We start from the raw sequence: 57,671 nt of genomic DNA, 5'->3' as shown, positions 1-57,671 counted from the left end.
TCCGCGAACATGATCCACGCGTCTAGGTTGTGGGAACTGTCATGTCACCGATGCTCGGCGACGGAGACTCACTGGCGAGGGCGCGGCAGCCCAGAGTTCCCGAGTCGCACTGGCGTCAGGAGCACTGCGGCTTGCCTATTACCGCAGCCCCAAACTGGTGACCAGGTCATTTGCGGGTCAGGCTGGAGGTCCGGTGGGGCGATTGGCTACGTAATCCGACGTATGTGACGGGCTGCCGGCGGCCGCGTAGCCAAATGGCCAGAGCTACTTCCTCATGCAGTCACTGGCCGCCGCCGAAGCCTAGGGCGCCTGATAGCCGAGCGTCTCAGCGGGTCCAGATGCGGCTCTCGACGAAGGCTGTCCACGTATCGGCCGGGAACTGAAGGATCGGTCCGTGGCCGTTGTCCTTTGTGTCCCTGACCATGGTCACGTCCTCGCCGTGGAAGACTTCTATGCATTGCTTACCGCTATCGGACCGGCTCGACTTGTACCAAACGCCCTTGACCGGCTCTTTCACGCCCCGTGCTCCTTCGCGATCTTCATCACCAGGTCCCTGGTGTCCTGTCGTGCCAACGCTACAGCCCGCAGCCCCTCGATCGCCTGCCTAAATTGGCCGACCTCCTCCTCGTGCTCGTGGAACACGCTGCCGATTGCACCCTCGGCGTAAACTATGGCCGGAAGGGTCTTTCCGCTCGATCCGAGCGGAAACTTCAGCCAGACGAACGTCAACATCGTCAGCCCAGGGTGAGCACCGGCGGCGAAGGGAACCACGTGGATGCTGACGTTCTCCCGCTCGCTCACGGCCGCAAGCCATTCGAGCTGCTTCCGCATCATTCCACCGTCGCCAACCTGGTTTCTGACTACGGCCTCGGACAGGAATGCCTCGAATCTGAAGTCCGGATCATCAAGCCGTGCTTGCCGTTTCATCGTCAGTTCGATGCGTCGTTCGAGATCTACCGGCGAGATGCCCGGCTCGTTCACGCCATCGAGTGCACGTCGATAGTCGGCGGACTGGAGCAGGGCCGGGAAGATGACAGGGTGGTGAGCCACGATGTGGTCAGCGATGCCCTCCAGACGAAGGAACTTGCCCGTATTCGGAGCGATCTGATCCTTGTACGCCTTCCACATGTTGCCTTGCCCTCGGGTGGCCTTCTCCTCAGTCTTGACTTCGGCCCACAGCTCCAACGCCTTTGTCCGAGCGTGTATGTCTACTGCGTAGAAGTCCAACAGGGCGTTGATATGCAGGTCGCCGAGCCTGGTTGGAGAGCCGTCCTCCATTCGGTCGATAGCCTGCCGAGAGGCACCGATATGCGTAGCAGCGGCCAAGACGGCCGGTCGCGGTGCACGCTTCCTCAGTTCTCGCATGAAGTTACCGAAATCCAGGCGAGAGACCGTCAATCCGGTCATTTTCGTAAGCCTCGCTATCTGGGGAGTCCGTGACGAGCACTGTCCGTAGAGGGCATGTCCGCTACGGGCACTGCCCTCTACGGACAGCTCACCGTATTTCGTCGGCTGCCCGTTGCGGGCAGTATTTCAACAACATTCTGGTGTCTACTTACAGATAGCACCGAGGACGGCGGTTCACTAGCCACCACTCGGCAAAGACCGAAATCTGCTAGGAGACATAATGTCCTGGGATGCTTGGGTTTTGGCTATTTTTGTCAGCGTATGTTCTTCGGTGGTCATCTTCTGCCTGATCGAGGACATCCGAAATGCGGGCAGGTATAACGAAGGGGACGAGTCGGTACGAATCCGACTCGAAGGCGGCAAGTTGATCGAGGTCCCGCTGCCGAGTCGAACTGTCCACGGACGCCATCGCGAGAAGCCTGTTAGGCCGTGAGCGCCGGGCCCATCTCCCCGGTCACCCACAATCGAGGGAAATGGCACAACGTTCTAGGCTTCCCTGAAACTGTTCGTGCACAGCTCGATTTGCACTCGGGATGCATTCCGGGCGACGGGGAGGACACGTACCGATGCGGGCGCAAGCAGTATCTCCTCGAGATCGTCGAATCGAACCGAGGGAAGCCAGAATGGGAATTCAACCACCTTCCCACCTGCTCAGAGGAAGAACTCCGCCTCGAATCCCGTGGGGTGACCCCATTGCAACCTTGAATGAAATCTGTGCTGATCCGTGATCATCAAAGGCCGCGACGCCGGGGCCGGTGAGGGGCGCCGGGTGCTTCTGGCTTGATGCGGCGACGTGTTGTCGAGGCGGCGGCTTTGCGGGGTGCCGACGAGCGCGGCGCGGGGTCGGGTGCTGTCAGCGAGACCGGGGCAGATGGTGTGGAGGTGGGGTGAGTTGGCTGGTGATTTTCGATTCGGGTGCGGAGTTCGCTGGCGAAGTCGGCGAGGCGCTGGTCGTGGCAGGGGTAGTCGGGGATCGGCCGGAATTGACCGGTGTAGGGGCTGTGGGTGAGGGCTCGGAAAGTGGTTCCATCGGTGGGCGCGGTTTGGGGGAGTTGGTGCTGGATCCAGGTGTCGGCGCGGTCGCGGAGTTCTTGTGCGGGGTCGTGGACCAGGAGCAGGGAGGCGCCGAGGTCGTTGTAGTTGTCGGTGGTGATGGCGGCGATGAGTGTGTTGGTGTCGAGTTGGTGGGCGTCAGCGAGGGCGATGGTGTCGAGCAATCCGGGCCAGTGCCGGGAGTTGGTGGCGAGCTGGTAGAGGACTGCGGGCAGGGCCCGGTAGAGGCGTTGGTCGGTGTGGGTGTCGGCGAGTTCTTTGACGTAGTGGTGGTAGTCGGCGCGCATTCGGTCCAATCGTTCGGAGCTCACTGCGGGTTCGCGGTGCGAGGGCTCGGTATGGTGGACGACAGTGTCTGTGTGGGTGAGGGTCTCGTGGGTGTTGAGATCTGCGATGAGGCGTGCGGCGTCGTATGTGTCGGTGGCGCACAGTGTTTCCTTGGGCGCCATTGCAATGGCGGGCACAAGGTTCTCGGTCGTGGGGGCCGGTTCATCGGGGGTATCTGCGCCAGGGGGTGTGTCGGGCAGGAGCGTCGACGTGGCGGGGTCTGCTGCGGCGGGTGGTGTGTTCGACAGGATTCGCCGGCGCAGTTCGTGGGCGTAGGTGGCCAGTTCGGTGTCGGCGCCGGGCCACGGGGTGGGTACCGGCGGACACGGTCCGGTGTCGGGGAGATCCCGCAGCGCACGGAACTGTTGCTGCGGCAGCGCAAGATCAGCTGCTGTGTTCGTTCGCCCGATCGCTGCGAAGAGTGTGTGTTCGTCGGTGCCGGTGAGTGTTTCGGTGGGCGTGACAACGAGCGGGTTCGGGGTGAGCGGGATGTGTTGGTGGATCCAGCGGTCGGCGCGTGCGCGCAGGACTGCGGCGGTGTCGCGGGCGGTTGTGAGGGATTCGCCGAGGTCTCGATAGTTGTTGGTGGCGATGCTGGTGACGAGCTCGCTGGTGTCGAGGCGGTGGGCGTCGGCGAGGGCGATGGTGTCGAGCAGATCTTGGTATGTCGGTGAGTGTTTCGCGTCGTGGAAGAACATGGCCGGCAGTGCGCGGGTGAGCAGATACTCGGCGCGGGCATTGGTCAGGAGTTGGTAGGCGTGGTGGTAGCTGGTGTGGATGCGGCGGTCGGCGGCGGCTTGTTCTTCGCGCATGATGTCGACCGCGGAGCGGTTGTCGTCCTCGCGGGCGAGCACGCGGGCGAAGCAGCGGAAGGGTTCTTGGGGGTCGTCGGGTTGCTGGTCGCCGGAGATATCGACGAGGGCGTCGGTGGCGAGGTAGAGCCGGTTGAGTTCGGAGCCGCGGGTGAGTCCGACGTAGGCCAGGGCGCGGCCGAGGGTGGTGTTGAGCAGCATGTAGGCGCGGCGCACGGTGATGCCTTGGGCGCGATGGCAGGTGGTGGCGTAGCCGAGTTCGACGTGTTCACTGATGTAGTCCGACGGGAGTAGGACGTGACCGCGGTGGCTGATGCCGGTGAGGGTGATCGAGCCGTCGGTGTGGATGCGGTGGATGCGCCACAGATCACCGTTGTCGATCTGGGTGCCTTCGCGGATTCCGCCGATGATCTTCAGCCGGGGGTTGTTGGCGCGGGTGACGACGATGTCGCCGAGGAATCCGGAATTGCTGTCGGACAACACGATCCGGCCGCTATCGGTGCGGACGCGTCCGGTGTGGATGTGGGCGGTCTGGGTGGCGGTGTTGAGTGCGGAGACGTCTTTGATGGTGGCGGCGATCATGATCGAGGAGATCCCAGCGGTGGTGTCGGCGAGGTATTCGGTGAGGATGGCGGTGCGTAGTTCATCGCTCATGCCCTCGGTGATCCGGCCGCGATCGTGGTAGAACTCCCACGCCTTCTTGGCGTTGCCGGCGCGTACGGCGAGGGTGGCTTCGGCTTCGTCGGGGTCCTTGAAGCGGATGAGTTCTGTCAGTTGTGGTGCGTTGGTGTCGCGGGCGATGGTGGCGATGATGCCGCCGGATTCGACTGCGGACAGCTGTTCGGGGTCGCCGATACCGCGGATGATCGCGCCGTGGCTGGCGGCTATTCGCCGTAGTGTGTCGAGGTCGAAGGTGGCGGCCATGGCGGCCTCGTCGACTAAAAGCATTGTCCCCGGCCCTAATCCGGTGGGCACACCGAAGCTGATTTGTGCGAACAGTTTGTGCAGGGTGCGCGCCGGCGTGTGCAGGCTGGCGCCGAGTTCCCGCGCCGCGGCGGCCGAGGGAGCCAGTGCGATGACGGTCCGTCCGCTGGCTTGCCAGGCGTCGGCGACGGCTTTCATAGCGGTGGTTTTGCCAGTGCCGGCCGGTCCCACCGCGACCGCGAACTGCGTGCCGATCGTGCACAGGTAGCGAGCAATCGCGCGCTGGCCCGGATTGAGGTGGCAGGCTTCGCGGGCTTGGACTCGCGTGATCGCCGCGTCGACCGCCTCGGCGGACACGCGTTCGGTGCTGCGGTGGCGGGCGGCGTCGAGCAGACGGGTCTCGGCGTCGAGTACGGCGGTGCAGGTGTAGCGGGTGGCACCGGTGGTGGTGAAGGTGCTCTCTCCGGATGCGCGCGCCATCGCGGCAGGGACTGGGTCGGGGTCGATGCTGAGCTGGATCGAATGGGTGTCACGAACCAGTGCGGTGACGTGGGTGACCGCGTCGCGCTGGGCGGTATCGGAGGCGAAGTGGCACACCGCGAGCCGGTCCTCGACCGCGGAGGCGATGTTGGCTTCGGTCCAGGTCGCGCGCCGGCGTGCCACGATCTCGGTGACCTCCACCGCGATCGCGACGGGATCGTAAACGGCACGCCGGCGCGCGCAGCAGATGTCCTCGATCCGCTCGAGGAGCGCTTCGTCCGGCTCCGGGGCGAGTCGAGCGGCCACCTGCGTATGCGCGTCGGCGCGAGCCTGGAAGGAATCGAGTATGCGCCGGTCGAGTTGGGCGTTGATGGCATGCTCGAGCTGTGCGGGGGTCGCGGTCAGCAGTGCGCCGATACCACCGAGGTCGACACCGACAGCTGCGGCAGTCTCGTCCGGATCGAAGCGTCGGGGTGCGTCGGGATGGGTGTGCTCCCACCGCAAGTGGTCGACGAAGTGTTGCCCGCTGGGCTGGGCGAAGACGGCACGGAAGCGGGCATCCCATTCGGCGATCATGTGCCGCAGTGTTTTCGGCAACGGTTTCTGCTGGCGCGTCTCGAGGGTTGCTTGCTGTGCGAGCCGGTATTGGGTGACCAGCTTCGGATTGTGCCCATGCGTGGCGCGGTAGTCGGCGGTGAGTTGTTCGAAGCGGGCCAGGATTTCGTCGCGGCGGGAGAATTCGCCGATCATGTCTTCGCTGACGCCGACGACTTCGAGGACGGGTTGCCTGCCGCGCCCGCGGGTGCGTTCCTCGAACTGCCATCCCATGCGGCGGGTGAGTTTTCCGACGAGGGTGGCGTTGTAGCGGCACGACAGCGACACCGCCGCCGCATGCAAGGCACGCGCATCCAGGGCCGACCATCTGCCGTCGGAGCCCAGGACCTTGTTCGAAATCACCGCGTGCGTATGCGGATTCGGATCCCCGGCGCGGTTGTCGAAGTGAGTGAACGCAGCAATGATCAGCCCGGTCGCGTCGATCTGCATGACCCCGTTCGCGCCGCGGCGGGTCACCGCGTAGCGGGATTCGGCGAACGCGAGGACCTCGCGCACGGCTTCGAGGTGGCACTGCCAGATCTCGCGGCGCACCGTATCCGAACCCAGACCCCACAAGATGCTGATCGATTTCTGCGGGGTGAACACGCAATCGAATCCAGCTACAGCCTTGCGTGTGCCGCCTTTCTCCACCGCGAGCGCTGCATCGATCTCGCTGCGGCTGGGGCGGTGCCCGAGGACTGTGGTGAGGTGTTCACGAGCGGCTTCGGTGCGCAGGATGGTGCGCTCGTCCCAGTTCGGTCGGCGCCGCGCAGCAAGGGTGAAAGCGTCGATCTCGCGGTCGAGAATGCCCCGGATAGGGGTCGGCTCGGTGGAGTATTCGTAGAACATCCGGCCGATCTGCGCCGCCTCGACGGCCTGCTTCACGGCTTTCCCAGCCTCTATTTCCGAGGCAATGATGGCATCGGCATCGGGATGTAAACCTTCTCCGAATAATGCCTGCATCTGCGCTTCGGTGACCATTCCCGACAGGCCGAGTTCGGCCGCGCCGCGGCCCATCCACACGCCTGGCGGGGTGCCGTGCTCGCGGTAATAGTCGGTGAGGTCACGGGTACGGTCGCGCAGGCGATCACCGCTGGCCACTTGCCTGGTCAGGTACTCGTAGCCGTCGCCGGCATGGAGGCGGTGAAGGGTCATCACCTCTTCGAAAATAGCGCGGAATGTAAACTCTGAAAAGACATTACTCCTGGGTAAGCATGTGAATGCAAGAGGTGTGTAGGTGACTGGAATAAATCCCATATGGGAAGTGGTGGCGGGAATTTCTGGAGGAATTGAGAAATGATTGGACGGGGTGGGATCGTGGAGTGGAGAGGAAAGTGGAATGAAGGAATGAATCGGTAGTCTCCGCGCGCGGCGGCCCGGCCGGACGTGCGCGGGAAGGGTGAAGGGAGGTCCGTGATGGCGGAGGAAGGGAATGCGCGCAAGTGGGCGCACACGGTGCTGGCGGGAATGCTCGCCGAGCAAGCCCGAGCGGTGCGGGCGAACGAATCGGACCTGATCGCGTTCGGCAAGCAGTACGGGCGGTTGGCACGTGCGGCAAACCGGCGAGACGCGGCGATTGCCGCAGCGAACGCGCGGTTCGAGCAGGTAGCGAGCGAAGCCGAGTCCGGTGCCGGTGCGGCCCTGGCGCGGCTACACGAGCGCGGAATGAGCGAACCGCAGTTGTGCGCGATCACCGGACTCGGCGCGGGCCGCATACGTCAGTTGCTGAAAGGCGGGGCGACCCGCACCGATTCCGATAGCGGTGTGGAGGGGCTACCGGTCGGAGTCGTCGAAGTCGAGCAGGGTGCTGCGGGGGATCATCCAGCGCAGTCCGGGCAGGGCGAACAGACGCAGAGCGATGGGCGAGGCCCACGCGCCGTGCTTGAACGCGTGCGCCCAATGCCCGGCCAGCCAGAGGAACAAGCCAAGCGCGAGCAACCACAGTCGGCCGGGTATCGCACGGGCCGGGGTGAACACGATCGCGAGCAGTGAGTCGAAGAAGACGAAGAACCCGGCGATGCGGGCCAATGTAGGGGAACGCCCACCACAGCAGCAATACGGCCAGGACGACAAGGGCCGCGAGCCAGATCAGTCCCATGGTCGATTCCCCTTCCTCGAGAGCGGATTTCCGGGGGTGGGTGTTCACGCCATCCCGGTAGTAGTTCGCGTTCGGTCGTAGTAGCGGGCTTGTCCGATCAGTCGCTCCTCGTGTTCGCACAAGGCGTGGATGGCGGCGGCGTCGAGCAGATCGTCACGGGCAGCGATCAATTCACGGACCTGACGCGACAGCATCACCAGCGCACACCAGACCCCCGGCAGCGCCATGCCCCCGGACGGGACGGGTGAGGGTTCGCGGGCAGACATCGACAGCCACCTCCTGAGGGTGGTCGAGCAGAACGGCAGCAGGGAGCCGCGCACACCAGGTGAGCGGCTCCCTGTCGTGGGTGGTCAGAAGTCGGGCTGGTCCCCGACGCCGGCACCGACCAGAGCGCGGCTACCGCGGCGGGTGACCGGCTGCTGCTCGTCGCCGGCCTCTGCGCGGGCTTGGACCTCGACGTCGACGAATCGCAGCGAGACGGAGATCTCGTCGACCATCAGCTCAGTCATCCACTGGGTGACCCCGTTGCGGTCTTCGTAGCTGCGCTGACGCAGCCGACCGGTGACATGCACCCGCATGCCCTTGGCGAGGCTGGCCGCGGCGTGATCGGCCATCTCGCCCCAGACCGAGCAGCGCATGAATACCGCGGCGCCGTCGCGCCATTCGTTGGAGGCGCGATCGTAGACGCGCGAGTTCTGCGCGACGGTGAGATTGGCGACGGTCTGTCCGGTGGGCAAGAGTTTGTGCTCCGGATCGGCGGTGAGGTTACCGATCACGGTGATGATGATTTCTCCAGCCATGACAATGCACTCCTCGAATGAGAAACGGAATTGGACTGACCGCCAACCCCTCCCAACCCCGATACGGGAGTAACCGTGATCGGGGTGGTGCCTGGAGGGCTGGCGATCTGTGGCATCGCCATCAGGGGCGGGCCGGGCCCGCGAGGGCCGGCGGGGGTTCTGTGGGGCGGGGTGGGATCGCCGCGTTTTTTGCGGCGACCTGAGCGCCAGCGAAGGCTTGTCCCGCCCTGTTCCACAGGTTCATCGGCGGGTACCCGGCTCGCCCCTGATCCCCTTGGGGCAGATCGCCGGCGCTTCAAGACACCAGCTCGCTCCCTCGAAAACGTCTACTCACCGGCGAATGTCGAACGGCTCCACCCGCCGTTGATGAGCCTGGTGTCGATCAGTTCCGGCGAGGGCTCGATGGGAACCGCTTCGATAGCGATGGACTGGCATTCGAGTCAGACAGCTGGGGTCGGAAGGCTAGAGTCGCAGTGTCCCGGGCAGGTAAGCACTGCCCGGGACCCAGCACCTCGGTTGGACGGCGGAGGTTTTCTCCCTTCTCCGTATGGGTATGGGGCTGGTGAGCGGGCTAGAACGGGTTGTGGTCGTGGACGGGCAGCAAGTGTCCGGGTGGGTAGCCCAGGACCGCTTCGATCGGGTCGGTGAACATCGCAGTGCCTCCGGCGTAGTTGCCGCCGTGCGCGGTGTAGTAGAAGGCGGGTTTATCCGGGTCCAGTTCGATCGGTGCCAGGTAGGCGTGCTTTTGGGGCGGTCGCCTGCTGTCGAGGCGGTACCGGTATTCGATGTGCACGACCACCGCGGGTGCGTCGGTGCTGGGCGGGCTTTGACGCCATTGGGGCGTCGCGAGTACCTGCCCGCCGGTGGTGTCATCGACGATGCCGACCACGGTGAGGTGATCGTGGTGGGCGGTGAGGCCGATCTGGGTGCTGTTGACCGACTGGTAAACCTCCACGCGGAGACCGAGCACTTCGGACCAATGCATGCTGGGCATGAGTGAATTCCTCTCTGGCAGTATCGGGTTGTCGGCAACTGGCGAGGAAGCGCGGTGTGGCGACAAGCCGGAAACCCTGCCCTGGGGTGGGTGCGTTATGACGGTGACGCGTAGCGGCAGGGGACCGGTTGCCCGAGGTGTTCGCCCGTGCATTCAGGGTGGGGGTCGGGGATCCGCTGATCGTGTTGCTCGGTTTCGCGGGCGTCGATTTCGAGTCGGTCGATGCGGTCGGCGAGGGTGGCCTCGTAGTGAGCGAGGGCCGCGGTGCGCTGATATGGGTCGGGCAGGGCGGCGGCTTTCCACATGCGCAGGAACAGCCCTACCCCCGCGCCGGTGAGCGGGGCAGTACGACTGGCGCGATGGGTGAGGAGCAGGACCTCGACCGCAGTGCCGGGACGGGTGTCCCGCCCGGCGGCGACGCGTTCGAGAAGCTCGCGGCAGTGTGCGCGCAGCAGCGGCTCGCAGCACAGGCGCGCATTGGTGAGCTGGGGCAGGTAGTACGCGTGGAACAGCACGTCAGCCTGATCGGGGTGGCGCTGCTGAGCCGCAGCGATCTCCTCTTCTGTCCATTGATGCTGCGCGGCGTCGGTGCCGCATCTCGTGGTGACTTCGCTGAGCAAGAGCTCGACGGTGGCGGTGCCGATCGAATCGAAATCCATTGCTTCCTCGTTTCTTCAAGAGATGGGGAGAGGTATAGGGCCGGCCGCGACGCAAGCGGGACCTAGCCCGCGTCCGGGGTGTGGCTGCGATCGGGACGGCTGTTCGGGATGGGCCGTACGCGGTGCGTGTGAGAGGAGTCGCGGAGGTCTTCATTGCCGTGGTTGTCGCAATATGCCGTGGAGAGCCAGCGGCGAATTCCGTACCGCTCCCAATCGATCCAGCGTGTGGCGGGTTTACCGCATCCGAAGATCCAGCAGCCGATCGAACCGTCGGCGAGCCGCGTGAAATGCTGCACGGAGCTTTTGCTGCTTCCTTTACCCATGTCGGGACGTCCCTTCGTGTGCTCGAGGAGGGTGGGTGGCGCCGAATCACGGTGGACGGCACCATGTATCCCCGCGGACAGGGCTCCGGCCTGGCTGGAGACCGGTATCCCGCGGTGCGGGGTGATTGGTCCGGCTGCGTGGTCAATGCCGGCGGGGGAGTCGGCGGGGCTTGCGGGCGCCGAGGGTGAGACCGCTGGTGATGGTGCGTTCCATTTCGCGGGTGGTGAAATGCTGGATTCCGATGTGTTCTTGCGCCGCAGCGATCAGGGCGTCACGCACGGGTTGCTGGTCGAGTTCACCGCCGGCGATCAGACGGCCGAGGGTGAACGAGGCCTGGAACAAGGTGGTGTTGCGTAGGCCGGGTTCGGCGGTGCTGACCTTGTGGGTTTCGGCGGCGACGATGGCGTTGAGGTAGGCGTCGGGGCTGTGTGGCGGGCTCGATGCCACGTGGGGTGCGGAGAACGGTTGTAGTGCAAGGCGTTCGAGTAACCAGTCCGGCAGCATCGCCGGCGGGCGGGCTGTCACGATGCGGTAGGAACCTGGTCCGATCTGTGATCCTGGGGCCACGACGTAGCCGCCGTGGCCGCGTGAGTCGATTCCGGCACCGAGGCGGGAGGCGGTGTTGGGCAGCTGGATTGAGTCGGGGACCCGGTAGTAGAGGTGGTGGCCGTTCGAGGGGGTCGACACGGTGAAGGTGAGCAGCGATGCCCGCGCGGCTGCGTCGGCTGCGAGCTGGTAGAGGGTGTCGGCGCCGTTGTGGCCGTGGCGAGTGTCGAGGTCGAGCACATGCAGACCGCTGGGCCCAGTCGCGATGGCCACGTTCGCGCCCGGGTGGGCGGCCCACCACGCGGTGATGCGGTCACGGTCGGTGGTGGCCTGATCGGGCCAGGCGTCGATAGCGGGGCGTTTGGAGCCTGCCCGCAACGGAAAGACCATCCATCCGCGGGCGGCCGCCGCCAAAGCGGCGTCACGGAATCTATTGGTGGACAACGCGAACTCCTCCAGTGACGAGTCGCCTGGCCTGACGGTCCACGGGGTGGAGGGTCAGGCCAGGCGCGTTGCAGGATGGGGTGGTTCAGGAGTCGATGTCGATGGTCTCGGGATCGAGGTCACCGGCCGCGGCTTGTTCGACCGGGGTGAGGGTGTGGCCGAGCGAGGCGAGGAAATGCAGATAGCGCGTCACGCCGGGATCGCTGTACTGCCAGGCGAACTTGGTGGTCCGCCCCTCGAAGGCCCCCAGCACCAGTGCCAGGAGGATCATCTGGCAGCGTGGGGGTTTGGCCGGTTCGATCGCCGCCAGCAACGCGGTCTTCGTGCCCTTGACTCCGAGCAGCTCGTAGGCGAGGCGGTCGGCGTCGGGTCCGAGCAGCAGATCCGGCTTGTCGGCCAGCGCGTGGGCGACGAACGCCCACACTGCCGCTGGTGGCGCGGTCTTGCGCGACAGGAACCGGATGAGGAATTCCCGGCGAGCCCCCAGCGCGGCCTGGCCCTGCTTGTTGAGCTCATCGCGGCGATGCCGCTCGGCCGCCTTGGCTGCCCGCTCCGCCTCCGCCTCTGCTTGGGCCGCGGCCGCCTGCTCGGCAGCTGCCCGGCGGCGCGCCTCGACCGCCTCGGGATCAGGCGGCTCGGGGTTGCCCGCCTCGCCGGACTCGGCCGGATCGGGTTGTGCATCAGTGTCGAGAGCAGGTTCTTGCGTGGCCGGTTCGGTGAAGTCGCGGGCGTGGCGGAATCCGGATTCGTCGAGCCGCTCGGCGCGCAGGTAGTAGTCCGGTGCCCACAGGTAGCCGGCCTCGACGCTGTCGGCGTGGCGAAGTCCCTCGGCGGCAACAGCATCCGGTTTGCCCTTGGTGGCGGGGTCGATGCTGGCGGGGTCGACGACCTCGCCGGTGTCGCGGTCGATGAGCACTTCGACCTCGGTCGGTCGGCAATACACGGTCCACAAGGCGGGAGTGGCGTGGATTTGTGCGACGCTGATCTGTTCACCGTCGCTGGTGCGCAACCATTCCGCGGCGATGAATCCGTCGTCCTGGCCGGGGTCGCTGCTGTGCACGCCGAATCCTTGAGCGCCGTAGGCCAGGGATTCGCGGAAGCGATCACGGGATTCCTCGCGCTCGGCGGCGATGCGGCGCACGTGGTAGGCGAACATCGACCGCGGTGCGGCCAGCAGCCGCGCGACCGCGTCGGTGTCACCGGCGTTCTCGTATACCGCCAGTACTGCGGCTTGCTCGAAGTCGAGTTGGTGAGCATCGACCGCGGCGCGGGCGGTCTGGCTACGCCCGACGGTGACCGCGAGCTTGATCTGCTCGCGTCGCTGCCCGATCTCCTCGCTGATGCGGGTCAGGGTGGCGCCGAAGTCGAACATGCGCGCCATGCCGGCGGCGCGGTCACCGTCGGTGAGCGCGATGCGATGATCGTTGACGTTGATCTGTGTAGAGGTGCGGCGGATCTCCCGCTCGGCCGGATCGATATCAGGTGCGGGGGTAACCCACACGGGTACTGTCTTGACCTTCAGTTCGAGTGCCATGAGCGCGCGGATCTGGCCGTCGACCACGGTGATGGTCCCGTCGGGTTCACGGTGGGCAAGGATCGGAATCTCCACGCCACGCTGGATCGACGCCTTGACCTCGGGATAGTCGTCCAGGTCGAAGGACTTGCGCACGTTCTCGTCGATGACCAGCGTTGCCGGAGACAGATACAGCGCCTCCGCGGCCGGGGGCTGGTCGAGATCGCCACCGGGGGAGGAGGTTTGGGGAGTCGCCGGGTCGGTGGGGTTGTCGGCGGTGTGGATGGGATCGAGTTCGGTTGTGGTCATTCGGAACTCCTGCTCGGAACGCGACAGGCGGGTGCCGGCCAGAAGTGAGCCGATACCCGCCCGTCAGTGGAATGGGGATGGTGTTGTCGAATCCTGTTGCCGGGCAGCGGGTCCCGGCAGTGATGGAAGGCTGTTGCGCGCTGGCTGTTGTTACTTCTTCTTGTCGCGGGCGGTGACGTTGATCGGGTGCAGTGACCAGACCCTGTCGGCGGCGCGAACGAACAGCCAGTACTTGCCCGACCACTTCGGCTCGGCCGTGCGCCAGACGTCGATGGTGTTGGCGTCGAGCTGGGAGACCGGCCCAGCGGCTCCGAAGTGCCGCTGCTGCTCGTAGTCGGTGCGGGACAATGTTTCGATCATGGAATCAAACCTCCTGGGAAACGAACGGGCCAGGTACGTGACGAACAGTCGTCACGCCTGGCCCGGTGGTGAATCGGCTGAAGCCGTGCACATCTGCAATGGATCAGAGTGAATTGCACCCCGGTACAACAGGATTGATGTCAGGCCAGGGTCATCGCCTGGTAGGCGAGGTCGTCGAGTGTGTTGGCGCGGTCGGAGTCGGGGATGGTCTGGGAGTAGCTGGTGACCGCGTTGGCGATACCGGCAGCGGTGAGTTGTCCCCCGGCGATGAAGTGGGTCAGGATTCCGGCGCGTTCGGTTTCGCTGAACCCGAGCCGTTTGGCCAGGACCTCCATCGTTTTATCCGGCTGTGTGACCGGCGCGCCCGCGGCTTCCTCGAGCTCGTCGATGCGGGCGGCGAAGAATTCCGGTGACAGCCATTCCGCGACACGGTCGCGGGTTTCGGCGGTGATCACGGCGAGCTTCTTGCGCAGCGTGTCTTGTGACCAGGACACGGTCCCGGTCTCGAGGCGTTCACCGACGTGGCGGTGGGTGTGGGCGAACATCGGAATGGTCAGCCCGTTCCCGCAGACCTGTACCACCAACTCCGGAGTCAGGCGGACCGCGTGGTGGCCGGTTTCGTCGTTGCTGAACCGGATTCCGGCGAACACCACCGGCTCGGCCCCAGGGGCGTAGCCCTTGCCTTCGCGCGCGGCGATCGGACGCCAGCGGTCGAGTTCGCCTGCGACGCGGCGACGTTCGGCTTCGAGGTCCGGGTTGGCGAACGCGCTGCGGTAGTTGGCCAGGAACCGTGGTGCCAGTCCGGACATTTGCGGGGAATACACCTTGGCGTGCATGGTGGAATCGGTCAGATCGCACGCGCGGATCTCGGTGTCGGCGCCGGCGGCGTGGATGCCTTCGAGCACGGCGGTGAGCACATCGAGGTTGTCGATGATCCCGTACCGATCCGAAACCACCGCCCGCAGCACACCGGCCTGCCCCGGCACCGGCGGGGTGAACAACCGAAGCAGAAACGACCGATCATCGGGTTCGGGCAGCTCGGTATCGGTCGGCCCGTGCAACCAACCGTTGACGTTGCCGTCGTAGAGATCCCACCGTGCACGCTCACGCAATCGGCGCAGGTAACGCACCGGGATACCGAGCTTGTCCGCGATCTGCCCGTCCGCCGCACTGGTCGGGCGATAGACGCCGTCGACGGCGGTGACACCGCGCTCGTCGACCACCGGGGTAACGCCGAAGAGCTCGATCATCCCGTTGCGGGCGCGGATGGCCGACGCCGAGGCGACGACATCGACCTTGGCCGCCTGTTGCTCCTGCAACAACGGCACCAAATCCTGCAACGACAAATGACGGGCATAGGTGTCCAACGACATGAGAAGTACTTCCCTCCAAGAGAATTGGATCGAAAAGTTGGGGGAGCCAAGTCCGGGCCGCGAACCGGGCCGGGAGCCCTCAGGAGTGGGCTTTGATTCGAACGGCCGCGAGCAGCGCATCGGCTTCGTCGGCCGCCAGGCGGGCCCGGCGGTAGCGCAGACGAGTGATGTCTTTACGCATGGCTGCCAATTCGTCTGCACGAGAAGCGCTTTCGCATCGCTGCGCGGCCTGATCCTGCCGGTAGCGGGCCACCCGCAGATCGGTGAGGAACCGTTGCGCCAGCGCGGTCGCCACGGAGTCGACCGCCTGCTGAATATGGGCGGGCTGCGCGGCAAGCACCCGACCGAGGTCGATTACGAGATGCCCGGGTTCGCCCAGGCTGAGCATCGAGACCCCGGGGCGGTGATCAACCCAGTTCGGGAAGAATGCCGCGGTACTGACCGGTGCCCCCAGCCAACGCCCGTGCACCGACAAACCGAAGAACCGGAACGCGACTACCGGCCGGCGCTGCGGCCCATCGGCGGTGTGCAGGATGTGCTCGGCCATGTCGACGAACACTCGTCCGCTGGCGGGGACGTCGTCGGTGGGTTCGAAGGTGTAGCAGGTGCCGTGCTCGGAGGAGTTCTCGCAGGTATCCTCATCGAAGGAAGGAATGGACATGATGGTCGGAATCCTTTCTGGTAGTGCCGATTTCAGATATCTGGCTACGGTGTTGCTGTCACAGAGTCGGGTGTCCAGGACGCGAGAGTGTGACCGGAGGACAGGTCGGTCGTCTCGATCGAATCGACCGTTTCGCCGAGTGCGTGGTTATGCGCGAGGATCTGCTCAAGGGTTGGGGTATGCGCGGCGCAGGCGTAGGCGACGGTGAGGAAAGGTGGCATAGATCCACGCACTGTAGTGCGGGTCGTGGCCAGGACTGCGGTGGCGAAATGCTCGGCCAGCTCGCAGCGTGGCGGCAGTGCCACAACGACTTTCGCGCCGACCTGCAGCTTGTGCAGGAACTGGTCCCCGCGCGTGAGCCACCACTCCCCGCAGTGGCGGCGCAGCGCGTAGTCGAATGGCAGCTGCGCTGACAATGTGGCGGCGCCGTCGGCGGTGAGCGGACCGTCGAGCGTGATATGCAGTTCGTCGCCGCGATCGGCGATGGTGAATGCGGAATCGATGAGATAAGCCGCGGACCTTCGTTGCCGACGCGCACCGGACGAATCGCGAACGGCAGTGAGCCCACAGGTCAAACGCTGTGCGGGGCGGCCGAGTTCGCGTTTCGCCGCCGCGGCGAGCTGAGCCGACCAACTCGCTTGCGACAGCGGCGGCTCATCGATGGCCCGCGATACCGTGACATGCAGGATCGAACCCTCACGGTAGACGACCACGGTGCTGCCCTGCGGATTTCGATAGCCTTCCATAGCGAAATCTCCTTGGAAAAGAAGAGAATTCACCGATCCGACTGTCCCGGGCGATGACTGCTCGGGGCGAGGGTGCGGCAGAACTTCCTCGACCGCAACCGTCTGGTCGCGGCACTGTCACAGGCCACGGTCGCGATCGAGGCCGGATTGCGTTCGGGGACAGCGTCCTCGGTCCGCTGGGCAGCACGGTTCGGTCGCCCGGTGCTGGCGGTGCCCGGACCGGTGACCTCGGCGACGTCGGCGGGCTGTCACCGGTTCATCGCCGACGGCGACGCGCAGTTAGTGACCTGTGCCGATGATGTCCGACGCGCGTTGGTCGAACCGTCGTGGACCTACACGATTCCCGCTCGAGCGCCCGGTGCGCGCGAAGAAGGCGAGCGATGACAGCCCCGTCTCGAATCCACGAGCCGGTCCGGGCCTGATGCGTACGGATACGGGCGGTCGAGCCCGCACGGCATCACTGCCACTGTTACCCCGTCGACCGCCAATGCGGCCCGATGCGCTGCGGCGTCGATCCCGTAGGCGGCACCGGCTACCACCGTATGGCCCGAAATTGCAAGCTCACCAGCAATCTCGGTAGCCACACGTGTGCCGTAGGGGGTGCTGGCCCGTGCTCCGATCACCGCGACACCACGACCCGTCGCCTGCTGTAGGGGCCGGTCGCCGCGCACCCATAACGCCAGCGGTGCGACGTCGCCGACATTGTCCGAACCCGATGGCAAGCAGTCCAGTAACTCTCGAGGCCATTCGTCGTCCTCAGGTGTCACCAACCGGCCACCGAGTCCCTCCATCGCCTTCAGGTCCCGGGCCGCGCCCTTCAGCCCGCTGGCGGCACGATCGAGAACGTCTCGATCGACGCGCGGGTCACCGGTTTGCAGCATCGCCGCTGTCTGGGTAGGGCCGAGGTGCTCGACCAATTCGGCCAGTAGCCGACACGGGCCCGATGCCGCCCGAGACAGTAGCGCCCACGCGAGACGGTCGACACTCATCGCACGACCTCCACACCGGAACCGCCTGCCGCGCAGCCGATATCGACTTGCATGTCGGCGGCGGCCTCGATACCTGCGTTCACGACGCGCTGCAGCCGTGCAGGGTCCAGCCCGGATTGCAGCGCGGCGTCGAGCAGCCGCGCCATGCGATGTTCGGGATCCGACGCCAATGCCTGCTCGAGGGCAACCCGCGCCAGCGGGCCGTCACCGCGCCGATACGCGTGGAACGCCAGCAACGTCGCGGCCTGCGCCCGATCCGGGTCAGGCAAGGCGCGGGTCAGAACGCCCCACAGATACTCCGCGGCCGGCTCGTGGACACCACCCGCAACGCCGAACATGATGTCGCGCACCGCACTATCACGCAGTGCGACAGCAACTTCCGCGATTATGCGGGCCGGGATCTCCGCGAGCTCTCGCGCCTGAACGATGACCGACATCACATGACACAACGCCAACCTGGTAAAAGCGTCGGGGTTATCGATCTGGATCGCCCGAACCAGCCGCCTCTGTGCTTCGGCCGCCACGTCGGGCAGATGCGCAGCCACGTTCTTCCGGATCACTTCGTCGACCGCGACAACATCGGAAAGTGCGGCCCGTGACGGCCGCAGCGCACGACCCGCGAGAACCTGGGCCGCGGCCATGTGCGACGCGGAAGGATCCGGCAGAAGACCACGCCGCCACGGCGATTCGACTTCCCACCATTCGGTCGCTTCACTGAAGCACGCGACCGCCCACACTGCGGCAAGTGCAACACCGTAGCCGGCCAGGTCCTGGCGCAGTGTTTCGATCAGCCGCCGCTGGCCGGCATCGACGGCATCGGCATCGTCGGCACCACGGTAGGCGCGATCATCGACGATCACCGCCAGCGCACCGATCGCTTCGGAATTGCGGACAACGCTGGCGAAGCGGTCCCGCAGCAGCGGGTACTGCCCGGCGAGGTCCAGCAGCGTGACGGTATGGACTTGATACTTGTGGTCGGGTGTCTGAAGAACCATCGCGACCACCATCGATCGTTCCGGCACGAATCCGACCAACGCTGGTACAGCCGCGATGAACTGACCCGGCTCCTTGAATATGACTTCCAAGCGCGACATCGAGGACTCCTCAACAGGGACAAGCCCGACAGCGCAGCCTGGACACCAACCGAATACCGATGTCCGCGCCGCGCCTTCGGGGCGGTGGGCGCAACGCGTCGACACCGGCGGCGTCAGTGGGCGGTCAAGCCGAGAAACACTCGTCCCCGGTCACGGTCGAACCGTTGGCACACACCGTGATCGGCACTTGCGGCTTGACCGCCCGCGCCGCCGGTGTAGCGTGCGCCCGCCCACCGCCCCGAATGCGCGGCGACGATTTTGCCTTGAAGCGGATTTGGGGGCATAGGAATCGGACCGAATCTTGTAACTGCAGATCGTGATTAGGATTTGCTCGATTGACTCGAACCCTTGGAGTTCGGGGTCCTAGATTAGATACGGCCGCGTCGTGGTTAGGCGTGTATTGCTGACTGTTCGACTGGCACATGAGCTGCTGCGATAAATCTCGTATGCAATCTGTGAGGAGTTCCGACCCGTTACTGTACAAGCGGATCGGACTTGTGTGACCATTGCAGGTCTCCGCCATAGGAAGGTCGCCCCGAAGTCGTGTCAACGGAATGCCAATCGTGGATCTGGCACAATTTTCGTGCCAGATCCAATATTCACGTTCTGCCGAGTGCGCTGTGAGGCGCTGTTGATTCGAATGGAGGTGAGAGACCTTCGTCGCCGATCCTGTCGCAGCAGGACGGTGGAGCTGGGGGCAGCCGGGTTCGGGTGATGCCGGATCGGGTGGCAAGCAGCCCCGACAAAGCCGGGACGTTTCCAGTACTGGCAGATGGTGCGGGTTCGGCGAGCAGGGCGGAAAGGAGTACGCGAGGAACCGGCGTTTACGTCTCTCAAACGTGGATCGGCTCGAAACCTGGCGGATCAGGGCCGAGAGCGGCGCGCACCCAACCGGATCCGCGGTTGGGGAACTCCTGGGCCGGCTTCGGCGCCCGGCCGGGAGACCACGGCGAAATGCTGCGGGGTAGTCGTGGTGATGCCGCAGGGACAGAGTCGGGCTCCTCCTCCGTCGAGCGAATCACAGTGAACACGGGAGCCGTTCTGGTCTCGCCGTTTCCCGGATATCCGGTCCGGAGATTCGGCTGGGCGCATCGACCGTCGATCGGACCAGGACGGGGCGGAGCCGTCGTAGTACTCCGAGCCGGGGAAAGCCCGGTGCATGGGGAAGGACGGCAGCGGTATCGAGAAGGGAAGGAGGGTGCAATGCCGAAAGACGCGCCGGTGAATACCGGCGCCTGCGACGTCGTGGATTTCCCGCGGTCGCGGGTATCGGGGATGCAGGCCAAGCTTCACCGTTGGGCGGCGGCCGATCCCGGCCGCAGGTTCGGCGATCTGTTCAACCTCGTGCACGACCCGACGACGTTGGCCAAGGCGTTCGATCGGGTCGCGGGCAATACCGGTGCGAACACTCCCGGCGTCGACGGCGTCACCGCCGCCGACGTCGAGGAGATCACCGGTCAGCCTGGGTTTCTGGACGATCTGCGAAATCAGTTGAAGGACGGCTCGTTTCGTCCGCTTCCGGTGCGGGAACGCAAGATCCCCAAACCGGGTGGCAGCGGCAAGATCCGGAAGCTGGGGATCCCGACCATCGCGGATCGGGTCGTCCAGGCGGCGCTGAAGCTGGTGCTGGAGCCTATTTTCGAGGCCGACTTTGCGCCGGTCTCCTACGGGTTCCGGCCCAAGCGGCGGGCGCACGACGCAATTGCTGAGATTCAGTACTACGGCACTCGTGGTTATCGATGGGTGCTCGACGCTGATATCGAGGCGTGTTTCGACTCGATCGACCACACGGCCCTGATGGACCGAGTTCGGTGGCGGGCCACCGACAAGCGTGTGCTCGCATTGGTCAGGGCGTTCCTCAAGGACGGGGTCATGATCGAGACCGGCCGGGTCGAGGACAGCTCGGCAGGCACCCCGCAAGGCGGCTTATGCGCAGCTGCGCATAACCCTCCTTATGAGCAGCGCTGGGTTATGCGCAGTGCGGCCGGATATGGTCTGGTGACAGTGGATTTCGGGGTCGAACGCTGCGCATAATCCTTCGGGGTGGGTGTTGAGGTCACAGGCTGGCGAGCCAGTCGAGTAGTCCGGTGTCGTGGTTCCATTCGGGCAGTTCGTCGGTGACGATGTCGGTGTAGGCGGCTTCGAGGGCTTTGCGTTTGGCCTCAGTGGAGGCGCGGGCGTAGATCTCGGTGGTCGTCAGATCGACGTGCCCGAGGATGTCACGGATGAACGGCAACGCCACGCCTGCCTCGTAGAGGTGCATCGCCTTGCTGTGTCGCAGGACATGCGGGCTGAGGTCCGCGCCGGCCAGCGCCGGATCTTCGGCGCGGGCTTGATATTTGGCGAGGATCCAGGCGATGCCGCCGCGGCTGAGCTTGCTGTGGTGCTGGTTGGTGAACAGCGGGTGGTCGTGGTGGCCGGGCTGGTGGAGGCCGTGTTCGGTCAGGTAGGCGTTCAGCAGTGCCACGGTGTTGTCGCTGATCGGGACGTGTCGGGTCTTGTGGCCCTTGCCGGTCAGCACCACCAGCGCCGGGGGCCGTAGCCGGATGTCGCCGACGGTGAGGCCGGTGAATTCGGAAACCCTGGCGGCGGTGTCGTAGAGCGTGGCCAGCAGGGTCGCGTCGCGGCGGCCTCGCCGGGGGGATCGGTCGGGTGCGGCGAGCAGGCAGCGGGTCTGGGGAACGGTCAGGTGATTCACCCGTGGCTGGGCGTCGCGTTTGGCGGGGACCGCGACAATGGTCTGGCAGCAGGCCATTCGTGCCGGGTCTTCCGATTGCAGCCACCGGAAGAACGAGCTGACCGCGGCGAGGCGCTGGTTGCGGGTCGAGATGCTGTTGTGCCGTTCGGTTTCGAGCCAGTCGAGGAATCCGGTGACCGCGGCGGCGTCGAAGTACTCGAGAGTGAGCCTCTCGGGCGGGACGGATCTGTTGTCGCGGAACCAGGCGATCAGCAGTTTGAAGGTGTCGCGGTAGGAGGCGATGGTGTTGGGTGAGCAGCCGCGTAGCCCGGCCAGGTGCGCGGTGAGGAAGCGGTGCAGCAGCACCGCGAAATCAGTGGCCATGACTCGCTCCTGCTGTGATCGGCGCGATGATGTCGCCGTAGGCGTCCTGGAGGCGGGCGGTGATGTGCGGGTAGGACTCGGCGGTCAACCGCAGGTAGTAGTCGGTGTCGGCGATGCTGGAGTGACCCATGTAGGCCTGCAGGACCGGCAGCAACGCGCCGACGTCCATGCCGCGGGCGAACCACGTTCGAAGATTGTTGACCGCCATCGTGTGTCGCAGATCGTGGACGCGGGGTCCGTGGCCCCGTCCGCCGTGCGGGATGCGGGCCTGCCAGAGGAACCGGCGGAAGTTCTTGTCGATGTTGCCGATCGTCAACGGAGCGCCGGCTCTGCCGGGGAAGAACCAGTCGCCGCCGGTGCGCCCGGCGACGTGAGCGTGGTAGCCGGCCAGCCTGTCGCGCAGCCCGGCGCTGACCGGGATCTGACGGTCCTTGCCGCCCTTGCCGTCGCGGATGGTCAGCACCCCGGCGTCGAGGTCGACGTCGTCGAAATGCAGCAGCCGCGCTTCGGAGGCGCGAAGTCCACAGGCGTAGATCGTGCGGAACAGCACCGGCATGACCAAGTGCCGGAACGGGACCTGAGAGTCGTAGTGGCAGAGGTCGGTTCGGGCGAACAGAGCCGCCAGTTCGGAGTCGGTGTAGATGTGCGGGACGTAGCGGGCCGGGCGGGGCAGCGCCCCGGTGGGCAGGACGTAGGCCGCAGTGCCCCGGCGGCCCAGCCAGCGGGCCAGTTCCCGCACCGGCGTGACCAAACCGTGCAGGGTTGCCGCGGTGACGCCGCGTCTGCGGGCGGCGTCGATCCACGCCTCGACCGAGGCTTGGGTGGGTGCCTGCTGTCCGGGAAACCGGTGCGCGGTGAACGCGGCGAACCGGTTCAGTACCCGCTGTTCGGCGTCGTATTTGTAACCGGTGGCGCGTTTCTCGGTGATCAGCGCGGTGATCGCGTCGGTCATGGTCAGGGTGTCGGTGTTCATCGCGACGCCCCGTCCGCCGGTGCGTCGGGGTCCAGCGCGCACTGGGCCAGCAGGCTCAGCGAGGATTTCAGGTAGACGCAGGCCGATTCGGCCGATTGATGACCCAGGATGTCGGCGATCTGCTCGACCGGAGTGCCGTTCTCCATCAGCCGGGTGGCCAGGGTGTGCCGCAGCGAGTGCATGCCGTGCCGGCGTTTCTCACTCACTGGAACATGTGCTGCCCGAGCGTGTTTGACCAGGATCTGATGCAGATGATCCTGGTCGGAGAACGCGCCGATCGGCGCGGTGTGCCGTACGAACACCTGCGGGCAGTCACAATCCGGGCGGCCGTGACGCAGGTAATCGATGATCGCCCAGCCGACATCCTTCAGCAGCGGCAACCGCACCAGGCGATCGGTCTTGGCTTGGGTCACCAGCAGCCGGTTGCCCGGCCAGTCGAAGTCTGCGAACTCCAGCCGTTTGACGTCGATGCCGCGCAGACCGAGCCGGGTGATCAGCAGGATGATCGCGTAATCGCGTTTCCCACAAGGGTTGTCGCGGTCGATCGCTGCCACGATCCTGGCCACCTCGCCGGGATCCCAGACCGACGGGATCCGCGCCTGTCTGGTCGAACGCGCCGTCGGCACCGCGTCCAGACAGGTGCCGTCGACCAGGCCCGCCGCGGCGGCGAACCGCAGGAACGACCGGACTGCGCACGGTTTCTGCTCGATGGTCTTGACCTGATATCCGGTCAAGGTGGCGACGAACGCGCCGATCACGGCGGCGTCGCAGCAGCCCAGCCCTGCGCGAGTGTTGGTGAACGCGAGGAACTCTGCGGCCAGCGTCCCGTAGGTCCGCACCGTCGAGACCGAACGACCGGTCGAGCGCAGATGCGCCTGGAACACCGCGATCGTCGCGGTGCCAGCAGCGTCGAGCTTGCTGACCGACCGACTGTAGCGGCGCAGCACCGCGCCGTGCACGGCGTAGTCCTGCAGCATCTGGGCGACTCTGAACAGATAGACATCGGTTTGCTTCAAAGTGCCGGCCTGTTCCTTGGCGAAGAAGCCGCACGCGTCGTCGACCCATGCCATCGCCGCGTCCAGACAGAAGTCCTTGACATCGCGAGCGTCGAAGTATTTCTGCATCCTCCGCCAGCAGCCGCGGTACCACACGAGAGTCGAGTCCTTGTAGCCCAGACGCCGTAGCTCTGCTTCCAGGCCCGACACCAGCACAGACAAACTCGTCATGACAGTCGACCTCCGATCACCCGGGCCCGGCCCCATGCCGGGACCTCCAGATCAGAGGATCCGCGTTATGCGCAGCGTTCGACCCCGAAATCCACTGTCACCAGACCATATCCGGCCGCACTGCGCATAACCCAGCGCTGCTCATAAGGAGGGATCCTGTCCCCGCTACTGGCGAACATCGTCCTGGACGTGCTCGATGAACACGTGCAAGGACCGTGGCAGCCGGGCGGGAGCATGAGCACTCCCAGCCGCCGCGCTCACCGTCGTCGCAAGGGCCTGCCAAACTGGCGGATCGTCCGCTACGCGGACGATTTCGTCGTGCTCGTGCACGGCGCCGGTGACGACGTGGAGCGCCTCCGTGAGGATATCGCCGAAGTACTTGCTCGCGTTGGCCTTCGGTTGTCCGAGGCCAAGACGCAGGTGATGCACATGAGCGATGGGTTCAACTTCCTTGGGTTCCACATCCAGTGGAAACGCAAGCGAGGCACGAATAAGTGGTACGTCTACACGTTCATCGGCGACCGGCCCATCCGGTCGCTGAAGGGCAAGGTCCGTGCCCTCACGAGCAGATTGTCGCAACAGCCACCCAGGGACGTGCTGGTCCAGCTCAACCGGATCCTGCGCGGGTGGTCTAACTACTTCCGGCACGCGGTGTGCAAACACACCATGGACAACCTCGACAACTTTGTCTGGTGGCGAGTTGTCCGCTGGTGGAAGCGACTGCACCGTTGGAATTGGAAGGAAGTTCACCGCCGGCTCACCGACCGCAGCGGCCGGTGGCACAAACCGTCGGCGGACGGGATCGAACTGTTCTACCTCGCCGAGGTGCCGATCACTCGATATCGATACCGCGGCAACACGATCCCCAATCGCTGGGTCCCGGCCAACCACGCCTGACGCCAGACACCGTGGAGAGCCCGGTGCGTGGAGAAATGCACGCCGGGTTCGGCGAGCGGCTCGCAGAAACGGACTGGTGGCAACACCGGCACCGCGCTGCGAGCCGACTCAACCAAGTCGAAACTCTCGCAATCTCTGTGTAGGAATCGATGCTGACGGCGGCCTTTCGGCCTAGAGTGCGTCGGTGCCGAAAGCCCGCGGCCAGATTAATCCGACATCTGTGATCGACCCTTCAGGATTTGCTGGTAGTCGTTGAGCCACCCGGTTGCCCGGTAGTCTCCGCGCCGGGTGAAGAGGGCTGCTCCCGTGGGATTCTGTGGTCGTGTCGCTGTTCCTGCCGGGCCCTGTGCCGCGGGGACTGTGTCGTAATCGGTTCCGGACCAAGTGACGAGGGTGGCAGTCGATGGGCAGCTCGCGGTGAATTGCCCGTTCACCTCGGTGAACGTGTGGCCGGTGGTGCGTTCGTTGAGTAGCAGCGCGTAGCTGGATTGGTCAAGCCGGCATCCGCGGGGGCGTCCGGTTTCGGTCCAGTCCGGGTCGGTGCGTCCGTGATTGGTGGCTGCGGCCCACAGTTCGGGCACGATGTCCTCGGCGTGCGCTGCGGTCGCCATCTGTTCACACATCCACAGCAGCCGGCCCGAGCCCCGCGGGGGCTGGCAGCGCCGCCAACGGATCCGCCGGCTGAGGTCGGCGGCCACGATTGCGACCCAGGGGTGGACTGTAGAGAGGAATCCCTGGCAACCGAGCCAGTGCAGGTAGCGGGGAGCCTCTTCGAGGACTGGTGACAGGGTGCTGTAGGGGATCCCGCCGATCGTGCGGGCGTTGCGGTGAAAAGCATTGGGTGAGTTGGCGATTGCTAGCATCGCTGCGCGGGCAAGGTCGCCGGGGGTGTAGCTTGCCGCGGCATCGTCGGGTGCCGGGGGTTCATGTCCGGGACCGTGATCGATGATTCCGTGTGCCCACTTCACGTGCAGTACCCGGGATTTGAGTGCTTCGGACACGGCGGCATGCGCCAGTTTCGGGATGTGTGTGGCCATGACTTCGATGAGCTCGTTCTCGGCGTCATCGGCTGATTCCGGAAGGCCGATCGAGGAAAGGGTCAGCCGAAGTTCATGACAGACGGTGGGGGAAACCATCAACCTCCCGGTCACCATGCCGAGCTCGGTAGGCGCCAAGCCGTCGGTCTCATCGGAAGTCTGTACTCGCTGAAGGAATTCACCCTCAAGCAGGAAACCGACAGCGTGCCGCACGGGCGTCATGTCATGGCTGCCCTCGTGATGAGCAAGAGTATGTCTCCACCAGCGCTCGGCGTCGCAGATCGACTGTATACGTCCCTGAATTGCTTCTGCCAGCACATGTTCGGCCAGACTCAAGTGGATTTGCGAGTTGACGCGAAATCCCGACAGCAGCTTGCGCTGCCAAATTGCGCGCTCGGTTTCGTTGACCAGAAGAAACGCCCAGCCTTGGCGCTCGCCCGCACCCAGCCGTCCGGCACGCCCGAACATTTGCTGAACGGTGGCCACATCGATCGGTTTCATGGCGACCTCGGTGTCCTGCACCACCACCGCACGCGCGGGCAAGTTCACACCCGCAGCGACGGTCGAAGTGGCTACCAGGACATTCAAATCGCGTTCGCGGAAGCCCTGCTCGGCCTCTCTTTTGTGCTCCCAACCCTTGTAATGCAGGCCGATTCGGGCGGCCTGGCAGGCGGAGTAGACGCCGTCGGTGTCATCGGGGTCGATGTGGAACACGTCTGCGCCCCGGTTTGCTGCGATGATCAGCGCCGTCCTTCTGACACTGCGTTTGCTGCCGCAGAATACCAGGACACTGCCGTCGCCCTCGGATACGGCGGTGACGATGGAGGCGGTCGCTCGGATCTTCGCGGCCTCAGTCAGGCTCCAATCGGCATGGTTGGCCACCATCGGCAGCTGCCAGGTGAGCTGAGTAGGCCGCCAATGAACGCGGACGGTGCGTGCGTGAAGCCACGACGCGAGCTGATCGGCGTTGGCGACCGTCGCCGACAAACCGACGATGCGGATGCGTGAACCGTCGTCTCGTACCCGGGCGAGGATAGCTTCCAGAAACGATCCCCGCGACCTGTCGCCCAGCAGGTGTATTTCGTCGACAACCAGGCATCCGACCTCCGCGAGTGCCTCACGCATGGATGAGGTGCGGCTCAGTGCCTCGAATTTCTCGGTGGTCGTCACCCACAGATCCGCGGCCCGGATCCGCTCGGCATCGACGCGATGCTCACCAGACAATCGCTCCACCCGTAACCCTCGGCTACGCCAGCTGTCGAGCTCGCGGTTGAGCTCCTCGGTGAGCGAGCGCTGCGGCACCAGCCAGGCAGCCTTCCTGCCCTGCTCCAAAACCGTCCGCAGGACACCGACCATGCCGATCACCGTTTTCCCGGCACCGGTCGGCGCGACCACCAGTAAGTGATCATTGGTGCCCACGATCTGCGGAATGGCTTGTGCCTGGGCTGGATTCAACACCGGATGAGGAAGGAACCGCACCCACTGGGCGGGAATGATCGTGTCGGCGGGAATCGGTGGCACCGACGCGGTTTCGGTACCGGTGTGCTCGTGCCACATAAGGTCGAACCCGTCGCGCGCGGCCTGGGCCGCGGCACCAATCAAGGGGCGTGAGGAGTGCGTGACCCGACCGTGGATACCGACGGCGGAGATCAGACCGGCGTGCGGATCGGTGTTCGCGATCACTTCCTGCTCGCGCAGATACCGCACTTCACGGTAGGGAATTCGTTGCGCGGCAAGCGTTGTCCGCAGGCTTGCGAACTGTGCGCCGGTCGGGATCAGCACCCGGACGTCGGTTCCGGCTGGGACAGCGGGCAGCACGGTGTCAGGATCGCAGATCTTCATCCACATGATCGGTGGTACAAGATCTGCGGGGATCGGCGCCTCATCGTCGATCGGAATCTGCGCGATCATGACCTCCATTGACGGGCTCACCCGGCAGAGCGGTGACTCGGAGCCGGATGCGCCTCCCCTGCGACGCGGTCACCTTAGCCGACGGATACGACAACAGTCGGTTCGGGCCGAGCGTGCTAAGCCCGGTATCGGTGCCATGATGTCGCTTTCGAGCATGCTATCGTCCAGAAAGCATCAGACCCGACACTCGGAAGCCGTCGCAAGGACCACACCACTCATGGGTAGCTACACCGTTATCATCTTCCCGGACACTGCGAATGGCAAGGAGGACAGCAGTGATGTCCCTCGGCTGACGATCCGGGTCGACGCCGCTGAGCCGGATATGTGCGTTGCTGGCATCGCCATCAGTACGACTGCTCTAGCGGGGCTGACGGCTCAGAAGGTGCTCGGCATTGATATTGCCGCGATAGTCGCGGCTCTAGCTCGCCGGTTCCCGCCCACTGATTCACCGGCGGCGTCGACGGGGTCGCTCTCGTTGGCGCCTGCGCGACCCCTGGAACAGATGGCCCTTATCGAGGAAGCTTCGCCTGCTGCGCCCATTCCTGCGCGGGTACCACACAGTGTAGAGGCAGAAGCAGGCCGAGCTTACCGGAGGATGCCTGACATCGGCGAGCTTCGGGCGACATACGAACGAATGGGCACGGTCACCGCAGTCGCCCGACACTACGGTGTTCCCCGGCACACGGCCCAGGGCTGGATTGGCCGGCTACGTAAACTCGACCGTCCCAGCGAGACCGGCTCTGCGAACAACAATCAGACCGTCATCTCGAACGGATCCGGTGAGCAATGACAGACAGCTACATGATCACGATCACCAACACTCGAACCGGTGTCGCGGTCGCCACTGCAACAGTCGAGATCGACGGCACCAGTGTGCGGATGACTGAGGTGGGCGCAGAAATCAGTGGCGAACACTTCGTTCCTGAAGCTCTCGCCACCGTCGACTTCCCGTTCCTCGTGCACACGGCGAACATATTGTCGGGTGCGCCCGCAAAGGGTGATCCGGCAGCCGAGCCCGCTCCTCCTGCTCAGGAAGGCGAGTCGAAGCCAGAAGGCAAGCCCAGCGCCGCGCCGCCACCGGCAAGCAACCGTAGCGTGATCCCCACGGACACAAGCTTACCCGAACGGTTGTCGGAAGGTCGTGAACGCGCAAGGCTCAAGCGTGATCAACGAGCTGGAGCGCCGGCGGATTTCGGTGTCACTTACTGGCGGTTGGGTAGCATCTCCAAAGTGGCCAAGCACTATGATGTGCCTCATCATATCGCGCAGGACTGGATCAAATCCCTTCAACAACAAGGAAAACTCGCCAGCCCCTGGCCTTCGAAATCCGTACGCCCACTGCGGCCGAAGTGACTTTAGTGCGTGTTATCCAACCTGATCGCGTCGCGGTTCTGGTGTTCTGAGCTGCCGAAATCTGTGGGGCACTGTTGTTGTCGTGGTCGGCGGCTTATCGTCGGTGCGGGGGCCGGTCGGTGTGGAGGCGGCGATGGTGGGGTGGCGCGAGGAGCTTGCCCGGCGTGAGAGCGAGGCTGCTGAGCAGGTGCAACGGTTGCGGGGGCAGATCGCGGAGTTGACCGAGCAACTCGGGGTAGCCGAGGCGTTGTTGTCGTGGCTGGCGATCACCCGGGAGACGACCGAGATCCTCGTCGCGGCCGCCGAGCACGAGGCATCCGAGGATCCGGAGGAGATCGTGAACCGCGCTGCATTGCTGCCTGTTTCGGTTTCCAGGCCTGCGATCGGGGTGATGCTGGTGCCGCAACGGGCACCCGGAATGGACGTCGCGCAGGCGCTGCCGCAGGACTACGGCGATATTGTGGCGGTGCTCACCGAGGCCGGTTTCGACATATCCGCGCTGTGACCGGCTCCCCGGCCGCCGCGCCGAAACCCGCACGTCCCGGTCCTGGACGCCCTCTCAGCTCGCAAAACCGTTCCCGCGCAGCTCGACCCGACGTCGGTTGTATCCTGGCCACCGGCCAGGAATACACCCGCCCGACCCACCACAAGACCGGCACCAAACCCCGCCGAACTGTGCAAACATCAGTCAGAGGTTAAATTCCAAGCTTAAGGTCGGCGGCTTCGTCGCACTTGACTGTAGCTATTTTGCAGGAGCGGTGCGAATCGTGGCTTGTGCGGCGGGTAGCGACTCGAACGGCGCGACGTGATCGAGGAATTCTTCGCGCAATGTCTTTGGTGGGCGGGGTGTCAGCGTTCGCTGGTCCTTTTCCGGTCGACCTGCTCCCGAACCGGACATGTTCGTACCGCGCATCCGACTCTCCAGTGACTATTACGTGAGTTGCAGTGCGGAGCTGGCGTGGATGTGGTCACGGCAGACTACGAGGGGCTTGTACCGCTTGTTAGTCATAGCCCGCTCCTATGCCTGTTGGGTTGCTCCGACCGGAGCAAGATCCGCCAGCCTGCGGATGCGGTGGACTTTCGTGCCGCACCCCTACAGGAGAGCTACACCTTCCCCCTTCAGTAACCGTTGGATCAGCTTCTTGCGGGGATAGATCGGCCGGTGCGGCCGGCGGTCGGTGAGGATCGCTGCGTTGTTGCGCCGCAAGGGAATTCCGCACTGGTAGGACCGCATGGATAAGTGTACGACAGTTGGCCTTCCGTGCTACCTGCGCAGATGGGCTGCGGCGACATGCCACGAATCATTCTGGGGTGCAACGGATCTGGAGGTATTGGCGGGGTTGACTCAATATCTGGAGGGGCTTAGGATGGTGCCCGCAGTGCTTCGACTATCGTTGATGACTCGTGCATCAATAGTACGAATAGGGGTGGAGGAAGAAGCAGTGCAAGCGTGCGGGATTCGGCCGAGAAGAGCACGCACATGTCCGGCATGGAGGGTGGGTGAGCGCTGGGTGGTTGGTTTCCGATCGCGGTAGCACACCCGTGCAGCACAGAGTTGATTTGTGATCGAGGGGGTAGGATGTCCGAGCGTGAATTGCGTCGCCGTTGTCGTAGGCTGCTCAACGAGCTGGAAATCCAACCTCCGCTGGATGTAGTGACCTTATGTCAGCGAGTCGGCGAACAACGTGGAAGGCCGATAAGACTGGTACCGCACCCAATTCCGATACCAGGACCATTCGGAGCATGGATCGCTACCAAACGGGCAGACTACATTCTCTATCAACAGGAAACCACACGGGCTCACCAAGACCACATCATCCTGCATGAACTCGGACACTTGCTGGCCGGACACTGCACTGACGAGCAGGACGACAATCTGATACGTCAGCTCAATCCGTCCTCAGTTTTGAGCCCCGATATCGTCCGCCGAGCATTGCGCCGCACCTCGTATGACACCGCAGAGGAACGCGAGGCGGAAATGGTTGCCACGATCATCCTGGAATGGGCGTCTGTGCTCGACCGCGTCACACCGCAGTCGACGTCGCACGAATCGGTGCGGCGCCTCGGGGCGTCGCTCAACGACAGGTTGGGGTGGCTGTGATCGCGGTACGGATCGTCGAGTGGGTAGCGGTGGCAGGTTTGGTATGGATGCTCTCCCTGGTCGCGCGCCGACCACAGGACATACCACTGCGCTGGATCACGGCCATGGTCGCGTGCTGGACTGCGAACGTGTCCTGCATTATGCAAGCCACCGAAGGCGGATATCTTTTGGGGCTCGATCCAATGTGGTGGCAGTTGATCGGCCAGATTCTGGTAGTAACAGGTGCGTACTGCCAGGTGCGCTTTTTTTCGTTCACCCTGCTCGATGAGCAGCGGGCAACCGTTCGCGGTAAGTGGAATGCTCTGATGTTGGTCATCGTGGTGATCGTGCTGGTCGTGGCAACCGTGATCATGCCAGCAGACCTGCGGCTCGTCGCCGCCAAAGTGGCATCGCGCCAGGAACCAGATGCTCATGGGGTCGCCGCCATCGCATGGTTCTACACCACTGCGAATGCCTTCGTAGTTTATGCAAACGTAATGTCGGTCGTGTTGGTGGGTAGCGCTGTTCGTTACGCGGCCGGGTGGTTCCGCCGCGCGCTATTGATAACAACGGTGGGGTTGACGACCTTGCTGCTCGACTGCATTATCTTCGTGTTCAATGGCGCCGTCCTGTTCGTTGACATCGACCTGCCCACTCCCGTCCACACGACCGGAGTTGTGCTGCTCCTGCCCGGTATGGCGCTGACTGTCATCGGGATCTCGCTCCCAGCTGCGGTCACCAGGGTGACTACGGCGCGTATTTGGTTGAGCCACGGTCGCATCTACCACGCTCTCGCTCCATTATGGGATCTGCTGCATGCCGAATTCCCGGAAGATGCTCTGACCCGGCTGCCGACCAACCACAGGATCCGTCTCAGCGGCGTGCACCGCCGCTTCTATCGGCGGGTTATTGAATGCCGAGACGGGCTGGTCCGCATCAGCCCCCACGTTGCCAAGGTACGCAACGAGGGCCTCGCCGACGCCGCATTGGCAGTCCAGCTCGTCGCCGCCCTCGATTTACGTTCTGCTGGCTCATCCGTCGGAGAATCCGCCGCGCCGATTGCCCTGCCTACCGCAGACGGGCTTGACGCGGATGTCAGCGCACTGGTCGCCCTATCCCGCGACCTGAAAACGACTCTGAAAGGACTCGAATGACCCACGCATTGATAATCGGCGGCGGTATTGCCGGCACCACGACGGCGATGGCCTTAAATAAGGCCGGGATCTCTTCGACCGTCTACGAGGCATATCCCAGCGGGGGCAACGATATCGGTGCGTTTTTGCAGATCATGCACAACGGGATGGACGCGCTGCGGGCGATCGATGCAGATCAGGTTGTCGTCGACGGATCGTTCCGTACGTCACAGGTGGAATACCTCGATGCTGCGGGAAAACCGTTCGTGAGTAGGTCGATTGGTGGAGAACACGCTAGGGATGATGGGGTACGGACCCTTTCGCGTGCCAGTCTCTATCACGCTCTGCAGAACGAACTGGTTCGGCGTGGCGGCCGGATCGAACACAACAAACGGTTGTCCAACGCGGCTTCGGTAGCTGGTGGTCGTGTATTGGCCTACTTCACCGATGGTACACAGGCAGAGGGCGATCTACTTATCGGCGCTGATGGCATCCACTCTACAATCCGGACAGTTGTCGATGCGCAGGCGCCGGTGCCGCGCTACTCCAGCATGAATATTGTCTACGGCCGCACGGCCGACCCTGCCATACCAATGGGTCAAGACGTCTTTCGTATGATTCATGGCAATCGCGGCCTGTTCGGGTACACCACCTCTCCGGAGGGCGTCACTTTTTGGGTGACTTACCTGCCAGGATCTGCCCTCAGCAAAACCGAAATCGCCTCCATCACACCGATGCAATGGCGGGAACGCCTGAGCGCACTGTTTACCGACGATGCCGACACGACCGCGGCTCGTATCGTCGGTGCCACAGATAACTTCAGCGCGAGCGGTGTCTACGACATCCCCTCTCTGCCAACGTGGTATCGAGGCTCGATGGTTCTTGTCGGCGACGCCGCGCACGCCGCGGACCCTCAAGCAGCTCAGGGTGCGTCTATGGCCTTGGAGGACAGCGTCATTCTCGCGCAATGCCTGCGTGACCTGCCGACGCTATCCGAGGCGTTCTACATGTACGAGCGCATACGTCGCCCCCGCGTTGAGCGGCTCGTCGCTTTCAGTGGTGCACACACGAGCAGCCTGGACCAAGCCAAAGACAAAGCGAGCCCTGAGAAACGTGCGTGGTTGTACGAGCACCACATCGAATGGAACTCCCTCATCACCGCCGACAACACCACAGTGACTCTCTGATCGTGCAGCTGTCTCCGCACATGGCCCGCCTCCTGATGCGGCGACGCGCCCTGCGGAGGACCGCCTACGGCACTGGTCGGGCACGTGAAGCCGAGGCCATGGCAACAAGAGTCCTGGAACAGGCATCGGTAATGATCAGTGTCGTGCCGCAATGGTTTTCCGACGAGACTGTCGGGCATCTTCGGGTCCCCCCAACCGATAGGCGAGGCTGGTTGTGATCACGATTGAGACGGCTACATGGACGGCGGTTGCCGTGATGGTGTGGATGCTGTCTCTGGTAGTACATAGGCCACATGATGTGCGGCTCCGTTCAATTACGACGGCAGTTGTCTGTTGGGCCGCGGGATTGTCTCTCGTCTTTCACGCCTCGGAAGGTACGCAGTTCCTGGGGCTAGAACCTATGTGGTCGCAATTGGCTGGCCATATCTTGATGACAACCGGCGCGTACTGCCTGGTGTGCTTCTTCACTTTCGCCGCGTTCGACGAGCATGAGGCCATCGCCCGCGCCAAGCGGCACGGACTCGTCTTGGTCGTTGTGGTAGTTGTGCTGGTCACCGCTGCAGTGACAATCCCCGCCGACCTTCGAACTGCGGCTGCAGCGCTGACAGCAACCAATGGTCCGCGAGTTCGTGGCGCAACCAGCATCGGCGTGTTCTACACGGCTGCAAACTGTTTCCTACTGTATGCCTTCCTCAGCGGGGCGTTGTCCAGTCTTCGCGCGGCGCGGTATAGCCGAGGCGGGCTTCGACGAGCACTGCTGATCACCATGACAGGGTTGGCTACGCTTGTTGTGGCGTTCATGATATTCGCTGTCGGCAGTATTGTTCGCTGGGCCGGCGGCATGATGCCTGCTGCCATTCGGATGGCGGGAATCGTTTTGACGTTGCCAGGTTTCGCGTTATTCCTAACCGGCATTTCAGTTCCGGCCGCGATCACGCGACTTGCTGCGAGGCGTGCCTGGTTGCACCATTTGCATGCTTACCACGCGCTCACTCCACTGTGGACGCTGTTGCATACTGAATTCCCGGAAGGCACGCTGACACGTTCGTCGTCCAATCGGCTACTTGATCGCATGCGTGTGACTGGCGTGCATCGTCGCTTCTACCGCCGTGTGATCGAGTGCCGCGACGGACTGGTCCGCATCAGTCCATACGTTGCTCACGTACAGGCCACCGGACCTTCATGTAGCACTGGAGCGGCGGCCACGCTGGCACATCAGCTCCGACAGGCCTTGCAGGTCCGCGCCAGCGGCCTTACCGTACCCGAGCGCGCAGTGCCGATAGCCGTCCCAACAGGCGATGGACTCGACGACGATGTTCACGAACTCCTCGCTCTAGCCGACGCCCTACGGACATCAACTAGTAAACGTACATGACAGATGACCGGCTGTACTATACTGACATCGATAGACGGGACTACGGTTATGTTGATGTTGGTTGACTCGCTTGAGGTAGGTGCCTAGCTTCGCGCGGGGGCGTTTCGACCATTATCGTCAGGCCTAGCTTAAGCGCCATTGATGAGAGTGGAGAAGCCGGCGGTGCGGAGGTTGTGATGCGTGAGGATGCCGGTAGAGACTGGCCTGTGTCAGGTGGTTTCGCCGAGAGGTTGAACTACCTGTTCGCCACAGTCACTCCAGGCGAAGGACGCGAGTACAGTAATGATCAGGTGGCCTCGGCGATAACCGCGGGTGGGGTTCCGATCTCGCAGAGTTACATCTGGCAGCTGCGCAAGGGCATCAAAGACAACCCAACGCTGAAACATGTACGGGGGTTGGCGGATTTTTTCGGAGTGCCTCCGGCCTACTTCTTCGATGAGGAAACTACCGATGAGGTGGGCCAGCGACTGGCAGAGTTGAAAGCTGAGCAGCGTAAACTGAACGAGATTGCCGAAAGTGGCGACGCGCAATTGATGGCCCTTCGGGCCGGCGAACTCTCCCATAAGCGGCGTCGGCAGGTCATGGACCTATTGGACGTCGTCTACCGGCTTGAGCAGGCAGAACGCGGCGACACCTCCTTCGGGTCAACGTCGGCCTAGCTCGCGGTTGACCATCGCGCTTCTTTTGGTCACGCATCAACTCCTTATGAACAGCACGCTACGCAGAGGTTGCCCCAGCGATAGCCGGATTGTTCCCGATCGCTACAGATCGCGTAGCAGGTGGATGGACGATGGTGGCCGCGACAGTCGTGGTTGTGGCATCGCTTGTTCGGGTCCCCGTAACGGTCCTAGCTGGCCTCGGATCCGTCGCTGTCACTTTCCTCGTCAAAGTGTCTGCTAGCTGGACGATTATCGTTGATGCTACGTTTCGTACTGATATCGAGACGATTAGATCGTAACCCATCGATATGGGTTGACGATGTGATGGAAGATGTTCTACGCTCGGAGTTGGACATCGACCCACATCAATATCGCTGATGTAGGCTATGTTTACGTTAGTGTATGGATGATCCGTGCGGAGGTCATGGTGCGTGAAGTACAGAGGGGCAGCCGGATCTTGAGTGGAAATGAACAATTCAATCCGAACAACCCAGACCTGTCTCATCTTGCCCTCGTGCGAGACGCGCACTCCGCAGTTGCAGAGCTGCAGTCCTGGCGGTTGCCGAATCGGTCGGACCCGTGCCGCTCATTGCCATCAGGCGGATTCTTCTCCGATTGATCGGCGGCAGTATCCAAACACCGAAAGGAATTGCCTCGTACATCGGACCACTGAATTCCTGATGGTGCTTGAGCAGGGCAGTGCAGGGAGGCGGGATCGGTTTCGATAGCGCCAACGCCGTCGATATCTAACCCTCCGTCTCACCGGCAGAGTCAGCTGATTTATTCTGGAACTTTGGGGAAAAGCGTACATTTGGGCAGGGGGCTTCATGTATGAGCTGGTCTTAGCATCGGTAGATAGATTGCGATGTGCAATCGATACGGTTGGTTTGCATAACTCGATACTGTGTTCTCAGGTCGTGAAAATATCGATCGCAGAGCTGCAAATGGCCGATATGGTTCGGGCGTCGGGAGAGGATCGCGCACACGTGAAATTGATCGACGGGGTACACAGGATCCGGGCTGTGCAATCCAGTGGTGCACACGCCATCGATGCGATCTTCTTCGACGGCGACGAAAGTCAGACATCTCTACTGTCAGTGCGGTTAAACAGTACTCACGGGCTGCCGCGGATGCTGTCTGATAAGAAGATTGCCGCACAGCGCATACTCTCTGACTATCTGGACTGGTCGAACCGCAGGTTGGCTGAGGTTGGCTACGGCGAGAATTCATCCGCCGGCACTATGGAAACTATCTAGTGAGGTTTGCATGGAGTTAGTTGAGCGTGCCGATGAAATGAACAAGTTGGCCGACATCTGTCGAGCTGGTCTGCAGGGGTGTGGGGGTCTTGTTGTCGTTAGGGGCGGGCCAGGTGCAGGAAAAACGGCATTCATTGAGGGTTTTGAAGGGCGACTTCGTCGTGACGGAGTCAAGTACGCGCATGCTGCCTGTCGATCGATCTTGAACAAATCACCTTATAGTGTAATCCGTCACCTTCTGCTTACTTTTGGAGTATCAATGCCTGCTGATGGCATCGAGGATTCCGACAGGGCGTTCAATTATTCCGTCGATCATGAGGTGCTGGAGGGCTATGTCAGTGCGATCCTTGATGCTTCCTTAAACAGCTCTATTATATTATGCGTTGATGATATTGAATACGCGGATAAAGCTTCACTGCAATGCCTCTCTTGGCTAGTGAGAAATCTTACAAATGAAAGAATTCTCGTAATTGGAACAGCTGGACTTAGGTCGAATGTCGTATCATCCACAATAGATCTTGAGGTACTTCGTCGCTTAGCGAAGAATCAGATTCAAATCCGCAGTCTCAGCCGTGAAGGCGCTAAGGAGCTTCTAGAGAAGAGATTTGCAGCGTCTGACCTGGACGTCGGCGGTGTTCTACTTGACGGCATCTTTTCTATCAGTGGAGGGAATCCGTCGTTGGTGAATGCGATAATTGATGATCAATTGGCAACACAAGATGGCTCGGGAGACGGGTTTCGTATTATTCTTGGTCGTGGCTTCCGCAATGCGGTGATCCGCGCATTGGGAAATGTCAATGCGCCGGTGAGGCGTGTTGCGGAGGCGCTTGCCGTATTGGAAGTTTCGGATTCAACGTGGTTGTTGTCATCGTTTCTCGATTCTGATGAAGATGTGACGGCAGATCCCGCGGTTCGGGCGTTGAATGGAATGGGTCTATTAGGTGATGGCCGCTTTCGTCACCCGGCTATTGCTGAGACGATTCTTGAGCGACTCTCCCCATCGGATCGGTGTGCGCTGCACCTCCGTGCCGCTGTGATTCTTCAGGATGTTGGCGCTCCTGCGTCCACGATAGCGCACCATGTAGTGCAAATAAGTTTGGATGCGAGTCGCTGGGCTGCCAGTGGTCTTCTTGTCGACGAAACAACTGACCAGAATGAAAGATATAGAGAACTGTTACTTGGTGATGAGCGTATAAGGCCAAAACTAGACCAATTATTTAGGATGGTTGGAACTCTGAGGTCGCACGAAGATTTCATGGTGCACTCTTCCGAGTCGTATAATGCAGGTAATCCGATCGTTTCAATAGGCCAGCACCGCGGGCAGGCAGGTAGTATGCAGTCTCGCGCAGTCGTTGGAATTGAATACGGGTCTTCATCTGCTGCGATTCGCGCGCAGCACTCGGGATGCGGTGAGGACTGTGGGCTGTTTGGTCGTATAGCGGAACGCTTAACTGCGGCCGAATCTAGGGTGGCGACATTAGTTGCAGACGGCTTGACAAACCAGCAGATTAGTCGCCGACTTTATATAACAACGAGCACTGTGGAACAGCATTTAACAAGGGTGTACCGCAAGTTGGGGATAAAACGTCGTCGGGAGCTGGGTATGATCCTTGCAAACGCGTGCTGCATCCCGCGACAGTCCTGGGCATAGGTTTGTTACTAATTATCAATTACCTTCTACAACAGGCATGGACGGTCAGGATTAAAGCTCTCGGTCGAACAGTCTTCTTGCGGCATACCGAGTCCCGCGGACCAATGGCCGGCGCTATTTGGCTCGCTCGATTTCTTCTGTACTCTTATCGGTGTTTGACCGTATGCTGACATTCTTCGAGATTCTTCGAGTTGTATGCTGCCGCTCCGAGGACCTGCCGGACCAGCTTGATGGCCATACGGGATGATGATTGACCTCACTCGCCCACGTCTCCGACTACTGAGCCTTAATGGGTGATGTCGTGGGGGCATGACCGTGCTGGCAGGGTGTGGGGGTAGACCTGTCGGGTGAGGTATGCCCAGGGAGGTGGGTTGACCGAGCGGGGCCGGCAGGCGCGGGAGCGGCTGCGGTTGGAGGCAGCGCGGTGGTTTGCCCGGGGTGATCAGAATGCGGTGATCGCCAAGGAGTTTCGGGTCAGTCTGCGGTCGGTGCAACGCTGGCGTCGCGACTGGCAGGCCGGTGGGGAGACCGCGTTGCGGTCGAAGGGACCGGCATCGCTGCCATTACTGACCGACGAGCAGTTCGCGGTGCTCGAACACGAATTGGCCAAGGGTGCGACCGCGCACGGGTGGCCGGATCAGACCTGGACGCTGCCGCGGATCAAGACCTTGATCGGGCGGCGGTTTCACCTGTCCTACACCATTCAAGGGGTCTCGTTGCTGCTGCATCGGCACGGCTGGAGCCGTCAGGTCCCGGCGCGGCGTGCGGTCGAGCGAGATCCGGCCGCGGTGGCCGTCTGGGTGAAAGACACGTGGCCGCAGGTAAAACGAGCGCGGCGGCGTCGGGCGGATGGCTGGTCTTCGAAGACGAAGCCGGGTTCTCGATGACGCCGCCGACCACCCGCACCTGGGCTCCGCGCGGACAGACCCCGGTGGTGACTGTTCGTGGCCGATCGCGGCGGCGGATCTCGATCGCCGTGTTGGTCTGCTACCGGCCCGGTCACCGGTCGAGGTTGATCTACCGGCCCCGCCGTGACAGCGAAAACCGGAACCGCAGAAAGAGTTTCGCTTGGACCGACTATCGCGACCTGCTCATCTGCGCCCACCATCAACTCGGCGCGCCGCTGGTGGTGGTCTGGGACAACCTCAACACCCACCTCACTCCCGGAATGCGGCAGTTCGCGGCCGACCACGACTGGCTCACCGTCTACCAGCTGCCTGCCTACGCCCCCGATCTCAACCCCGTCGAGGTGATCTGGTCGTTGCTGCGCCGATCCATGGCCAACACCGCCTTCACCGACCCCGACCACCTCATCGCCGCTATCCGCACCGGCCTCAAACGCATCCAGCACCGGCCCCACCTGATCGACGGCTGCCTGGCCGCCACCGGCCTCGACCCAGCGAATCGATCATGACGACTTCACGAATTGAGGTTCAGTAACCCAACGCGCTGGTCGTCGTCGTTGCTGACTACGACCTCCATCGACTGACATATCTTTCAGCCGATCTACTGGGCAGGGTTGGCTCGAGGCGGATAATCCAGTTCTCTGCCTCGCCTCAACTGCGGGGACCAATTGGCCGCTGATTGATACAGGGCCGAGTCCACCCGAACGACCCAAGCACGCATCCCCTCACTGAAAGTGGAAACACGCGCGGATGCAACGTGATACAGCAAGGCGATGCGGGCTCGGCATTGGCAGTACCCGCACTGACAGGGGCGCGGCCTCGGAAGATCACAGTGGGCCGCTGCAGATCCTGCCTGACGCGCCGATCGAGCTCACCGTCGAAGCTCTGCAGGCGATCGAAAGCTGAAATCGCTGTGGCTCTGGTGTTCTCGCTCGAAGTTCACCGATGAGCAGACTACCTGATCCCGGCATGCGTTCGTGTGCCGGTTCGTTTTCAAGCAGCCTCTTCACTCACTGCCCGGAATGGCTAAGATCATGGATCTTCAGTGCCGCCACAGGGCATCCCGCCACAGCATCCCTGACAGCCAGCCACTGACTCGGGGGAGGTGTTGGATCCAGCAGCTCGACTACCGCGTCTTCGGTGCGCTGATCGAACACCTTAGGCGCAGCTAGGACGCACTGCCCGGAACCGACGCAAATGCCCTGATCGGCCGCTACTCTCATCGCTTCTAGCTCCTTCGCGTGACTGGTGGACGAATGCTCAGACTCAAGGGCTAACACGAATGTGTAAAGCAACCACAGCGGAGTGATCAAGTACTTGCCAAGCTCCCTGTCAGCAAACGCGATGCTAACTCGGCGCCTAGTAACGGTTACCCTGATCATTGGTCAAACGATCCACATCATTGTCCGACGGTTAACGAGTATGGAAACTCAAGGCTAGCATGAGATTTGGAATGATGACGGCTGTGCGTTCTCGCGAACTCGGGGGCGAATCGAACGCAGTCGAGTTAGCGTCCATACCTGCAGTATATGGCGATGGCGGTGTGACATAGCTTTTCCGATGGGTCGTCAATCCTTGAAACATGGTGCAGTAGTCAGATGTTGGGGGAAACCGTCCTCTACGCCGGCGCTCGGACGAGATCGATCGGACGGTTGCTAGGAAGCCTGCAAGAGTCTGTCTCTAAAAAGGGAGTCCCACGGGACTCGTTCCGGGAGGCCATGCCTTCCGCATGTTCGGGAATGCACAAGGACCTGTTCCCGCGCAATCATCATGCTCTCGACTATCAGCGGCAACATCCTCGAAACCGACTCGCCGACAGTGACATTCACCTCGCGTACTGATGCATCGTGTGGCACGATGCTGGTCCACCGCCGAGGTGAACTACGTAGACGACTGCTAGACTGTGACGAACGGCGTCGATCCGGCCATCACCGGGGAGCCTCCGGAAGAACAGAGGTCCCCGTTAATCGGCGCTCCTCCCAGTAGAACCGGGCGTTACCGCACGTTACGCGGGGCAATGAGCGGCATCTGTTCGCAGGTGCAAGCGGGGTGGTACCGCGGTGCCCACTGGCGTCGTCCCCGCATGACGGGTTAAGGCGGGTCGTGCGCGTGGACGAATACGGAGGATGCCGTTCATATGGCTGGGAAGATGCTGTTCAACTCTCCATTCAGGGTGTTGCCAACGCAGGTAGATCTGCCCGCTCTGGATACGCGAATCGGCCAGTGGTGGCGCGAGCATGATGTATTCCGGCGCAGCCTGGAACAGACAAAGGATGGCGCAAGTTGGGTCTTTTACGAGGGGCCGCCAACGGCAAACGGTTCTCCGGGGACCCACCATGTGGAGGCGCGGGTATTCAAGGACATTTTCCCACGCTTCCGCACAATGAAGGGCTATTCGGTGCCCCGGCAGGCTGGATGGGACTGCCATGGCCTGCCTGTTGAGCTTGCCGTCGAGAAGGAGCTCGGCCTCTCAGGTAAGCCCGAGATCGAGCAGATCGGCATTGATGTTTTCAACGCTCGATGCCGAGAGTCAGTTATGCGGCACGTCGGTGAATTCGAGGCCCTGACCGAGCGAATGGGGTACTGGATCGACCTTGAGCACCCCTACCAGACGATGTCCCCAGACTATGTCGACAGCGTTTGGTGGTCTTTGAAGAAGATCTACGAAGACGGCAAACTTGTCGAAGACTTCAGGGTCACGCCCTACTGCCCGCGATGCGGCACGGGGTTGTCGGATCATGAAGTTGCACAAGGATATGAGAACGTCGTAGACCCCTCGGTTTACGTGCGGTTTCCACTGACGGAACCGCTTGCCGGAAAATCTGGCGTGGACCTGCTGATTTGGACAACAACGCCGTGGACTCTGGTTGCTAACACCGCCGTCGCCGTCCACCCACAGGTGCGCTATGTTTTGGCACAGAGCGACGACGGATTAGTCGTCATCGCCGAGGCGCTCATGGCAGCGGTGCTGGGCGAGACTTCTGTACCATTGGCGACGTTTGCTGGTGCTGAACTGGCAGGACTACATTATCAACGACCGTTTGACCTTGTAGATATCGAAAACGCGCATATCGTCGTAACGGCCGACTACGTCACTACAGCCGACGGCACCGGGCTGGTACATCAGGCGCCTGCTTTCGGCGCAGACGACTTGAACGTGTGTCGACAAAATGGGCTGCCCGTCGTGAATCCGGTCGGTCCTAACGGACGGTTCCTCGATACCGTTCCGCTGGTAGGTCGACTGTTCTTTAAGGATGCGGATCAGATCCTGATCGACGAATTGCGCGCATCCGGGAGGCTTCTGCGGTCACAGAACTTCGAGCATTCTTACCCCCACTGTTGGCGCTGTCACACGCCGCTGATGTATTACGCGCAGCCGTCATGGTATATCCGGACAACCAGCGTGCGAGCCGCCTTATTGAGAGAGAACGAGCTCACAAATTGGTACCCTGAGCACATCAAACACGGTCGGATGGGCGATTGGCTCAATAACAATATCGATTGGGCGCTGTCGCGTTCGAGGTACTGGGGGACTCCTCTGCCTCTGTGGCGCTGCAGAGACAACCACGTCACCCCGATTGGGTCCCGAGCTGAGTTGGGTCAGCTGGCCGGAGCCGATCTGTCCAAACTTGATCCACACCGCCCTTACATCGACGACGTCACCTTCGCTTGTCCGCAGTGCCAGGAAACCGCTGTTCGGGTGCCTGAAGTCATCGACGCGTGGTACGACTCTGGAGCCATGCCCTTTGCATCACTGGGCTATCCCAACACGCCCGGAAGCGAGGAAGCCTTTGCTCGCCGATATCCCGCGCAGTACATCTGTGAGGCTATCGACCAGACCCGCGGCTGGTTCTACACCCTCATGGCCGTCGGAACGCTCGTGTTCGACCAGTCCCCGTATGAGAACGTTGTTTGCCTAGGCCATATTTTGGCCGAGGACGGCCGCAAGATGAGCAAACATCTCGGCAACATCCTCGATCCGATCCCGCTAATGGACGCATACGGCGCCGACGCGCTGCGCTGGTTCATGGCGTGCTCAGGGTCCCCGTGGGCGCCGCGCCGCGTCGGTCCCGGACCGCTCGAGGAGATCACACGGAAGCTGTTGGTAACCTACTGGAATACTGCATCGTTCTTCAGTCTTTACGCCAGCCACGCTGACTGGAAGCCGCAGTCAGCACGTCCGGCTGCTGCGCGGCCGGTCCTAGATCGGTGGATCCTTGGTGAACTCCACAGAGCTGCGCGGTCAGTGGACGATAAGCTGTCCTCCTTCGATACTACGGGCGCGGGACGGGAGCTCGCCGGCTTCGTTGATGACCTGTCCAACTGGTATGTCCGTCGTTCCCGGCAGCGGTTCTGGGCTGGTAACCAGGACGCCTTGTCGACGCTCTACGAGTGCCTCGATGTGTTGACTCGGCTTCTCGCTCCGTTCGTTCCGTTCATAACCGAGGAGGTCTGGCAGCAAGTCATCCGTCTAGGCCAGTCTGACGCCCCGGAGTCAGTTCACCTTGCAAAGTGGCCGACAGCGGATGTATCTCTCACCGGCCGATCGTTGTCAGAGCAGGTACGCACCGCACGGGCGTTGGTCGAGGCAGGCAGAGCCGCACGCAAATCTAGCGGGGTTCGGGTTCGACAGCCGCTGGCTCACGCCTTCGTAGGGTTGCCTCCTGGACTTTCACTCGATGAGGAGCTTTATGCCGATATAGCCGACGAGCTTAATGTCAAGGAGGTCGACGCGCTGGAAACCGTGGGCGCGGTAGTCGACGTTAGCGTCAAACCAAACTTTCGCGCTCTTGGAAAGCGGTATGGGAAGCGTACCCAGGAGATCGCGAATGCAATACTTGCGACCTCGCCGCAACAGATTGTCGAGGAATTGCGTGAGCATGGTGCTGCCACCGTCGATTTCAACGGCGAGGCGCTCAATGTTTCGACGGAGGAGGTAATGGTCGCCGAGATACCCCGCAGCGGCTGGGTCGTCGAATCCCTACGGGGAGTCACGATCGCATTGGACACTGTCATTACCCCGGAACTTGCATCGGAAGGCACCGCACGAGACATCGTCCGCGTGGTGCAGCAAGCCAGACGGGCCGCTGCATTCGACATTTCCGATCGCGTATTTGTAACTATTGCCAGTCCGGAGCCGGTGCAGTCGGCGGTGAAGCGACATAAGGCGTTCGTCGCGGCTGAAACCCTTGCCGACGAGATAGTCCTCATCGATTCGCTGGAGGATGGTTATGCCGGTATCGCTGACTCGTTCCCGATCTCGGTCGCGGTGGTTAAGTCGACGTGATCGAACCGGAATAGAGATCGTGAAGCATTTCCGTTGCAGGACACGATCTCGATGATCACCGATTGGTCGATCTTGTAGATAACGAAACCTTGTGGGTTCGATCCATCTGGATCGAATCCACAAGGTTTGCTAAAGCTGTTTACGGTTCCGGTGAAGCAGCTGTCGATCAGGTAGGAGCCGTATTGGATTCAACGTAACCCGGTGCGGACGGCGGTGGTCGGGTGGCTCGGGTATGTGAACAGAGTGTTGGTCCGACCGCAAACCAGCCTTTAAACTCCGGCCTCGAACTTCGACCCAGTCGAGAGTATCTGGTCACCCGCAGTGCCGCCGCGAGCTGCCAGTCCAGCTCGGCGAGGTTAGCGCGCATCCGCGCAGAGGTGCGCGTGCTGACCATGTCCCAGGTCAACAGCATCGAGCCGCCTGACTGTGCACGGGCGGAGGGCGGAATCGGCCAGAGCGTGTACCCGCTCTCCTGCAGACTCTTTCGATGGCAGCGGCGGGCAGCGACGATAAGGCTCATAGATCGGCCGGCGGCTTGCGTCTATAACGAGTCATCACATGGATCGATACTGAGTGCTGCGCCCTATCGTAGTTCTTCAGTGATCCCTAAGTAGTGGTTATCGTGCCTGCCTAGGTGACTGGTGTCGAACGGGCAGGTTCCAGCCGTGACGAGGTCTGCTTGGCGTGTGTGCATCGGCTGTCCTGTATCGGTGGTGGGTGTAGATAATCGACCGGAACCGATTGTGTCCGTTGATATTCGGGTTGTCGCATAGTCGCTTGGGTTTGATGTATGGGTGTCAAGCGATGGCGGTGGTCCAGCCGTCGGTGGTGTGGCAGATCCCGAGGACGGCGAGGCGGGCGAGGTTGATCGAGGCGGCGAGGAGTCCGAAGTCGGCGCCGATCCTGGCTTGTCCGCGGACGCGGGCGCGGCGTCCGCCGCGGCGGCGGCGCATCAGATGCCCGATCTTGCGTTCGACCCTTCGGGCGGGTGGCGCGGTAGGTGGCCTTCCAGGCCGGATCACGTTGCCGCTCACGGCCGATGGCCAGGTATTTCTCGAAGGCTCCGATGGTGATCGTGCGCCCACCGGCCGCGTTCGTGCACTGGGTGCGCAACGCGCACGCGGTGCAGGCATCGCCGAAAGAGGCGGCACCGGTGTGTCGGCCCGGAGCGGGTCTGGATCGGTGTAGTGACCCCGGCCGGACAGGTCACCGTCTGCCGGTCCAGGTTGACCGTGAAGCGGTCCTTGGAGAAATGCCCCTTGATCGACGGCGAGGGTTGCACCTTGATCAGGTTGGCAATCCTGTTGTCGTCCAACCGTTTCAGCAACTCTCCCGCTCCATAGGCGGCATCACCGAACACCGCCGCATCCCCAGCTTCGGCTTCGGCTTCGGCGGGGAGTATGTCGGCAAGCAGATCTTCGGCGGTGTCGGCGTCACCAGCATTGCCGGGTGTCACCGTGGTCGCGGTGATGATCTCGCTGTCGGGGTCGACAACGATGTGGGCCTTGTAGCCGTCGAACCCGTGAGCGCTGGTCTTGTGCCCGTGGCGGGTCTCGGGATCGACGGTGGAGATCACCCGGTCCGCGGCGGTGCCCCGCACGATCCGGAAAATCCCGTCGTCGTCTTCGGTGATGTCTTGGCCCAGCACGGTGGCCAGCAGCTGCGCGGCCTTGCCGGTCGCCTCGTCGAGTTCGAGCCCGTCGAGGGTCGCCAGCATCGCCATGCCCTCACGGGCACGGGAATCGACCAACTGCTCCCGGGCGGCGGCATCGTCCCAGTCGATCACCGGTTTAGCCGCGCTGGCATAGTCGTCACCACTGCTGACCTGCGCCCGCAACGCTCCTGCCAGCCCGGTGTCGGCGACGGTGAGCAGGCCACGGATCGCCGAGCGAACCAAGGTGATGGTGTCCATCGTGGCCACCGCGTCATACAACGGAGTCGAGTCCAAAACCCTTTTGCGGCCCACCAATCCGGCCCGACGCGCCACGTCGAGCACCGCGTCGAAGATACGGTTCGGCCGATCCGAGCGCGCCAGCCTCGCGCGCATGTCCACCAGGACCGTGTGCACGAATCCCGGATAATCGAAATCCAGGCCACCGGCGGCGTACTTCCACCGAGCGTCGAACGCGAAGCGTTCCACCGCCTCCCGATCCGAGAGCCCCTCGATACGCTGCAGCACCATCACCACCGCCACGATCGACGGGGGCACCGACCGCCGACCGACATCGGTGAACAGATCCACAAACATCTCATCCGGGAACAACAGGCCGCATTCCCGATGCAGCACACCATAAATCGAGTCCTCGGCCACCCGGCCGGCGCAGAACTCCACCGTCGACCGCAGCAGATCACCCTGACTCGGCACACGCCCCAACGTCACCCCAGCATTCTGCTCGAGACCCACCCCTCACCGCACGAAAAACACCAGCCACCTAGGGCGCTTATTCTTTGCCGGCCAAGGAATTGCGAGCGTCCCCTGCTGCTGAAGAGATTTGATCCAGTCTTGCGCGATGTGATGCGGAACCTCGTAATGTCGAGCTACCTTGACGATGCTGCCGAGTCTCCAGTACGTCACACCGAAATTGGCAGGAGCGCTGGAAATCTGCGGCGGCTGAAACAACGTTTGATTGTGCTCGCCGTCGCTTGCAACTGGCGTGTCACATCGACATGGCGGAACCTTCTCCCTGGCTGGATCCGGGGTTGGCGTTCTCACCGGCTTCGAATCAGTTGCCTCACAGGGTGCCGGGTTGTGGTGTTCTCGGGCGAGTTCGTGGACTCGCAAGCATCGCAGCCGTGCGGATAAGAAGCGAATAATCGAGATGCGCCAGGACTTCAGGTATAGATTCGTTACTGAGTGTTTCCGCACGCACCTCGGTCAGGCGCGCACGGGAGCCGTTGATCTCGACAGTTGCAATGGCAAGTTTGCTCCCAGTCTCATTGCTGGCGATCGTTATCGTGTAGGTGTCTGTCATGTATCCCTATCGATCCATTCAAGGTGTTGCTCTAACTGCCGTTAGCTGTGTGCGGCCGTGCGGACTTGTCAAATTTGCGAAGACGACCCATCCAACCTTGTACGGTTTTTCGTGGAACGCTGTAATTGCCTGGCTGCAGCCGTTACCGTGCTCAACTTCTGATACGCCGCACGTAACTCTTCGACGTCAGGCATCTTTCGATAGGCCCTCCCGGAGTGTGTAGGTTGTCCGGATCCTGTAGCCAGCAGCTCCGTACTGTATTGCTTGGTTACCTCAGCGGTATCTGTGTTACTGGTAGGAGCGCTGACTGTCGTCGACGAAGTCGGATTCAGCCGATGGAGGTTCCGTATCAGCGAGTAGGAACCTTGTCGCCAACGCGCGCCGGCGATCGCCGCTATATCGATGTCTGGGGTGTTCTCATACCTGGCCCGAGGTAGACCCGCAGGTCCTTGGCGTTAACCTCGATCTCCTCATCGCGAATGAATACTTCCGCGGCTCGAGACCACTGTTGCTCCCGGAATATCCGGTGCTCACGGCGATGGCTCGCTCTATAGGACCTGTTCGCCGAACTGGCAGTCGAGGCCTCGGCCGATCCGGTCGTGGTCGGTTGGTGACCGCCCAGCACGTCTATACCTGACCGGTATCGTGGTGGTGGTCAGGGATTCTGGCCGCTTACCTGCCTGGACATCACTCGGCTCAGGCTGCTCGCTCGACTAACCTGTTACGACAGGATCGAAGGCGAGATCCTTTACCTCTACCCGATAGATAAGCGATTGATCATCCTGGCTTTGGTGCCAAGTATATTGGGAGCGATTCGAGCCCTCGCAGCAGCATCCGAGGGCGCCATTGAAGTTCATCAATCTGAGTTGCAAGTTGAATAGAAGGGAAGCGGCGCAGAAGAACCTCTATTGCAATACGCCCTTCAAGGCGTGCAAGGGGTGCGCCTAAGCAATAATGTATGCCGTAGCCGAAGGCTAGATGATTCGTGGATTGGCCCGGCGCGACTATTTCGGGTTCGGCGGCGAGTTTTGGATCGCGATTAGCTGCAGCGACGGCCACCCATACCAGTTCTCCCGGCGGAATATCGACTCCGTCGATGTTCATGTATTCTGCAGTAAATCTGGGGCTGGTTAGATTAACCGGTCCGTTGTAGCGCAGGAATTCATCCAAGAATTTCGGAATTCGTTCTGGGCAGGCTGCGGCATCCTTTAGTAGAGTGTGGTCAGATAGAAGAATTAGGGCGCTATTGGCAACTAGATTGGATGTGGTTTCATAGCCGGCGAACAAAATTAAAAATACCATGGCAATGAGCTCTGATCTGGTCAGCTGATCCTCATCGTCTCGAGCCGCAATCAGCCTTGATACTAGGTCGTTACCGAGATTTTTGGTGCGATCTTCGATCAGACCGCTGATATAATCAATCAACTGAGACGCTGCTTGTAAGCGCAACGATTGTTCGGTGAATGAGAATATCGTTGCTGTCAGTTTCCGAAATTCCGTGGAAGCTGCTCCGGGAACACCAACGAGCTCGCCAATTGTGGATGTAGATAGTGGGAGTGAATAGCCGCCTATTAGATCGACGGCGTCAGTTGTCGGCATTTCATCTAGCAGGCTATTTGCCAGATCTGTAATTCGAGGTGTAAGGCTTTCGACTGCGCCGGCAGTGAAGGCCTTACCTGCCAAATTTCGTAGCCGTGTATGGTCGGGCGGATCCGTATTTAGCATATGGCCAGTAAGCTCGCTGATGGCCGCGAACGATCCGTCGCGACCTTGACGCTGTACGATCTCGGCAAAGCCGTTGATATCCTTCCGGGCTTCCTTTTTGCTCAGTAACTGACGGGCGGCTGAGTGTCCGGTGATCAGCCAACCCGCAAGTCCGTCTGGAAATCGCACATGATGAACAGTGCCGTGTTGTCTAAGCCGTTCGTATGTTGCATGGGGATCGCTCAGATAGTCCGACCCGAGCTCTATAGGGGGTGCCGTTTTACTTGCCTCAAGGGAAGCGCCTTCGGCGCAATCGTTGCTAGCATTCATAAGTCTGTTTTCCTTGTGGGAATTGGTCGGGCTTGCTTCGCTGAGCTTCCTATTTCTTGAACTGCACTGTATGTCGCAGGCTGGTTGTAATGCGAGTTTGTTGAAACTAGAATACGAGGGGTGACATCTAGTCCATTTTATCCTATTTACTCAAGTTGGAAGTCGTACCCCTAACTATCCCCTAGTGGCTCCCTAGTGGATCGCCTCCATGTGCGGAGTGTATACAGCAGATACAGGCTTGACCGATCTCGGTCCCGGTGTGGTTTGACATAGACCAGCCACCGTGAAAATGCTAGGGAGGACTTCGAAGTCGTCGTTCGGGGAGTGGATTTGCAGCGGCCCGCCGGCTGGGCATCAAATGGACGGCGCTAGTCGGCTGTAGAGTGATGCGCTTCCCTGCGAATGTCACACGAATGCTAACCCTGCTTGCGGAGAAGCGTGTATGGGCTGCTGACGAGCGGACGACCGCGTTGTGTAAATTCCCTGGTTGTTCGTGACCCTTGGGGCTATCAATTGGCTCGATCCGCGGACCCATCCCGTTGCCTGTCGGCGTATAGGGGATCAATAGGGGTTAGTCGTGGTCGGTATTGAAGTAAGCTGTCAATCGTTGGACAGGCGCGTCGATCATAGCCGCACTACTTGTTGCCATGGCAATGGGTGAACGGCAGCAATCTATTGAGTTGGTTATTCTGGTCGAGCCCGTTTGTGCAGCCTGCTGTTCCAACGTAACTAGTGGAGGATGAATGTCAACGTCGGTAGCTAATTTGCAGGTGGAAGCCGTAACGCCCACGTTGGGTGCAATTATCCATGACATCGACCTTAGTCAGCCGCTTGGCTCGGACACTGTGAAGGCCGTCCGGCAATCGCTGCTTGATAACGGCGTTGTTTTCTTCCGTGGCCAGGATATCAGCCGCGAACAGCTACGTTCATTTGTCGATAATTTTGGCACCGTGGCGCCGGTGCCGTTCGCAAAAGGCGATCGCCCAGATGGGATCACTGAGGCGGATCTGCAGGGGGCAAAGCGAGGCACGTCGGTCTGGCATGCTGATCTGACGTTCAATGCTGAACCGCCCAGTATTACTGTGTTGCGGGCTGTAAAGCCGCCAATTGTCGGCGGAGACACCTGTTGGGGAAGTATGTACGCGGCGTACGAAACTTTGTCTAAGCCGCTTCAGGATCTTCTCGAGGGGCTTACTGCCATGCATTCTGCGCGATCGGTTGTTACGCGTATGAGTGACGTTGAAAAGAAGTCAGCTGATTATTCAGCACCAGCCGACAGTTTTCAGCATGTTCATCCAGCGATTGTTGTCCACCCTGAAACTGGGCGAAAACTGCTCTTTGTGAACGAGTCTTCCACTACTCACTTCATCGAACTGAAGAAATCCGAAAGTGATCGGCTGCTAGGGCTGTTGTTTGAACATATTAAGTCTCCGGATTTCACTATGCGATGGCATTGGAAGGCGAATGATATTGCGATGTGGGACAACCGGTCAGTTCAGCATTACGCTGTTCCGGACTACGAATCGGCTAGGATTATGCAGCGCGTAGTTGTTACTGGCGAGAAGCCGCAGGGTCCGCAGTAGAGCTTCGCTGCAAGTCGTCATACTTCTCCGGTTGTCCGATATCTCCTCGCTTCCGCGCCGGTTTAACATCGCGAAACGACTATCAATAGATGTTTGCTAGTCCATGTAGCGATTTCGAACTGCGACTGTCGAGAATCTGATTGTGTAAACGAATAATAAGACTGGCCGGTTCCCTCTGGTGTAGGGTATTATCGTGCGATACTAAGGTTCTTTCATGTCTCTTTATGATATTCCAGTCGCTACGTTGTCTGGAGATCCGACTACCTTGGCCGGACATTCTGGCAAGGTGCTTCTAATTGTTAATGTTGCATCCCAATGCGGTCTTACCCCGCAGTACAGGGGATTGGAGCGACTTCAGAAGCGGTATGAAGGAAAGAAGTTCACTGTGCTCGGCTTTCCTTGTAACCAATTCAAGGAACAAGAACCTGGGACCCCTGAAGAGATCCTGGAATTTTGTTCCATAAATTATGGCATCACCTTTCCGCTATATGAAAAAGTCGACGTCAATGGAGACGCCCGGCATCCGATCTATGTGGAACTCGTTAGCGCGCTGGATTCTGACGGCAAGTCTGGTGACGTGCTATGGAACTTTGAGAAGTTTCTAATTTCGCCAGCTGGTGAGGTTTCCGGCCGCTTCCGCCCGCGTGTTGATCCCGAATCGGACGAGATCATTGCCGCAATTGATAATTTGTCGGCTAGTTTCGAAACTCAAGGATAATCGTCTCCTCATGTTGTAGTGTGATATTAATTTCACGTGTGCGCAGTGACGGCTCCAAGAGCTGCTTCAAATAGAATTTGAGTACCAATAGTAGCCTCTATCGAGGCAGGAGGGCTGCGGGCGATTGTGGTGTACGTCGCGTGCAGTCTCCGAGCATTTCCCGAGCAGGTTCAGTGCGTTGGAGCTAGCGGTTACCGTGGCGATGACCACCGCGCCCAATAGATTGGCGAGCTCACTAGAGCCGAGAACAGCAAAATGCTTAACCTGCTGTTCATACACGTGAGGTCGACAAAATTCGCCATGCGTTGGCAATTGCGAGAGGGTGGCATCGCGATGGATCGTCGTGTGCCGTGGCTGTAGGAGTAAGCGTGGGTGACGATAGGTCCTTCGAGTACCTCAAGAAATTGGCTTCCGAGCTTAAGCGGGCGCGCCAACGGCTCTCCGAGCTCGAACAGCGTGCTCAGGAGCCGATCGCGATTGTCGGCATGGCTTGTCGACTTCCTGGGGGGGCTAACAGCCCGGACGAGCTGTGGGACCTCGTGATTGGTGGAGGGGACGCGATCTCGGAGTTCCCCGTTGACCGCGGCTGGGACTTGGACGATCTCCATGACCCGACGGCAACACGGCCCCGCACCTCGGTCACCTGCGAGGGAGGTTTCCTGCCCTCAGCTGCGGACTTTGATGCAGGATTCTTTGGGATCTCGCCGCGGGAGGCGCTTGCCATGGATCCTCAGCAACGGTTGTTGTTGGAGGTTACATGGGAGGCGCTGGAGCGCGCGAAGATAGCTCCCTCAACCCTAGCCGGCTCGTCGACTGGCGTTTTTACCGGCCTGATGTACCACGACTATCCGACCTCGACGACTCCGGGAGTGGTGCAAGCCCACGGCGCCTCGGCTGGGATCGGCGCAGCGGGTGCAGTGGCCTCTGGACGGGTGTCCTATGTACTGGGTCTAGAAGGCCCAGCAGTGACGGTGGACACTGCATGCTCGTCGTCACTGGTCACGATGCATCTTGCAGCCTCATCTCTGCGATCAGGTGAGTCGACGTTGGCCCTGGCCGGCGGTGTCACAGTCATGGCCACGCCGGGGACATTCATCGAGTTCAGCCCCAATGGCGGTCTTTCTCCTGATGGCAGGTGCAAAGCCTTCGCGGAGGCTGCGGACGGCACGGCGTTCAGCGAAGGCGTCGGTGTCCTCGTGCTCGAGCGACTGTCCGATGCGGTGCGCAACGGCCGTACAGTGCTGGCCGTGCTTCGGTCCTCGGCAGTCAATCAGGATGGCGCGTCTAACGGTCTAACGGCACCGAACGGTTTGTCGCAGGAACGCGTGATCCGACATGCGCTAGCGTCGGCGGGTCTCACTCCGTCTGATGTGGACGCGGTTGAGGCTCATGGAACTGGTACCGCGCTCGGCGATCCAATTGAGGCGCAGGCACTTCTGGCGACTTACGGTCAGGATCGGCCGGAGGATCGGCCATTGTGGCTGGGGTCGGTAAAGTCGAACATCGGCCACAGCCAGGCGGCCGCGGGTGTCGCCGGCGTCATCAAGATGGTGCAGGCGATGCGCCATGGGATCCTGCCGCGCACTCTGTATGCCGAACAGCCCACCACGCATGTGGACTGGGATCAAGGCCGAGTGCGGCTGCTTACCGAGCAGCAGCCTTGGCCCGAAACCGGTCGTCCGCGCCGGGCCGGTGTCTCGTCATTCGGGGTCTCCGGCACCAACGCACACGTGATCCTAGAAGCCGCGCCCGAGTTGGGTGAGCGTGCAACGACGGATTTCGGCACAGATGTAACGACAGATTTCGGCACAGACGTTCTGTGCACCAACACCGAGATGGCGTGGGTTGTTTCGGCACGGTCCGCCGCCGGGTTGCGTGATCAAGCAGCGCGGCTTCTGACACACGTCCAAGCCGACGAAACGCTCGACATCGGTGACGTCGGCTGGTCGCTGCTGCAGACCCGGTCGTTGCTGGATCATCGTGCGGTAATCGTCGGCGCAGACCGCAGCGAACTGGAGGCGGGGCTGTTTGCACTTAGTGCGGGCGAGCCGGCCCGCAACGTCGTCGACGGCGCTGTGGGCACCAGGGACGGGGTTGTTTTCGTGTTCCCGGGCCAGGGTTCACAGTGGCTTGGGATGGCCCAGGAACTGCTGGCCACATCGCCCGTGTTCGCTGCGAAGGTCGCCGAGTGCGCGGGAGTGATGGATCAGCTGGTCGACTGGTCGTTGCTTGAGTTGCTGAGCGACCCAGAGAAGGCCGCCGAGCCGCTGAAACGCCTCGATGTGGCACACCCAATGTTCTTTGCGATGATGGTGGCGCTGGCCGAGGTCTGGCGCGCTATGGGTATCGTGCCCGCAGCCGTGGTAGGGCACTCCCAAGGCGAAGTCGCTGCAGCGTACGTTGCGGGTGCCCTGACCCTTGAGGATGCACTTCGGATTGTGCTCGTGCGCGCGCAGACCTTCGAGCAGGAGATGCTCGGCCGGGGTGCCGTCGCGTCGGTCAAGCTCCCGAGAGCCATCGTCGAAGAGCAAATCACCCGCTACGACGCGCTATCCATTGCAGCCACCAACTCGCCGTCGTCGGTCGTCATCACCGGTGATATAGCGGATGTGCGTGCTTACCTCGCCGAATTGGAACAAGATGGGGTGAGCGGGCGCATCCTTGGGCTGGCGGCATCGCATTCGGCAGCGCTAGAGCCGCTGCGCGAGCAGCTCATGCGGGATCTGGCATTCGTCCGGCCGATGCCGGGAACCGTGCCGATGTACTCGACAGTGACCAGCGCGGTGGTCGACTTCGCGGCGCTGGACGCTGAGTACTGGTACAGCAACCTCCGCGAACCCGTGCAGTTCGAGCTGACTGCGCGGATGCTCGCCGAAGCCGGGTTCTCGACATGGGTTGAGGTGAGTGCGCACCCGGTGCTGACCGTGCCGATCCAGGAGATCCTCGACACCTACTATCCCGAACTGAGCGCCGAGTCGGTCGTGACGGGTACGTTGCGCCGCAATGAAGGTGGTCTGAACCGTGTGCTGTTGTCGGTTGCCCAGCTGTTCACACGTGGTACTGCGGTGTCGTGGGATGGCGTGTTCTCCCAACGCACTCCGAAACGCGTGGGCTTGCCGACCTACGCGTTCCAGCACCGCCGCTATTGGCCGGAAATCGACGCGGGCCCAGTCGCCGAACGTGATCCGTTGGACGCGGAATTCTGGAAAGCGATCGATGCTGGCGAGGTCGAATCTTTGGCCCGGTACTGGGGCGTCGAGCACGACCTAGCCGCTGAGGTGGTGCCGGGCCTTCTACGGTGGCGTGAGCAGAGCCGCCTCGCCAGTCAGGCGAGCGGCTGGTGCTATCGGGACCGCTGGATCAGTGTCGACCACTTGGGTACCGCGTCTGGGCCAGTGACCGTGGTGGTGCCGTCGGGCGAGTTGGATCGCTGGGTCAGTTCCGTCGTCGCGGCACTGCGCCCCGCCACAGTCGTGGCCTGGGACGGCTCAGATTTCATCGGCGAGCTCACTGGCACGGTCGTGTCCCTACTCCCGACCGAAGACGTTGCCAAGACCGTGCAACTGCTACAGGCTGTGGGTAAGCCAGAAACGCGGCTGTGGGTCGTTACGCGTGCTGCGGTGGCTGTCCGACCGACGGACAAGGTTTCCGGGGCGACTGCGGGCGCGTTGTGGGGATTGGGGCGCGTCGCCGCGTTGGAGCAGCCCGACATCTGGGGCGGATTGGTCGACCTACCGGAAGACCTGGGCGAGTCAGTCCTGTCTCGGCTGACAGGCGTCTTCGGTCGTGAGCACGGCGAAGACCAACTGGCTGTTCGGTCAGGCGGTGTATTTGGGCGTCGGCTGGTGCGTGCGACGCTTCATGACGGTGACTGGCGGACCAGCGGAACTGCATTGATCACCGGCGGCACAGGCGGATTGGGTGCCTGCGTCGCGCGCTGGGTGGTCGAGCGCGGAGCGCAACACGTGGTCCTGGTGTCCCGACGCGGGCCCGATGCTCCTGGCGCGCAAGCGCTATGCGCAGAACTAATGGCAGCTGGAGCGCGGGTCACCCTGGCCGCCTGCGATGTCGCCGATCGTTCGGCAATGTTGCGCGTCTTCGAGGATGCCTCTGCAGACTTCCCGCTGCGCACTGTCGTCCACGCCGCGGGAATCGGCAGCAAGCTGAACCCGGTGGTCGAACTGACACAGGAGCAGATCGAGTCGGAATTGCGCGTCAAAGCCGAAGGCGCGTTGTTGCTCGACGAGTTGACCACACAACTGACACTGGATGCATTCATTCTCTTCTCCTCCGGTGCCGCGTCGTGGGGCAGCGCTGGTCAGGGCGGGTATGCCGCAGCCAATGCCACTCTGGACAGTCTTGCGCACCACCGGCGCACGCATGGCCGAGTCGCAACTTCAATCGCGTGGGGAGGATGGGCGGCGCCCGGTTTGGTGGACCTCGATCCTTCCTTTGTTGAGCAGGTACAGCGCCTCGGGTTGCTCTCCATGGCACCCGACCTCGCTGTAGCAGCGATGCAACGGGTCCTTGAAGACGGCGCCACGACGATGACTATTGCCGACATCGACTGGTCCCGGTTTGCGCCCGCGTTCACAATTGCTCGGCCTAGTCGGCTGTTCGACCTCATCCCTGAAGCGACGCCGACAAGACCGGACCTATCCGGCAACGGCCTCGATTCCGATGTCGCTGACCGCATAGCCGGGCTGCCCACCGCCGAACGTCTCGAGCACCTGACGACACTGGTGCGCAATCACGCCGCTGCGGTGCTCGGCCATACCTCCGCCGACGCTGTCGCGCCGACGCTCGCCTTCCGCGACGCTGGGCTCGACTCGCTGACCGCAGTGGAGCTACGCAACCGGCTGCAAACCGCAACCGGGCTGACGTTGCCCTCCACGATCGTGTTCGACTACCCGAACGTCGCTCGCCTCGCTGTCTATCTGGCCGGTCAGTTCGGCGACAGTCAGCTGGCCGGGCACCAGTTCGTGCCGCAGGCACAGGTAATCGACGAGCCGATCGCCGTGGTCGGTATGGCGTGTCGCTATCCAGGTGGCATCACGAGCTCCGGCGACCTGTGGGAGTTGGTCGCATCAGGTATGGACGCGTTGACGCCGTTCCCTGCCGACCGCGGCTGGGATCTTTCTGCGCTGTACGACTCGTTTGATAGGCCAGGCACGTCGATGACCGGTGAGGGCGGGTTCGTAGACGGTGTAGCCGACTTCGATGCCGGGTTCTTCGGCATCTCGCCTCGCGAGGCGCTCGCCATGGACCCCCAGCAGCGGATTGTGCTGGAGGTTGTCTGGGAGGCGTTGGAGCATGCGGGCATTGACCCAGCCACCCTCGGCGGCAGCCCGACCGGGGTGTTCGTCGGCGCGGCATTTTCGGGCTACTTGGAATCGATTCGAGGTCTTGAGGAGACCCAGAACCATCGAATGACCAGTGGTTTGCTCAGCGTGATCTCTGGTCGCGTGTCGTATGTGTTGGGTCTGGAGGGTCCCGCGGTCACGGTGGACACGGCATGCTCGTCGTCGCTGGTGGCGATGCACTGGGCAGCACAGTCCCTGCGGTCCGGGGAGTGTTCGCTGGCTCTGGCCGGCGGCGTCAACGTCCTGGTACACCCCACAGGTTTCGTGGAGTTCACTCGTCAGGGTGGTCTGGCCGCAGACGGCCGGTGTAAGGCGTTTGCGGAGTCGGCCGACGGGACCGGTTGGTCCGAGGGTGTCGGGGTGCTCGTGTTGGAGCGGTTGTCGGATGCGGTGCGTAATGGTCATGACGTGTTGGCGGTGGTGCGGTCGTCGGCGGTGAATCAGGATGGTGCGTCGAATGGTTTGACGGCGCCGAACGGTCCGTCGCAGCAGCGGGTGATCCG

Annotated in this window: 42 protein-coding genes and 4 pseudogenes; 21 read left to right on the top strand and 25 right to left on the bottom strand. The window is 62.1% G+C overall.

Annotation, left to right across the window (positions count from 1 at the left end; translation table 11 throughout):
* Positions 1 to 325: 325 nt before the first annotated feature.
* The 3 genes from ACIP5Y_RS00230 to mobF form a co-directional block, all read right to left on the bottom strand.
* Complete coding sequence (locus ACIP5Y_RS00230) at positions 326 to 517, bottom strand: DUF397 domain-containing protein (protein WP_400346224.1); 192 nt, start codon at positions 515 to 517, stop codon at positions 326 to 328.
* Complete coding sequence (locus ACIP5Y_RS00225; RefSeq protein ID WP_400346222.1) at positions 514 to 1,407, bottom strand: DUF5753 domain-containing protein; 894 nt, start codon at positions 1,405 to 1,407, stop codon at positions 514 to 516. Before ACIP5Y_RS00225 ends, ACIP5Y_RS00230 begins: the two co-directional genes overlap by 4 nt.
* Positions 1,408 to 2,138: 731 nt before the next feature.
* Positions 2,139 to 6,752 (bottom strand): MobF family relaxase, encoded by a 4,614-nt coding sequence (gene mobF / locus ACIP5Y_RS00220; RefSeq protein ID WP_400349016.1) that lies wholly within the window; start codon positions 6,750 to 6,752, stop codon positions 2,139 to 2,141.
* A gap of 261 nt (positions 6,753 to 7,013) precedes the next feature.
* Here mobF and ACIP5Y_RS00215 point away from each other — a divergent pair, with 261 nt between their 5' ends.
* A complete protein-coding gene (locus tag ACIP5Y_RS00215) occupies positions 7,014 to 7,589 on the top strand; it encodes a hypothetical protein (protein WP_400346220.1) in 576 nt (191 codons plus the stop codon).
* Positions 7,590 to 7,739: 150 nt separating this feature from the next.
* On the opposite strand, the gene ACIP5Y_RS00210 is transcribed toward ACIP5Y_RS00215, so the two are convergent.
* The 11 genes from ACIP5Y_RS00210 to ACIP5Y_RS00160 all read right to left on the bottom strand — a co-directional run bounded on the left by ACIP5Y_RS00210 (position 7,740) and on the right by ACIP5Y_RS00160 (position 16,424).
* Entirely contained in the window at positions 7,740 to 7,961 is a 222-nt protein-coding gene (locus ACIP5Y_RS00210) for a hypothetical protein (RefSeq protein ID WP_400346218.1), read from the bottom strand.
* A gap of 84 nt (positions 7,962 to 8,045) precedes the next feature.
* The gene (gene ssb, locus ACIP5Y_RS00205; RefSeq protein ID WP_400346216.1) at positions 8,046 to 8,495 is read right to left on the bottom strand and encodes a single-stranded DNA-binding protein; all 450 of its coding nucleotides are present in this window, start codon (positions 8,493 to 8,495) and stop codon (positions 8,046 to 8,048) included.
* Positions 8,496 to 9,066: 571 nt separating this feature from the next.
* The gene (locus tag ACIP5Y_RS00200) at positions 9,067 to 9,489 is read right to left on the bottom strand and encodes a hypothetical protein (RefSeq protein WP_400346214.1); all 423 of its coding nucleotides are present in this window, start codon (positions 9,487 to 9,489) and stop codon (positions 9,067 to 9,069) included.
* A gap of 95 nt (positions 9,490 to 9,584) precedes the next feature.
* Positions 9,585 to 10,148, bottom strand: a complete 564-nt coding sequence (locus ACIP5Y_RS00195; RefSeq protein ID WP_400346212.1) for a hypothetical protein — start codon at positions 10,146 to 10,148, stop codon at positions 9,585 to 9,587.
* A gap of 62 nt (positions 10,149 to 10,210) precedes the next feature.
* Positions 10,211 to 10,471, bottom strand: a complete 261-nt coding sequence (locus ACIP5Y_RS00190; RefSeq protein WP_400346210.1) for a hypothetical protein — start codon at positions 10,469 to 10,471, stop codon at positions 10,211 to 10,213.
* A 142-nt stretch (positions 10,472 to 10,613) separates the two neighbouring features.
* Complete coding sequence (locus ACIP5Y_RS00185) at positions 10,614 to 11,462, bottom strand: bifunctional DNA primase/polymerase (protein ID WP_400346209.1); 849 nt, start codon at positions 11,460 to 11,462, stop codon at positions 10,614 to 10,616.
* Between the two features lie 85 nt (positions 11,463 to 11,547).
* Positions 11,548 to 13,284, bottom strand: coding sequence for a ParB/RepB/Spo0J family partition protein (locus tag ACIP5Y_RS00180; protein WP_400346207.1), 1,737 nt, complete (start codon positions 13,282 to 13,284; stop codon positions 11,548 to 11,550).
* Between the two features lie 150 nt (positions 13,285 to 13,434).
* Entirely contained in the window at positions 13,435 to 13,644 is a 210-nt protein-coding gene (locus tag ACIP5Y_RS00175; RefSeq protein ID WP_400346206.1) for a hypothetical protein, read from the bottom strand.
* Between the two features lie 140 nt (positions 13,645 to 13,784).
* Positions 13,785 to 15,017 carry a hypothetical protein gene (locus ACIP5Y_RS00170; RefSeq protein WP_400346205.1) on the bottom strand — a complete coding sequence of 411 codons (1,233 nt, stop codon included), beginning with the start codon at positions 15,015 to 15,017 and terminating at the stop codon, positions 13,785 to 13,787.
* Positions 15,018 to 15,096: 79 nt separating this feature from the next.
* The gene (locus ACIP5Y_RS00165) at positions 15,097 to 15,678 is read right to left on the bottom strand and encodes a hypothetical protein (RefSeq protein WP_400346203.1); all 582 of its coding nucleotides are present in this window, start codon (positions 15,676 to 15,678) and stop codon (positions 15,097 to 15,099) included.
* A 44-nt stretch (positions 15,679 to 15,722) separates the two neighbouring features.
* On the bottom strand, positions 15,723 to 16,424 hold the full coding sequence (locus tag ACIP5Y_RS00160) for a hypothetical protein (RefSeq protein WP_400346202.1): 702 nt from the start codon (positions 16,422 to 16,424) through the stop codon (positions 15,723 to 15,725).
* A gap of 75 nt (positions 16,425 to 16,499) precedes the next feature.
* Between ACIP5Y_RS00160 and ACIP5Y_RS00155 the strand changes: the two are divergent.
* Positions 16,500 to 16,727, top strand: a pseudogene (locus ACIP5Y_RS00155) (DNA-processing protein DprA); the annotation flags it as partial.
* A 29-nt stretch (positions 16,728 to 16,756) separates the two neighbouring features.
* Here the strand turns inward: ACIP5Y_RS00155 and ACIP5Y_RS00150 are convergent.
* Together ACIP5Y_RS00150 and ACIP5Y_RS00145 are read right to left on the bottom strand one after the other, a co-directional pair.
* A complete protein-coding gene (locus tag ACIP5Y_RS00150) occupies positions 16,757 to 17,215 on the bottom strand; it encodes a DNA-processing protein DprA (RefSeq protein WP_400349014.1) in 459 nt (152 codons plus the stop codon).
* Positions 17,216 to 17,409: 194 nt separating this feature from the next.
* Positions 17,410 to 18,507 carry a DUF4192 domain-containing protein gene (locus tag ACIP5Y_RS00145; RefSeq protein ID WP_400346200.1) on the bottom strand — a complete coding sequence of 366 codons (1,098 nt, stop codon included), beginning with the start codon at positions 18,505 to 18,507 and terminating at the stop codon, positions 17,410 to 17,412.
* A 1,275-nt stretch (positions 18,508 to 19,782) separates the two neighbouring features.
* On the opposite strand from ACIP5Y_RS00145, the pseudogene ACIP5Y_RS00140 reads away from it, so the two are divergent.
* A pseudogene (locus tag ACIP5Y_RS00140) lies at positions 19,783 to 20,436 on the top strand (reverse transcriptase domain-containing protein); the annotation flags it as partial.
* A gap of 127 nt (positions 20,437 to 20,563) precedes the next feature.
* Here ACIP5Y_RS00140 and ACIP5Y_RS00135 read toward each other — a convergent pair.
* Genes ACIP5Y_RS00135 through ACIP5Y_RS00125 form a run of 3 tightly spaced genes read right to left on the bottom strand, consistent with a single transcriptional unit; the run spans position 20,564 to position 23,767 of the window.
* The gene (locus ACIP5Y_RS00135) at positions 20,564 to 21,568 is read right to left on the bottom strand and encodes a tyrosine-type recombinase/integrase (RefSeq protein WP_400346199.1); all 1,005 of its coding nucleotides are present in this window, start codon (positions 21,566 to 21,568) and stop codon (positions 20,564 to 20,566) included.
* Positions 21,558 to 22,541 carry a tyrosine-type recombinase/integrase gene (locus ACIP5Y_RS00130; protein ID WP_400346197.1) on the bottom strand — a complete coding sequence of 328 codons (984 nt, stop codon included), beginning with the start codon at positions 22,539 to 22,541 and terminating at the stop codon, positions 21,558 to 21,560. The genes ACIP5Y_RS00135 and ACIP5Y_RS00130 overlap by 11 nt, the downstream gene beginning before the upstream one ends.
* Positions 22,538 to 23,767 carry a site-specific integrase gene (locus tag ACIP5Y_RS00125; protein WP_400346195.1) on the bottom strand — a complete coding sequence of 410 codons (1,230 nt, stop codon included), beginning with the start codon at positions 23,765 to 23,767 and terminating at the stop codon, positions 22,538 to 22,540. Before ACIP5Y_RS00125 ends, ACIP5Y_RS00130 begins: the two co-directional genes overlap by 4 nt.
* A gap of 153 nt (positions 23,768 to 23,920) precedes the next feature.
* Here ACIP5Y_RS00125 and ACIP5Y_RS00120 point away from each other — a divergent pair, with 153 nt between their 5' ends.
* The gene (locus tag ACIP5Y_RS00120) at positions 23,921 to 24,664 is read left to right on the top strand and encodes a group II intron maturase-specific domain-containing protein (protein ID WP_400349013.1); all 744 of its coding nucleotides are present in this window, start codon (positions 23,921 to 23,923) and stop codon (positions 24,662 to 24,664) included.
* 206 nt (positions 24,665 to 24,870) lie between these two features.
* On the opposite strand, the gene ACIP5Y_RS00115 is transcribed toward ACIP5Y_RS00120, so the two are convergent.
* Positions 24,871 to 27,621 (bottom strand): DEAD/DEAH box helicase, encoded by a 2,751-nt coding sequence (locus tag ACIP5Y_RS00115; RefSeq protein ID WP_400346194.1) that lies wholly within the window; start codon positions 27,619 to 27,621, stop codon positions 24,871 to 24,873.
* A gap of 208 nt (positions 27,622 to 27,829) precedes the next feature.
* Between ACIP5Y_RS00115 and ACIP5Y_RS00110 the strand changes: the two genes are divergently transcribed.
* The 12 genes from ACIP5Y_RS00110 to ACIP5Y_RS00055 all read left to right on the top strand — a co-directional run bounded on the left by ACIP5Y_RS00110 (position 27,830) and on the right by ACIP5Y_RS00055 (position 39,720).
* Positions 27,830 to 28,402, top strand: coding sequence for a hypothetical protein (locus ACIP5Y_RS00110; RefSeq protein ID WP_400346192.1), 573 nt, complete (start codon positions 27,830 to 27,832; stop codon positions 28,400 to 28,402).
* Positions 28,399 to 28,965, top strand: coding sequence for a hypothetical protein (locus tag ACIP5Y_RS00105; protein ID WP_400346190.1), 567 nt, complete (start codon positions 28,399 to 28,401; stop codon positions 28,963 to 28,965). Before ACIP5Y_RS00110 ends, ACIP5Y_RS00105 begins: the two co-directional genes overlap by 4 nt.
* An 82-nt stretch (positions 28,966 to 29,047) precedes the next feature.
* Positions 29,048 to 29,470 carry a hypothetical protein gene (locus ACIP5Y_RS00100; RefSeq protein ID WP_400346188.1) on the top strand — a complete coding sequence of 141 codons (423 nt, stop codon included), beginning with the start codon at positions 29,048 to 29,050 and terminating at the stop codon, positions 29,468 to 29,470.
* 1,074 nt (positions 29,471 to 30,544) lie between these two features.
* Complete coding sequence (locus ACIP5Y_RS00095; RefSeq protein WP_400346187.1) at positions 30,545 to 31,066, top strand: hypothetical protein; 522 nt, start codon at positions 30,545 to 30,547, stop codon at positions 31,064 to 31,066.
* A complete protein-coding gene (locus ACIP5Y_RS00090; RefSeq protein WP_400346185.1) occupies positions 30,967 to 32,199 on the top strand; it encodes an MAB_1171c family putative transporter in 1,233 nt (410 codons plus the stop codon). The genes ACIP5Y_RS00095 and ACIP5Y_RS00090 overlap by 100 nt, the downstream gene beginning before the upstream one ends.
* Positions 32,196 to 33,365: an FAD-dependent monooxygenase gene (locus tag ACIP5Y_RS00085; RefSeq protein WP_400346183.1), complete on the top strand. Its 1,170-nt coding sequence runs from the start codon at positions 32,196 to 32,198 to the stop codon at positions 33,363 to 33,365. The genes ACIP5Y_RS00090 and ACIP5Y_RS00085 overlap by 4 nt, the downstream gene beginning before the upstream one ends.
* A gap of 214 nt (positions 33,366 to 33,579) precedes the next feature.
* Complete coding sequence (locus tag ACIP5Y_RS00080) at positions 33,580 to 34,740, top strand: MAB_1171c family putative transporter (RefSeq protein WP_400346182.1); 1,161 nt, start codon at positions 33,580 to 33,582, stop codon at positions 34,738 to 34,740.
* A gap of 176 nt (positions 34,741 to 34,916) precedes the next feature.
* Positions 34,917 to 35,399: a helix-turn-helix domain-containing protein gene (locus ACIP5Y_RS00075; RefSeq protein ID WP_400346180.1), complete on the top strand. Its 483-nt coding sequence runs from the start codon at positions 34,917 to 34,919 to the stop codon at positions 35,397 to 35,399.
* Positions 35,400 to 36,385: 986 nt separating this feature from the next.
* On the top strand, positions 36,386 to 36,655 hold the full coding sequence (locus ACIP5Y_RS00070) for a hypothetical protein (protein ID WP_400346178.1): 270 nt from the start codon (positions 36,386 to 36,388) through the stop codon (positions 36,653 to 36,655).
* 10 nt (positions 36,656 to 36,665) lie between these two features.
* Positions 36,666 to 38,306, top strand: coding sequence for an AAA family ATPase (locus tag ACIP5Y_RS00065; protein ID WP_400346177.1), 1,641 nt, complete (start codon positions 36,666 to 36,668; stop codon positions 38,304 to 38,306).
* Positions 38,307 to 38,677: 371 nt separating this feature from the next.
* On the top strand, positions 38,678 to 39,193 hold the full coding sequence (locus tag ACIP5Y_RS00060; RefSeq protein ID WP_400346176.1) for a winged helix-turn-helix domain-containing protein: 516 nt from the start codon (positions 38,678 to 38,680) through the stop codon (positions 39,191 to 39,193).
* Positions 39,118 to 39,720 (top strand): IS630 family transposase, encoded by a 603-nt coding sequence (locus ACIP5Y_RS00055; RefSeq protein WP_400346174.1) that lies wholly within the window; start codon positions 39,118 to 39,120, stop codon positions 39,718 to 39,720. Before ACIP5Y_RS00060 ends, ACIP5Y_RS00055 begins: the two co-directional genes overlap by 76 nt.
* 501 nt (positions 39,721 to 40,221) lie before the next feature.
* Here the strand turns inward: ACIP5Y_RS00055 and ACIP5Y_RS00050 are convergent.
* Complete coding sequence (locus tag ACIP5Y_RS00050; protein ID WP_400346173.1) at positions 40,222 to 40,434, bottom strand: ferredoxin; 213 nt, start codon at positions 40,432 to 40,434, stop codon at positions 40,222 to 40,224.
* A 914-nt stretch (positions 40,435 to 41,348) separates the two neighbouring features.
* Between ACIP5Y_RS00050 and ileS the strand changes: the two genes are divergently transcribed.
* A complete protein-coding gene (gene ileS / locus ACIP5Y_RS00045; protein WP_400346171.1) occupies positions 41,349 to 44,498 on the top strand; it encodes an isoleucine--tRNA ligase in 3,150 nt (1,049 codons plus the stop codon).
* Between the two features lie 630 nt (positions 44,499 to 45,128).
* Here the strand turns inward: ileS and ACIP5Y_RS00040 are convergent.
* From ACIP5Y_RS00040 to ACIP5Y_RS00025, 4 genes are all read right to left on the bottom strand, one after another.
* Positions 45,129 to 45,611 (bottom strand): hypothetical protein, encoded by a 483-nt coding sequence (locus ACIP5Y_RS00040; RefSeq protein ID WP_400346169.1) that lies wholly within the window; start codon positions 45,609 to 45,611, stop codon positions 45,129 to 45,131.
* Entirely contained in the window at positions 45,529 to 46,878 is a 1,350-nt protein-coding gene (locus tag ACIP5Y_RS00035; protein WP_400346167.1) for a transposase, read from the bottom strand. Before ACIP5Y_RS00035 ends, ACIP5Y_RS00040 begins: the two co-directional genes overlap by 83 nt.
* Before the next feature lie 352 nt (positions 46,879 to 47,230).
* A complete protein-coding gene (locus ACIP5Y_RS00030; RefSeq protein WP_400346166.1) occupies positions 47,231 to 47,470 on the bottom strand; it encodes a hypothetical protein in 240 nt (79 codons plus the stop codon).
* Between the two features lie 777 nt (positions 47,471 to 48,247).
* Positions 48,248 to 49,504, bottom strand: coding sequence for a cytochrome P450 (locus tag ACIP5Y_RS00025; protein ID WP_400346164.1), 1,257 nt, complete (start codon positions 49,502 to 49,504; stop codon positions 48,248 to 48,250).
* Between the two features lie 743 nt (positions 49,505 to 50,247).
* Here ACIP5Y_RS00025 and ACIP5Y_RS00020 point away from each other — a divergent pair.
* The 4 genes and pseudogenes from ACIP5Y_RS00020 to ACIP5Y_RS00005 form a co-directional block, all read left to right on the top strand.
* Positions 50,248 to 51,087: a TauD/TfdA dioxygenase family protein gene (locus ACIP5Y_RS00020; RefSeq protein WP_400346162.1), complete on the top strand. Its 840-nt coding sequence runs from the start codon at positions 50,248 to 50,250 to the stop codon at positions 51,085 to 51,087.
* 214 nt (positions 51,088 to 51,301) lie between these two features.
* Positions 51,302 to 51,805, top strand: a complete 504-nt coding sequence (locus ACIP5Y_RS00015; protein ID WP_400346160.1) for a glutathione peroxidase — start codon at positions 51,302 to 51,304, stop codon at positions 51,803 to 51,805.
* Between the two features lie 485 nt (positions 51,806 to 52,290).
* Positions 52,291 to 56,694: pseudogene (locus ACIP5Y_RS00010) on the top strand (type I polyketide synthase); the annotation flags it as partial.
* A 117-nt stretch (positions 56,695 to 56,811) separates the two neighbouring features.
* A pseudogene (locus ACIP5Y_RS00005) lies at positions 56,812 to 57,671 on the top strand (beta-ketoacyl synthase N-terminal-like domain-containing protein); the annotation flags it as partial.

The sequence above is a fragment of the Nocardia sp. NPDC088792 genome (assembly GCF_044750615.1).
Taxonomy (GTDB): domain Bacteria; phylum Actinomycetota; class Actinomycetes; order Mycobacteriales; family Mycobacteriaceae; genus Nocardia.
This window is presented reverse-complemented; position numbering and strand designations above follow the sequence as displayed.

Coding starts and splice junctions, on each gene's coding strand:
- ACIP5Y_RS00115 (WP_400346194.1), bottom strand. CDS start 27,621: ATGGAGGTCATGATCGCGCAGATTCCGATCGACGATGAGGCGCCGATC.
- ACIP5Y_RS00105 (WP_400346190.1), top strand. CDS start 28,399: ATGACAGACAGCTACATGATCACGATCACCAACACTCGAACCGGTGTC.
- ACIP5Y_RS00190 (WP_400346210.1), bottom strand. CDS start 10,471: ATGGGTAAAGGAAGCAGCAAAAGCTCCGTGCAGCATTTCACGCGGCTC.
- ACIP5Y_RS00020 (WP_400346162.1), top strand. CDS start 50,248: ATGTCAACGTCGGTAGCTAATTTGCAGGTGGAAGCCGTAACGCCCACG.
- ACIP5Y_RS00065 (WP_400346177.1), top strand. CDS start 36,666: ATGGAGTTAGTTGAGCGTGCCGATGAAATGAACAAGTTGGCCGACATC.
- ACIP5Y_RS00210 (WP_400346218.1), bottom strand. CDS start 7,961: ATGTCTGCCCGCGAACCCTCACCCGTCCCGTCCGGGGGCATGGCGCTG.
- ACIP5Y_RS00030 (WP_400346166.1), bottom strand. CDS start 47,470: ATGACAGACACCTACACGATAACGATCGCCAGCAATGAGACTGGGAGC.
- ACIP5Y_RS00135 (WP_400346199.1), bottom strand. CDS start 21,568: ATGGCCACTGATTTCGCGGTGCTGCTGCACCGCTTCCTCACCGCGCAC.
- ileS (WP_400346171.1), top strand. CDS start 41,349: ATGGCTGGGAAGATGCTGTTCAACTCTCCATTCAGGGTGTTGCCAACG.
- ACIP5Y_RS00025 (WP_400346164.1), bottom strand. CDS start 49,504: ATGAATGCTAGCAACGATTGCGCCGAAGGCGCTTCCCTTGAGGCAAGT.
- ACIP5Y_RS00110 (WP_400346192.1), top strand. CDS start 27,830: ATGGGTAGCTACACCGTTATCATCTTCCCGGACACTGCGAATGGCAAG.
- ACIP5Y_RS00200 (WP_400346214.1), bottom strand. CDS start 9,489: ATGCCCAGCATGCATTGGTCCGAAGTGCTCGGTCTCCGCGTGGAGGTT.
- ACIP5Y_RS00225 (WP_400346222.1), bottom strand. CDS start 1,407: ATGACCGGATTGACGGTCTCTCGCCTGGATTTCGGTAACTTCATGCGA.
- ACIP5Y_RS00095 (WP_400346187.1), top strand. CDS start 30,545: ATGTCCGAGCGTGAATTGCGTCGCCGTTGTCGTAGGCTGCTCAACGAG.
- ACIP5Y_RS00090 (WP_400346185.1), top strand. CDS start 30,967: ATGGGCGTCTGTGCTCGACCGCGTCACACCGCAGTCGACGTCGCACGA.
- ACIP5Y_RS00125 (WP_400346195.1), bottom strand. CDS start 23,767: ATGACGAGTTTGTCTGTGCTGGTGTCGGGCCTGGAAGCAGAGCTACGG.
- mobF (WP_400349016.1), bottom strand. CDS start 6,752: ATGACCCTTCACCGCCTCCATGCCGGCGACGGCTACGAGTACCTGACC.
- ACIP5Y_RS00215 (WP_400346220.1), top strand. CDS start 7,014: ATGGCGGAGGAAGGGAATGCGCGCAAGTGGGCGCACACGGTGCTGGCG.
- ACIP5Y_RS00170 (WP_400346205.1), bottom strand. CDS start 15,017: ATGTCGTTGGACACCTATGCCCGTCATTTGTCGTTGCAGGATTTGGTG.
- ACIP5Y_RS00015 (WP_400346160.1), top strand. CDS start 51,302: ATGTCTCTTTATGATATTCCAGTCGCTACGTTGTCTGGAGATCCGACT.
- ACIP5Y_RS00145 (WP_400346200.1), bottom strand. CDS start 18,507: ATGTCGCGCTTGGAAGTCATATTCAAGGAGCCGGGTCAGTTCATCGCG.
- ACIP5Y_RS00160 (WP_400346202.1), bottom strand. CDS start 16,424: ATGGAAGGCTATCGAAATCCGCAGGGCAGCACCGTGGTCGTCTACCGT.
- ACIP5Y_RS00050 (WP_400346173.1), bottom strand. CDS start 40,434: ATGAGAGTAGCGGCCGATCAGGGCATTTGCGTCGGTTCCGGGCAGTGC.
- ACIP5Y_RS00180 (WP_400346207.1), bottom strand. CDS start 13,284: ATGACCACAACCGAACTCGATCCCATCCACACCGCCGACAACCCCACC.
- ACIP5Y_RS00075 (WP_400346180.1), top strand. CDS start 34,917: ATGCGTGAGGATGCCGGTAGAGACTGGCCTGTGTCAGGTGGTTTCGCC.
- ssb (WP_400346216.1), bottom strand. CDS start 8,495: ATGGCTGGAGAAATCATCATCACCGTGATCGGTAACCTCACCGCCGAT.
- ACIP5Y_RS00165 (WP_400346203.1), bottom strand. CDS start 15,678: ATGTCCATTCCTTCCTTCGATGAGGATACCTGCGAGAACTCCTCCGAG.
- ACIP5Y_RS00175 (WP_400346206.1), bottom strand. CDS start 13,644: ATGATCGAAACATTGTCCCGCACCGACTACGAGCAGCAGCGGCACTTC.
- ACIP5Y_RS00130 (WP_400346197.1), bottom strand. CDS start 22,541: ATGAACACCGACACCCTGACCATGACCGACGCGATCACCGCGCTGATC.
- ACIP5Y_RS00085 (WP_400346183.1), top strand. CDS start 32,196: ATGACCCACGCATTGATAATCGGCGGCGGTATTGCCGGCACCACGACG.
- ACIP5Y_RS00195 (WP_400346212.1), bottom strand. CDS start 10,148: ATGGATTTCGATTCGATCGGCACCGCCACCGTCGAGCTCTTGCTCAGC.
- ACIP5Y_RS00150 (WP_400349014.1), bottom strand. CDS start 17,215: ATGGAGGGACTCGGTGGCCGGTTGGTGACACCTGAGGACGACGAATGG.